Origin of the sequence: Aquitalea magnusonii (assembly GCF_003202035.1) — a bacterium.
GTDB classification, from domain to species: Bacteria; Pseudomonadota; Gammaproteobacteria; order Burkholderiales; family Chromobacteriaceae; genus Aquitalea; species Aquitalea magnusonii.
The window spans coordinates 55,091-112,299 of sequence record NZ_QJKC01000014.1 but is presented as its reverse complement, the minus strand read 5'-3'; the positions used below and the strand labels follow the sequence as shown (position 1 = coordinate 112,299).

At 63.2% G+C, this 57,209-nt stretch carries 52 protein-coding genes and 2 other RNA genes (2 of these 54 running past the window's edge); 43 read left to right on the top strand and 11 right to left on the bottom strand.

Features of this window, described 5'->3' with window-relative positions; translation table 11 throughout:
• The 4 genes from DFR38_RS15365 to DFR38_RS15350 form a co-directional block, all read left to right on the top strand.
• On the top strand, positions 1-32 hold the 3' end of the coding sequence (locus DFR38_RS15365; protein ID WP_059285824.1) for a hypothetical protein. The gene continues 196 nt to the left of window position 1, outside the view; only the last 32 of its 228 coding nucleotides appear in the window; its start codon lies off the left edge, out of view; it ends in the stop codon at positions 30-32.
• Positions 29-340 carry a cell division protein ZapA gene (locus DFR38_RS15360; protein ID WP_059285823.1) on the top strand — a complete coding sequence of 104 codons (312 nt, stop codon included), beginning with the start codon at positions 29-31 and terminating at the stop codon, positions 338-340. Before DFR38_RS15365 ends, DFR38_RS15360 begins: the two co-directional genes overlap by 4 nt.
• 32 nt (positions 341-372) lie before the next feature.
• A non-coding RNA gene (gene ssrS, locus DFR38_RS15355) (6S RNA) lies at positions 373-555 on the top strand.
• Between the two features lie 72 nt (positions 556-627).
• The gene (locus tag DFR38_RS15350; protein WP_059285822.1) at positions 628-1,242 is read left to right on the top strand and encodes a 5-formyltetrahydrofolate cyclo-ligase; all 615 of its coding nucleotides are present in this window, start codon (positions 628-630) and stop codon (positions 1,240-1,242) included.
• A gap of 21 nt (positions 1,243-1,263) precedes the next feature.
• Here DFR38_RS15350 and DFR38_RS21275 read toward each other — a convergent pair whose 3' ends face one another.
• Positions 1,264-1,422, bottom strand: coding sequence for a hypothetical protein (locus DFR38_RS21275; RefSeq protein WP_158527745.1), 159 nt, complete (start codon positions 1,420-1,422; stop codon positions 1,264-1,266).
• Positions 1,423-1,551: 129 nt separating this feature from the next.
• On the opposite strand from DFR38_RS21275, the gene DFR38_RS15345 reads away from it, so the two are divergent.
• From DFR38_RS15345 to DFR38_RS15315, 7 genes are all read left to right on the top strand, one after another.
• Positions 1,552-2,010, top strand: coding sequence for an EVE domain-containing protein (locus DFR38_RS15345; RefSeq protein WP_059285821.1), 459 nt, complete (start codon positions 1,552-1,554; stop codon positions 2,008-2,010).
• A gap of 26 nt (positions 2,011-2,036) precedes the next feature.
• A complete protein-coding gene (gene pip / locus DFR38_RS15340; protein WP_059285820.1) occupies positions 2,037-2,978 on the top strand; it encodes a prolyl aminopeptidase in 942 nt (313 codons plus the stop codon).
• Between the two features lie 31 nt (positions 2,979-3,009).
• Positions 3,010-3,402, top strand: a complete 393-nt coding sequence (locus DFR38_RS15335; RefSeq protein WP_059285819.1) for a hypothetical protein — start codon at positions 3,010-3,012, stop codon at positions 3,400-3,402.
• A gap of 173 nt (positions 3,403-3,575) precedes the next feature.
• The gene (leuS, locus tag DFR38_RS15330; protein ID WP_059285818.1) at positions 3,576-6,194 is read left to right on the top strand and encodes a leucine--tRNA ligase; all 2,619 of its coding nucleotides are present in this window, start codon (positions 3,576-3,578) and stop codon (positions 6,192-6,194) included.
• Between the two features lie 114 nt (positions 6,195-6,308).
• Complete coding sequence (locus tag DFR38_RS15325) at positions 6,309-6,869, top strand: LPS-assembly lipoprotein LptE (RefSeq protein WP_082693422.1); 561 nt, start codon at positions 6,309-6,311, stop codon at positions 6,867-6,869.
• A complete protein-coding gene (gene holA / locus DFR38_RS15320; protein ID WP_059285817.1) occupies positions 6,850-7,854 on the top strand; it encodes a DNA polymerase III subunit delta in 1,005 nt (334 codons plus the stop codon). The genes DFR38_RS15325 and holA overlap by 20 nt, the downstream gene beginning before the upstream one ends.
• A 250-nt stretch (positions 7,855-8,104) precedes the next feature.
• The gene (locus DFR38_RS15315; RefSeq protein WP_226034325.1) at positions 8,105-8,338 is read left to right on the top strand and encodes a hypothetical protein; all 234 of its coding nucleotides are present in this window, start codon (positions 8,105-8,107) and stop codon (positions 8,336-8,338) included.
• A gap of 94 nt (positions 8,339-8,432) precedes the next feature.
• On the opposite strand, the gene DFR38_RS15310 is transcribed toward DFR38_RS15315, so the two are convergent.
• Complete coding sequence (locus DFR38_RS15310; RefSeq protein ID WP_082693421.1) at positions 8,433-9,227, bottom strand: lytic transglycosylase domain-containing protein; 795 nt, start codon at positions 9,225-9,227, stop codon at positions 8,433-8,435.
• A gap of 125 nt (positions 9,228-9,352) precedes the next feature.
• Here DFR38_RS15310 and DFR38_RS15305 point away from each other — a divergent pair, with 125 nt between their 5' ends.
• From DFR38_RS15305 to ahpF, 3 genes are all read left to right on the top strand, one after another.
• Entirely contained in the window at positions 9,353-9,745 is a 393-nt protein-coding gene (locus DFR38_RS15305) for a YidB family protein (protein WP_059285815.1), read from the top strand.
• A 280-nt stretch (positions 9,746-10,025) separates the two neighbouring features.
• The gene (ahpC, locus tag DFR38_RS15300; RefSeq protein ID WP_045845828.1) at positions 10,026-10,595 is read left to right on the top strand and encodes an alkyl hydroperoxide reductase subunit C; all 570 of its coding nucleotides are present in this window, start codon (positions 10,026-10,028) and stop codon (positions 10,593-10,595) included.
• Positions 10,596-10,885: 290 nt separating this feature from the next.
• Positions 10,886-12,436 carry an alkyl hydroperoxide reductase subunit F gene (gene ahpF / locus DFR38_RS15295; protein ID WP_059285814.1) on the top strand — a complete coding sequence of 517 codons (1,551 nt, stop codon included), beginning with the start codon at positions 10,886-10,888 and terminating at the stop codon, positions 12,434-12,436.
• Between the two features lie 167 nt (positions 12,437-12,603).
• Here ahpF and DFR38_RS15290 read toward each other — a convergent pair whose 3' ends face one another.
• A complete protein-coding gene (locus DFR38_RS15290; protein WP_239688626.1) occupies positions 12,604-13,113 on the bottom strand; it encodes a YcnI family copper-binding membrane protein in 510 nt (169 codons plus the stop codon).
• 145 nt (positions 13,114-13,258) lie between these two features.
• Between DFR38_RS15290 and DFR38_RS15285 the strand changes: the two genes are divergently transcribed.
• Positions 13,259-13,708, top strand: coding sequence for a YiiD C-terminal domain-containing protein (locus DFR38_RS15285; RefSeq protein WP_059285813.1), 450 nt, complete (start codon positions 13,259-13,261; stop codon positions 13,706-13,708).
• Between the two features lie 94 nt (positions 13,709-13,802).
• On the opposite strand, the gene rlmH is transcribed toward DFR38_RS15285, so the two are convergent.
• The 7 genes from rlmH to DFR38_RS15250 form a co-directional block, all read right to left on the bottom strand.
• Positions 13,803-14,273: a 23S rRNA (pseudouridine(1915)-N(3))-methyltransferase RlmH gene (gene rlmH / locus DFR38_RS15280; RefSeq protein ID WP_059285812.1), complete on the bottom strand. Its 471-nt coding sequence runs from the start codon at positions 14,271-14,273 to the stop codon at positions 13,803-13,805.
• 124 nt (positions 14,274-14,397) lie between these two features.
• The gene (gene rsfS, locus DFR38_RS15275; protein WP_059285811.1) at positions 14,398-14,769 is read right to left on the bottom strand and encodes a ribosome silencing factor; all 372 of its coding nucleotides are present in this window, start codon (positions 14,767-14,769) and stop codon (positions 14,398-14,400) included.
• 213 nt (positions 14,770-14,982) lie between these two features.
• A complete protein-coding gene (nadD, locus tag DFR38_RS15270) occupies positions 14,983-15,627 on the bottom strand; it encodes a nicotinate-nucleotide adenylyltransferase (RefSeq protein WP_059285810.1) in 645 nt (214 codons plus the stop codon).
• Positions 15,624-16,205 (bottom strand): beta-class carbonic anhydrase, encoded by a 582-nt coding sequence (locus DFR38_RS15265; protein ID WP_059285809.1) that lies wholly within the window; start codon positions 16,203-16,205, stop codon positions 15,624-15,626. Before DFR38_RS15265 ends, nadD begins: the two co-directional genes overlap by 4 nt.
• Before the next feature lie 267 nt (positions 16,206-16,472).
• Positions 16,473-16,919 carry a GNAT family N-acetyltransferase gene (locus tag DFR38_RS15260; protein WP_059285808.1) on the bottom strand — a complete coding sequence of 149 codons (447 nt, stop codon included), beginning with the start codon at positions 16,917-16,919 and terminating at the stop codon, positions 16,473-16,475.
• Between the two features lie 4 nt (positions 16,920-16,923).
• Complete coding sequence (locus DFR38_RS15255) at positions 16,924-17,916, bottom strand: DUF2804 domain-containing protein (RefSeq protein WP_110313592.1); 993 nt, start codon at positions 17,914-17,916, stop codon at positions 16,924-16,926.
• A gap of 32 nt (positions 17,917-17,948) precedes the next feature.
• Positions 17,949-18,812 (bottom strand): MBL fold metallo-hydrolase, encoded by an 864-nt coding sequence (locus DFR38_RS15250; RefSeq protein WP_425320054.1) that lies wholly within the window; start codon positions 18,810-18,812, stop codon positions 17,949-17,951.
• A 160-nt stretch (positions 18,813-18,972) separates the two neighbouring features.
• Between DFR38_RS15250 and DFR38_RS15245 the strand changes: the two genes are divergently transcribed.
• The 13 genes from DFR38_RS15245 (at position 18,973) to uriT (ending at position 39,656) form a co-directional block, all read left to right on the top strand.
• Positions 18,973-19,293: an ArsR/SmtB family transcription factor gene (locus DFR38_RS15245; protein WP_059287647.1), complete on the top strand. Its 321-nt coding sequence runs from the start codon at positions 18,973-18,975 to the stop codon at positions 19,291-19,293.
• Positions 19,294-19,302: 9 nt separating this feature from the next.
• The gene (locus DFR38_RS15240) at positions 19,303-19,740 is read left to right on the top strand and encodes a YeeE/YedE family protein (protein WP_170124167.1); all 438 of its coding nucleotides are present in this window, start codon (positions 19,303-19,305) and stop codon (positions 19,738-19,740) included.
• A 2-nt stretch (positions 19,741-19,742) separates the two neighbouring features.
• On the top strand, positions 19,743-20,162 hold the full coding sequence (locus DFR38_RS15235) for a DUF6691 family protein (RefSeq protein ID WP_059287684.1): 420 nt from the start codon (positions 19,743-19,745) through the stop codon (positions 20,160-20,162).
• Entirely contained in the window at positions 20,150-21,859 is a 1,710-nt protein-coding gene (locus tag DFR38_RS15230) for a SulP family inorganic anion transporter (protein ID WP_244909911.1), read from the top strand. Before DFR38_RS15235 ends, DFR38_RS15230 begins: the two co-directional genes overlap by 13 nt.
• A 135-nt stretch (positions 21,860-21,994) precedes the next feature.
• Positions 21,995-23,446, top strand: coding sequence for a M48 family metalloprotease (locus DFR38_RS15225; RefSeq protein ID WP_110313597.1), 1,452 nt, complete (start codon positions 21,995-21,997; stop codon positions 23,444-23,446).
• A 304-nt stretch (positions 23,447-23,750) separates the two neighbouring features.
• The gene (aceE, locus tag DFR38_RS15220) at positions 23,751-26,414 is read left to right on the top strand and encodes a pyruvate dehydrogenase (acetyl-transferring), homodimeric type (protein WP_059287366.1); all 2,664 of its coding nucleotides are present in this window, start codon (positions 23,751-23,753) and stop codon (positions 26,412-26,414) included.
• A 122-nt stretch (positions 26,415-26,536) separates the two neighbouring features.
• Positions 26,537-28,195 (top strand): dihydrolipoyllysine-residue acetyltransferase, encoded by a 1,659-nt coding sequence (gene aceF, locus DFR38_RS15215; RefSeq protein WP_110313591.1) that lies wholly within the window; start codon positions 26,537-26,539, stop codon positions 28,193-28,195.
• Positions 28,196-28,333: 138 nt separating this feature from the next.
• Positions 28,334-30,133: a dihydrolipoyl dehydrogenase gene (gene lpdA / locus DFR38_RS15210; RefSeq protein ID WP_059287336.1), complete on the top strand. Its 1,800-nt coding sequence runs from the start codon at positions 28,334-28,336 to the stop codon at positions 30,131-30,133.
• 211 nt (positions 30,134-30,344) lie between these two features.
• Entirely contained in the window at positions 30,345-32,105 is a 1,761-nt protein-coding gene (locus tag DFR38_RS15205) for an autotransporter assembly complex protein TamA (RefSeq protein WP_239688820.1), read from the top strand.
• Positions 32,105-35,932, top strand: a complete 3,828-nt coding sequence (locus DFR38_RS15200) for a translocation/assembly module TamB domain-containing protein (protein ID WP_110313590.1) — start codon at positions 32,105-32,107, stop codon at positions 35,930-35,932. The genes DFR38_RS15205 and DFR38_RS15200 overlap by 1 nt, the downstream gene beginning before the upstream one ends.
• A gap of 104 nt (positions 35,933-36,036) precedes the next feature.
• Positions 36,037-37,224, top strand: coding sequence for a M20 aminoacylase family protein (locus DFR38_RS15195; protein WP_110313589.1), 1,188 nt, complete (start codon positions 36,037-36,039; stop codon positions 37,222-37,224).
• A 72-nt stretch (positions 37,225-37,296) separates the two neighbouring features.
• The gene (uriH, locus tag DFR38_RS15190) at positions 37,297-38,241 is read left to right on the top strand and encodes a uridine-preferring nucleoside hydrolase UriH (protein ID WP_059287445.1); all 945 of its coding nucleotides are present in this window, start codon (positions 37,297-37,299) and stop codon (positions 38,239-38,241) included.
• Positions 38,238-39,656, top strand: coding sequence for a uridine transporter UriT (gene uriT, locus DFR38_RS15185; RefSeq protein WP_110313588.1), 1,419 nt, complete (start codon positions 38,238-38,240; stop codon positions 39,654-39,656). Before uriH ends, uriT begins: the two co-directional genes overlap by 4 nt.
• Here uriT and DFR38_RS15180 read toward each other — a convergent pair.
• Entirely contained in the window at positions 39,633-42,806 is a 3,174-nt protein-coding gene (locus tag DFR38_RS15180; RefSeq protein WP_110313587.1) for a bifunctional diguanylate cyclase/phosphodiesterase, read from the bottom strand. The genes uriT and DFR38_RS15180 overlap by 24 nt on opposite strands.
• 105 nt (positions 42,807-42,911) lie before the next feature.
• Between DFR38_RS15180 and rnpB the strand changes: the two genes are divergently transcribed.
• The 15 genes from rnpB to ptsP form a co-directional block, all read left to right on the top strand.
• An RNA gene (gene rnpB, locus DFR38_RS15175) (RNase P RNA component class A) lies at positions 42,912-43,274 on the top strand.
• A gap of 143 nt (positions 43,275-43,417) precedes the next feature.
• Positions 43,418-44,437, top strand: coding sequence for a tRNA dihydrouridine synthase DusB (dusB, locus tag DFR38_RS15170; RefSeq protein ID WP_059286455.1), 1,020 nt, complete (start codon positions 43,418-43,420; stop codon positions 44,435-44,437).
• 93 nt (positions 44,438-44,530) lie between these two features.
• Entirely contained in the window at positions 44,531-44,767 is a 237-nt protein-coding gene (locus tag DFR38_RS15165; protein WP_045845804.1) for a helix-turn-helix domain-containing protein, read from the top strand.
• 145 nt (positions 44,768-44,912) lie between these two features.
• A complete protein-coding gene (gene purH / locus DFR38_RS15160; protein ID WP_059286456.1) occupies positions 44,913-46,490 on the top strand; it encodes a bifunctional phosphoribosylaminoimidazolecarboxamide formyltransferase/IMP cyclohydrolase in 1,578 nt (525 codons plus the stop codon).
• Positions 46,491-46,642: 152 nt separating this feature from the next.
• Positions 46,643-47,494: a hypothetical protein gene (locus DFR38_RS15155; protein ID WP_059286457.1), complete on the top strand. Its 852-nt coding sequence runs from the start codon at positions 46,643-46,645 to the stop codon at positions 47,492-47,494.
• 78 nt (positions 47,495-47,572) lie between these two features.
• Positions 47,573-48,850 (top strand): phosphoribosylamine--glycine ligase, encoded by a 1,278-nt coding sequence (gene purD / locus DFR38_RS15150; RefSeq protein WP_059286458.1) that lies wholly within the window; start codon positions 47,573-47,575, stop codon positions 48,848-48,850.
• Positions 48,851-49,007: 157 nt separating this feature from the next.
• The gene (locus DFR38_RS15145) at positions 49,008-49,247 is read left to right on the top strand and encodes a hypothetical protein (protein WP_110313586.1); all 240 of its coding nucleotides are present in this window, start codon (positions 49,008-49,010) and stop codon (positions 49,245-49,247) included.
• A 35-nt stretch (positions 49,248-49,282) separates the two neighbouring features.
• Positions 49,283-50,011 (top strand): substrate-binding periplasmic protein, encoded by a 729-nt coding sequence (locus DFR38_RS15140; RefSeq protein WP_059286459.1) that lies wholly within the window; start codon positions 49,283-49,285, stop codon positions 50,009-50,011.
• Positions 50,012-50,092: 81 nt separating this feature from the next.
• Positions 50,093-50,680: an L-threonylcarbamoyladenylate synthase type 1 TsaC gene (gene tsaC, locus DFR38_RS15135; RefSeq protein WP_239688710.1), complete on the top strand. Its 588-nt coding sequence runs from the start codon at positions 50,093-50,095 to the stop codon at positions 50,678-50,680.
• A 26-nt stretch (positions 50,681-50,706) separates the two neighbouring features.
• Entirely contained in the window at positions 50,707-51,375 is a 669-nt protein-coding gene (gene tolQ, locus DFR38_RS15130) for a protein TolQ (RefSeq protein ID WP_082693499.1), read from the top strand.
• A 115-nt stretch (positions 51,376-51,490) separates the two neighbouring features.
• Positions 51,491-52,366, top strand: coding sequence for a drug/metabolite exporter YedA (gene yedA, locus DFR38_RS15125; RefSeq protein WP_059286460.1), 876 nt, complete (start codon positions 51,491-51,493; stop codon positions 52,364-52,366).
• Positions 52,367-52,858: 492 nt separating this feature from the next.
• Entirely contained in the window at positions 52,859-53,593 is a 735-nt protein-coding gene (locus tag DFR38_RS15120; protein ID WP_059286461.1) for a GntR family transcriptional regulator, read from the top strand.
• The gene (gene nagA, locus DFR38_RS15115) at positions 53,590-54,711 is read left to right on the top strand and encodes an N-acetylglucosamine-6-phosphate deacetylase (RefSeq protein WP_059286462.1); all 1,122 of its coding nucleotides are present in this window, start codon (positions 53,590-53,592) and stop codon (positions 54,709-54,711) included. The genes DFR38_RS15120 and nagA overlap by 4 nt, the downstream gene beginning before the upstream one ends.
• A complete protein-coding gene (locus tag DFR38_RS15110; protein ID WP_082693500.1) occupies positions 54,692-55,714 on the top strand; it encodes an SIS domain-containing protein in 1,023 nt (340 codons plus the stop codon). The genes nagA and DFR38_RS15110 overlap by 20 nt, the downstream gene beginning before the upstream one ends.
• 172 nt (positions 55,715-55,886) lie before the next feature.
• Positions 55,887-57,209: the 5' portion of a phosphoenolpyruvate--protein phosphotransferase gene (ptsP, locus tag DFR38_RS15105; protein ID WP_110313585.1), read on the top strand. The gene runs 1,179 nt beyond the window's last position; the window shows 1,323 of its 2,502 coding nt (coding positions 1-1,323); the start codon lies at positions 55,887-55,889; its stop codon lies off the right edge, out of view.

Here is a 57,209-nt window from a genome sequence, read left to right as displayed (position 1 = left end):
AACCGGAGCAGGGCGCAGGGGAGGCAGAATGAGCGATATCGTGCAGGTGGACATCGAATTGCTGGGTCGTCACTTCACCATAGGCTCACCCGCCGACGAGCGCGAAACCCTGCTGGAAGCGGTCAGGCTGCTGGAAGGCAAGATCGACATGATCCAGCAGCATGGCAAGGTGATGGACGCCGACAAGATCGCCATCATGGCGGCGCTGAACATCGCCCACGATTTGTTGCGTACCAAAGTGGGAGAGGGCTTGGAAATGGCCTCGTTCCAGCGTAAAATACGCAATATGAGCGAGGCAGCCGACACGGCGCTTCGCGAAAGCCAGCAAGCCCTGTTCTGAACAGGCCGGCTGGTGGACACTACAGGTCAGCTTATCCCCTGCGGTGTTCGTGACGGCAAACAATTCCTTTGTACCAATGCGTTCGCTTCTGGTTGCCAGCGTGAGTCACGGGTGTGTCGCGTCCCTTGCGGACGCGCCCGAAGTGACTGGCAGGTGACCCTCCCTGGAAACAGGGTACAAGCGAATTATGCCCAAACGACACTCGCGGGGGTCTCCCTTCACGACCCGGCGCATCTTGCTCCGGGTCGTTTTCATTTCTGTGCTGTTTCAGCTTTCATCGCGCCGCCATGACTCCATCGACTTCTGCTGCTACCGACAAGATCAGCCTGCGCAAGAGCATTCGTCGCCAGCGCATGGCATTGAGCCCGGCCTATCGGGCGCAGGCCATGCGTGCCGTCGCGCGCCATGCCGGCCGTTTGTTGCGGCGGGGCAAGCGTATTGGCGGCTATCTGGCAGCGGGTTCGGAGCTGGATGTGGAAATCCTGCTCAGCACCGCCTTGCAACGCGGTGCCAGTGTCTGGCTGCCGCAGATTCCGGCGCGTGGCCGGCGCATGTGGTTTTCCCGGTTGACTGCCTCCGGGCAGTGGTACCGCCATCCGCGCTACGGGATCATCGAGTTTGATGGCCCCTGCCTGCGGGCCGAGCGGCTGGACGTGCTGTTGCTGCCCTTGCTGGCAGTGGATGAGCAAGGCTACCGCATGGGGCAGGGCGGCGGCTTTTACGACAGCAGCCTGGCCTTTCGCCGCCGGCATTCGCAATACGGCAAGCCCCTGCTGGTGGGAGTTGCCTACGATTGCCAGCGGGTCGCTGCCGTGCCGCGCGAAGCGTGGGATGTGCAACTGGACTATCTGCTGACCGAGTCGGGCTTGCACCGCTTGGCAGCAGGCCGCCCTGCTATTTAAAGTACTGGGCGGGGCTGAGACTCAACGCTCCCAGTGGTGGTAACCACGCTCAGCAGGGACGTAGACGGGAACCACCTCCACCGGCCGGAACTCCGGTCCGCGGTAGGCCACGCGTGGCGGGACAACGACACAGGCGCTCAGTGCACTGGTCAGCAGGATGCCGATCAACAGGCTTTTCATGATGTTACTCCCGGTTGCAAGGGCGGTTTGGCCCTGATGTTTATCTTGAGCCAAGCATAATCCAGCCAGACAGTTGTAAGATGGCGTAAATTGTTAAGTTAACCTTCCATTGATTAACAGACATTGCCCATGCGCTATTGGCTGATGAAATCCGAGCCGGACGAAACGTCCATTGACCACCTGATGGCCGCGCCGCAGCGCGCTTTCGAGTGGACCGGCGTACGCAATTATCAGGCGCGCAATTTCATGCGCGATGAGATGCAGCCGGGTGATGGCGTGCTGTTCTGGCACTCCAGCTGTGCCGAGCCTGGCATTGCCGGGCTGGCGGTGGTGGCCAGCACCGCCCATGCCGACTCCAGCCAGTTTGATCCGGCCAGCCCCTATTTCGATGCCCGGTCCACGCCCGAAGCCCCGCGCTGGCAGTGCGTGGATGTGCGTTTCGTGCGCAAGACCGCCTTGCTGACGCCGGCCTTGCTGCGCCAGCATCCGCCGCTGGAACAGATGCAGGTACTCAAGCGTGGCAATCGGCTGTCGATTACCCCGGTCAGCCCGCTGGAGTGGGATTACATCACCAGCCAGCTGTGCTGAATCCTGCCAACCTGACAAGGACGCCGATGCTCTATCCCCCGATTACGCCCTACGCCAGCGGCATGTTGCCGCTGGATGGCCTGCACCAGATGTACTGGGAGCAATGTGGCCGGCAGGATGGCCAGCCGGTGCTGTACCTGCATGGCGGGCCGGGCGATGGCTGTGCGCCGATGAGCCGGCAGCTGTTCGACCCCTGGTTTTATCGCGCGGTCTTGTTTGATCAGCGTGGCAGTGGCCGTTCGGTGCCGCGCGGTGAATTGCGCGACAACACCACCCAGCACCTGGTTGCCGATATCGAACGCCTGCGCGCGCATCTGGGGATAGAACGCTGGCTGGTGTTTGGCGGCTCCTGGGGCAGCACGCTGGCGCTGGCCTATGCCCAGGCGCATCCGCAGCGGGTGCAGGGTCTGGTGCTGCGTGGCATTTTTTTGGGACGGCAAAGTGAAATCGACTGGTTCATGCACAGCATGCGCCAGTTCTATCCCGAGGAATGGCAGCGCTTTGTCGCGCCGATTCCTGTTGCTGAACGACAGGACTTGCTGCAAGCCTATTACCGGCGGCTGACCGATCCCGACCCGCAAGTGCACTTGCCGGCCTGCCGTGCCTGGGGCCGCTATGAAGGGGCCTGCGTCGCCCTGCGTCAGAATGCCGACGCCATCGAGCGTGCCAGCAGCGAATATGTGGCGCTGTCGCTGGCGCGGCTGGAGGCGCATTACTTCGTGCATCGCATTTTCCTGCCCGAGGGGCAATTGCTGCAGCAGATCGACCGCATCCGCCATATTCCCGCTGTCATCGTACAGGGCCGCTACGATGTGGTGTGCCCGCCGGTCACCGCCAGCGAACTGGCGGCGCATTGGCCGGAGGCCGATTTCCAGCTGGTGGAAATGGCCGGCCACTCGCTGTGGGAGGGCGGCATTTTGCAGCTGCTGATGCAGGCACTGGAAAGCTTCAAACTGCGGCTGTGCTGAACCGGCTGGCCATGTGGCAGTCTGTAAATTGATGAAAACCTCTTTGCGCTTGTTGCTGCTCTTGTGCAGCCTGTCCATCACCCCCATGGCCTGGGCCTATACCGATGAAGGGCGGCTTCCCTTCGTCGGCCAGCCAGGCGAATTGCCGGCCGAACTGGCCCTGCGCTTTGTCCGGCAGCAGCTGGGGCAGCAGGGGCAGATCGACTATCCGTCTTTCCGGCTGATTCAGCACAGCCCGGCCCCCGCATTCGACCGGGCAGACATCACCCTGATTCGCGATGGCTTGCAGGACGACAGCGTCAAGGCGATACGCCAGCAATTGCAGCTGCGCCGCCGTAACGGACGCTGGGAGATTCACGCCGTGCGCGAGGATTTTTCCTGTTATCGGGCCAAACCGGGCTGGACCCGTCGTCTCTGCCCCTGATGCCGGGGAGGCTGGCGGCAAGCGTTTGTTTTTGTGCGGCTCTTATCGGCAGGGCACTCTGGCCGCTATAATGGGCCGATTGAATTTGCGACGGACTGCCCAAGCAGCCCTGCCTGGCGGGGACTTGGGCAGTCCGCCCTTTTGTTTTCCAGCCATTCCAGACAAAGAACACCATGCAAGAAATCTATAGCCCGCGCGAAGTCGAAGCCGCAGCGCAACAAAAATGGCAGCGCACTGCCGCCTTCAAGGCCGTGGAAGACGCCAGCCGTCCCAAGTACTACGCCTTGTCGATGTTCCCCTATCCGTCCGGCAAGCTGCACATGGGCCATGTGCGCAACTACACCATTACCGACGTGCTGGCCCGCTTCAAGCGCCTGCAAGGCTTTAACGTATTGCAACCGATGGGCTGGGACGCCTTCGGTCTGCCGGCCGAAAACGCCGCCATGAAAAACGGCGGTGCTCCGGCGGCCTGGACCTACGCCAACATCGACTACATGAAGACGCAGCTGGACAGCCTGGGCTTTGCCCTGGACTGGGAGCGCGAGCTGGCCACCTGCAAGCCCGACTACTACCGCTGGGAACAGTGGCTGTTTACCCGCCTGTTTGAAAAAGGCGTGATCTACAAGAAAAACGGCGTGGTGAACTGGGACCCGGTGGACCAGACCGTGCTGGCCAACGAACAAGTGGTGGATGGCCGTGGCTGGCGCTCCGGTGCCGTGGTGGAAAAGCGCGAAATCCCGATGTATTACTTCGCCATCACCCAGTACGCCGACGAACTGCTCACCAGCCTGGACACGCTGGATGGCTGGCCGGAACAGGTCAAGACCATGCAGAAAAACTGGATTGGCAAGAGCCACGGTTCTGACGTGGTATTTGCCTACGACCAGGACAGCATTGGTCACGATGGCCAGCTGAAGGTGTACACCACCCGTCCGGACACCCTGATGGGCGCAACTTACGTTGCTGTGGCGGCGGAACACCCGCTGGCCACCCAGGCCGCAGCTAACAATCCGGCGCTGCAGGCTTTCATTGCCGAATGCAAGGCCGGTTCCGTGGCCGAGGCCGACGTGGCCAAGATGGAAAAGAAGGGCATGGACACCGGCCTGTTCGTCATCCATCCGCTCACCGGTGCCAAGCTGCCGGTATGGGTGGCCAACTACGTGCTGTGGGGCTATGGCGAAGGCGCGGTAATGGCCGTGCCGGCGCATGACGAGCGCGACTTTGAATTTGCCAACAAGTACCGCCTGCCGCTGCTGCAAGTGTATGCCCCGGTTGCCGGTGACCAGGCTTTCGATGCCACCCAGTGGCAAGACTGGTATGCCGCCAAGGACGACAGCGTACGCACCGTCAACAGCGGCAAGTACGATGGCAAATCCTTCAACGAGGCGTTTGATGCCATCGTCGGCGATCTGGAAGCCAAGGCAGCCGGTCAGAAGAAAACCCAGTACCGCCTGCGCGACTGGGGTATCTCCCGCCAGCGCTACTGGGGCTGCCCGATTCCCATCATCCATTGCCCGACTTGCGGCGATGTGCCGGTGCCGGAAAAAGACCTACCGGTGGTACTGCCGGAAAACGTGGTTCCGGACGGCGCCGGTTCGCCGCTGGCCAAGATGCCGGAATTCTACGAAACCAGCTGCCCCAAGTGTGGCGGTGCCGCCAAGCGCGAAACCGACACCATGGACACCTTTGTCGAGTCCAGCTGGTATTACGCCCGTTATGCCTCGCCCAAGTGCGACACCGCCATGCTGGACAAGGCCGCAGCCGACTACTGGCTGCAAGTGGACCAATACGTGGGCGGTATCGAACACGCCATCCTGCACCTGCTGTACGCGCGTTTCTTCCACAAGCTGATGCGCGACGAAGGACTGGTGTCCAGCGACGAGCCGTTCAAGAGCCTGCTGACCCAGGGCATGGTGATCTGCGAAACCTTCTACCGCGAGCTGCCCAATGGCAGCAAGGACTGGATTGCCCCGCAAGATGTGGTGCTGGAACGTGACGCCAAGGGCAAGATCACCGGTGCCACCCATCGCGTGGATGGCTTGCCGGTGGTGGTGGGCGGCGTGGAGAAAATGTCCAAGTCCAAGAACAATGGCGTGGACCCGCAGGAATTCATCGAGAAATACGGTGCCGATACCGCGCGCCTGTTCATGATGTTTGCCGCCCCGCCGGAACAAAGCCTGGAATGGTCTGACGCTGGTGTGGAAGGGGCCTTCCGCTTCCTCAAGCGCCTGTGGAAACTGGCCAAGGAACATGCCGACGCCGGCGTGGTGACTGCTTATGCCGGTGGCGAGCTGAATGCCAGCCAGAAGGAGCTGCGCTTCAAGCTGCACAGCACCATCCAGAAAGTGGCCGACGACTATGGCCGTCGCCAGCAATTCAACACTGCCATTGCCGCGGTGATGGAGCTGCTCAACACCTACGACAAGACCGACCGCAGCGATGCCGCTGGCCGTGCCGTGGCCCAGGAAGTGCTGGAAAGCGTCACCCTGCTGCTGTCGCCCATCGTGCCGCATATCACCGACGCCATCTGGTCGGTATTGCAGCCGGGCAGCGAGCTGCTGGCCCAGGCCTGGCCCAAGGTGGACGAAGCCGCGCTGGTAAAGAGCGAAATCGAAATGATGGTGCAGGTGGCCGGCAAGCTGCGTGGCAGCATTACCGTGGCGGCCGATGCCGCCAAGGATGTGATCGAAGCCGCCGCGCTGGCCCATGAAAACGTGCAGAAGTTCATGGAAGGCAAACCGGCCAAGAAGATCATCGTGGTGCCGGGCCGCCTGGTGAACATCGTCGTCTAATGGCAAACCGGCCCCGGAGCATGCCGGGGCCGCCAACAAACCCGGGCCGGCTCGGACCAGATTCCCCAGTACAGGGGATGGGCTGATCCGGCTTTTCCTTACGGAGAAACAGGAATGACCCGAACCCTGCACTGGCTGGTGCTCACTGGCGCCGTACTCTTGCTCAGCGCCTGCGGTTTTCATCTCAAGGGCCTGGGGATAAGCAGCCGCCCGCTGCCCTTCAGCAGCGTTTATGTGGAAGAGGGCAGTACCCAGCTGGGGCCCTTGTTGCGGGAAACCCTGTCGCGTAATGACAGGCTGGTGGTGCTGTCCTCGCCCAAACAGGCGGAAGCCGTGGTCAGCGTGCTGAGCGAGAACCAGTCCAAGGAAGTCTCCACCATCAACAGCGGCGGCAAGGTCAATGAATACCAGCTGAGCTACACCGCGACGGTACGCACGGTGATCGGTGGTTCGCCCATCGAACCGGACATGCAGGTAGCGGTTCGTCGTTACATGAATTATTCGGATAGCGATGTGCTGGGCAAGGAGCAGGAAGAAAACCTGCTGTGGACCGATATGCGCCGCGATGCGGCCGACCAGGTCGCCCGCCGGCTGGCCTATATCAAACGCCCGGCCACCATGGGCACGACTGGCCCGCAAAGCCTGAAGCCTGCCAATGCCCAGCCTAAGCCCTGATGCGCTGGAGACGGTGCTGGCCAAGGGGCTGGCGCCGCTCTACCTGATTCATGGTGAAGAGGCGCTGCTGGCGCTGGAAGCGGCCGACAGCCTGCGCGCACATGCGCGTGCGCAAGGCTATCAGGAGCGCGAAGTGCTGACGGTGGAAGCCGGTTTCGACTGGTCGCAACTGCGTGATGCCATGAGCAGCGTCTCGCTGTTTGCCTCGCTCAAGCTGCTGGAAATCCGCATTCCCGGCGGTAAGCCGGGCAATGAGGGCGCCGAAGCCCTGCAACAGCTGGCGGCCAACCCGCCGCAAGACACCATCACCCTGATCACCCTGCCACGACTGGAAAAAGCACAGCTGCAATCCAAGTGGTATCTCGCGCTGGAAAAAGCAGCCGTGGTGGTGGAGGCCAAACCGGTGGGGCGGCATGAGCTGGGCGGCTGGATTGCCCGCCGCATGAAACGCCAGCACCAGCAACTCGCGGGCGAGGCGCTGACTTTCTTTGCCGACCGGGTGGAAGGCAATCTGCTGGCTGCCCGCCAGGAAGTCGACAAACTGGCCCTGCTCTACCCGGCCGGCGAGTTGACGCTGGAGCAATTGCGCGAAGCGGTGGCCAATGTGGCGCGTTTCGATGTGTTCCATCTGTCCGAGTCCTGGCTGTCCGGCGATGCCGCCCGCGTGCAACGCATGCTGGAGGGCCTGCTGGCCGAAGGCGAATCGCCGGTGCTGGTGTTGTGGTCCTTCACCGAGGATGTACGCATGCTGCTGCGCCTGCGCCAGGGCCTGAAAGACGGGCGGCAGCTGCGTGATCTGGCGCGTGAATTGCGCCTGTGGGGTGACAAGCAACGGCTGGCCGAGCCGGCGCTGCGCCGAATCGGCCCGCGCAAGCTGATGGCGGCCTTGTCGGAGTGTGCCCGCATTGATCAGCAGATCAAGGGCGTGGCGGCCGGCGATCCCTGGCATTCCCTGCGCGCGCTGGCGCTGCTGTTGGCGACATGATGCAGAAAAAACACAGTAATTTTAAATGGTCAGCCAGTGCTGGCCATTTTTTTTTAAATTGAATCAAAACTTATGTGGTTGTTGTTTAAATTTCTTTTAATCAACTATTGAGATTGCACAAAACCTGCCCTATGATTAAGGAGAAGTTAATTCATTTTAAACAATAATAGTTTTAGAAAAAGACACTATGCAAGACGAGGGAGTCAGAAGTGCTGCACCTGCGGGCGAAAGCAGAACCCGCAGCAAAGTCGTGTTGGTGGAAATCATCCACCAGGCGCTGGAAGTCTTGCTGACCGCGGAAGAAGCCCGCCTGGTGCATTGGGATGGCCGCATCCTGCGCATACACAAGCTGTCCTCGCGCAAGGCCAACCAGATTCTGCATGCGCCGGATGCCTATCCGGGCTTGCTGGGGGTATTCGACCATCGCGCGCACTATCGCGATCTGGCCGAGCCGCTGGGGGAAATCCTGGGTATCCAGCTCTAATGCCGCACTGGCGGTCGTGATCGATGCCAACCATGCAAAAAGGCCTTCGCAGGAAGGCCTTTGTCATGTCATGAAGCAGTCTGTCCTTGCAGTTTTACAGGGCAGAGGCTGTTGAAGCGGACAGGGTACCGGGCAGGATGACCGCACGGACACGGGGCTTGCCGGCACCACTGCGCAGGCCATCCGGATAGGCAAGGCCACCACGTTTTTGGTAGGAAGCCAGCACCTTGGCCACATAGTCGCGGGTTTCCTCGTAGGGCGGGATGGTGTTGCGATACTTCTGCACCGCCCCTTCGCCGGCATTGTAGGCGGCTATCACCAGCGGCAGATCATTGTTGAACTGGCTTAGCAGGAAGCGCAGATAGCGCGCCCCGGCCCGCAGGTTTTGCCGGGGGTCGCTCAGTTCGGTCACGCCAAAGCGCTCGCCGGTGGCCGGAATCACCTGCATCAGGCCCACCGCACCCTTGGGAGACAGGGCCTGCGGGTTGTAGCCGGATTCGACGGTAACGATGGAGTGCAGCAGATTGGCATCCAGCTTGAACTCACGCGCGGTCTGGTCGATCAGATGTTTGTACTGGGCGGCCAGCCTGGGGTTGTAGGTCGGGGCATTGACGCTTTTCAGGCCGTCGGTGCGGGGTGTGGCGGGAGCAGGCAGGCGGTTGTCACTGCTCAGGGTCGCCCCCAGGCCGGGCGTGGTGGCGTCATCCAGTGCCGCATTGCTGCTGACGGCAGGCAGCATGCTTTTCTGGTAGAGCTGATAGCGCTCGTCCAGCTGGCGGTTGGCAAGGTGAACCTGGCCCTGTTCGTCCACAAAACCATAAAGATCGGCGTGTACGCTATTGCTGGCACAGCAGGCCAGCCAGGCCAGGAAAACGGTGATGAATCGCATTGTGATGAAGAGCAGCCCGTCATTGGTTTGGGTTTGATGCGCTATTGTACTGATTTTTCTATGCTATTTTACAAGTAAAGTTTTCTGAAGACATTTTAAAGCAAATTAATGCGAAAGGATTGAGCATGAGCCTGTTTGATCAACTGGGTGGTTTGCTGGGCGGCGAAGGTGGTGGCGTGGCAGGTGCGGTCAGCGAACTGATGCAGCAGCAGGGCGGCCTGGCCGGACTGGTGGAGAAGTTCAATAGCGGCGGCATGAGTGAGCTGGTGTCGTCCTGGGTGGGGACGGGCGGCAACCTGCCGGTGTCGGCCGAGCAGATCCAGCAAGTACTGGGCAATGAGCAGGTGGCGGCACTGGCCGGCAAATTCGGTCTGGACCCGCAACAGCTCAGTCAGGCCCTGGCGGATTACCTGCCGCAGGCCGTGGACAAGCTGACCCCGGATGGCCAGTTGCCGCAGGGGGGTGATCTGCTGTCGCAGGGTCTGGGCATGCTGCAAGGCTTTTTTAACAAAAGCTGAATAAACTGCGTTTCGCCATGGAAAAAGCCGCCATTTCTGGCGGCTTTTCTTATTTTTCTGTGGCAAGCAGGCTACAGTGCCTGACCCTCCCGCTGGCTGGACCGGCCGTATCGCTACCGCCAGGGCCGATTTGCCCTGGTCTGCATGTTGATAGGAAAATTCTATTTTTAACATTTAAACAATCAAGTGGATCAATTGATACGGCCTGCTTAAGATGCATCCATCGAATGCAAACGCAGCCAACCACTGCACTTTCTTATTTCACCGACTGGAGAAAAACATGTCCGTATCGCTGATCAATACCGAAGTCAAACCGTTCAAGGCCACCGCATTCCACAATGGCAAGTTCATCGACGTGAGCGATGCCGACCTGAAAGGCAAGTGGTCCGTCGTATTCTTCTACCCGGCTGACTTCACCTTCGTCTGCCCGACCGAACTGGGCGACCTGGCTGACAACTACGCCGAATTCTCCAAGCTGGGCGTGGAAATCTACTCGGTATCCACCGACACCCACTTCACCCACAAAGCCTGGCACGACAGCTCGGAAACCATCGGCAAGATCAACTACCCGATGATTGGCGACCCGACCGGCATCATTAGCCGCAACTTCGGCGTGATGATTGAAGAAGCCGGCCTGGCCGAACGCGGTACTTTCGTGATCGACCCGCAAGGCAAGATCCAGATCATCGAAATCAACGCCGGTGGCATCGGCCGTGACGCCAGCGAACTGCTGCGCAAGGTAAAGGCTGCCCAGTATGTGGCCAGCCACCCGGGTGAAGTGTGCCCGGCCAAGTGGAAAGAAGGCGAAGCTACCCTGGCTCCTTCGCTGGATCTGGTTGGCAAGATCTAAGAACCAATTCATGGTCTGCTGAGCTGGTTAAATATGGGGCGATACTGCGTTAAAAACGCCTTCGAAATGCTCATTTACTGCATGTAAATTCCGCTTTCTCAGTCGTTTTCGCCTTGTCTCGCTCTAGCTCGCGAGACCCTGAACAGGCTCTACGCCCACCCTGGTGCCGTGCCGCGTACTGCGGTACGGCCTCCGGGCCGCAGCCAGCGGCCCGTCTCCCTACCACCCGATTGCAGTGGCAAGCTGTTGGCAGCCCTGAGCTTGCCAGTGCAATTGCCTGAGGACTTCCCATGCTCGACACCACCATCAAGACCCAACTGACCGCCTATCTGGAAAAACTGCAACAGCCGATCGAACTGGTCGCCAGTCTGGATGACAGCGCCAAGGCGCAGGAAATGTTCAGCCTGTTGCAAGACATCGCCAGCCTGTCGCCCAAGGTAACGCTGAACAGCAATGGCCAGGCCGCGCGCCGCCCGTCTTTTGCCATTGCCCGCCCTGGTGAAGCGGGCCGTATCGAGTTTGCCGGTATTCCGATGGGCCACGAATTCACCTCGCTGGTGCTGGCCCTGCTGCAAACCGGTGGCCATCCGCCCAAGGTGGACGAGGACACCATCGCCCAGATTCGTGGCCTGCAAGGCAGCTACCAGTTTGAAGTGTTTGTCTCGCTCAGCTGCCACAACTGCCCGGACGTGGTGCAGGCCGTCAACCTGATGGCGGTGCTCAACCCCAATGTGCGTAGCGTGATGATTGATGGCGGTGTGTTCCAGCAGGAAGTCAGCGACCGCCAGATCATGGGCGTACCGGCCATCTATCTGAATGGCGAACAGTTTGGCAGTGGCCGCATGGGCCTGGAAGAAATCATCGCCAAGCTGGATAGCGGTGCCGTGGCGCGTGAAGCCGAAAAGATTGCCGCCAAAGAGCCGTTTGACGTGCTGATCGTCGGTGGTGGCCCGGCCGGTGCTGCTGCCGCCATCTATGCGGCGCGCAAAGGGATTCGTACCGGTGTGGTGGCCGAGCGTTTCGGCGGCCAGGTGCTGGATACGCTGGCGATTGAAAACTTCATCTCGGTGCAGGAAACCGAAGGGCCCAAGCTGGCAATGGCGCTGGAACAGCACGTCAAATCCTACGATGTGGATGTGATGAACCTGCAACGCGCTGCTGCGCTCAAGCCGGCACAAAACGGCCAGCTGGCCGAGGTGACGCTGGAAAGCGGTGCCGTGCTCAAGAGCAAGGCGGTGATTGTGGCCACCGGTGCGCGCTGGCGCGAAATGAATGTACCGGGCGAAGCCGAATACCGCGCCAAGGGCGTGGCCTACTGCCCGCACTGCGATGGCCCGCTGTTCAAGGGCAAGCGCGTGGCGGTGATTGGTGGTGGTAACTCCGGCGTGGAAGCCGCCATCGACCTGGCCGGCATCGTCAGCCACGTTACCCTGCTGGAGTTCGGTGACAGCCTGCGCGCCGATGCGGTGCTGCAGAAGAAGCTGCACAGCCTGCCCAATGTGCGCGTCATCACCAATGCCCAGACCACCGAAGTGACTGGCGACGGCCAGAAGGTGAATGGCCTGAGCTACCAGGAGCGCATTACCGGTGAAGAACACCACGTGGCGCTGGAAGGCATTTTTGTGCAGATCGGCCTGTTGCCCAATACCGATTGGCTCAAAGGCAGCGTGGCGCTGTCGCCGCGCGGCGAGATCGAAGTGGATGCCAAAGGCCAGACCTCGGCCGAGGGTGTGTTTGCCGCCGGTGATGCCACCACCGCACCGTACAAGCAGATCATCATCGCCATGGGCGAAGGCGCCAAGGCCAGCCTGTCGGCCTTTGACTACCTGATCCGCAGCTAAGCCCTGCCGCCATCAAGCAAAAATCCCCTTGTGTCCGTTATGGATGCAAGGGGATTTTTCATCTGCCACGCCACGTCCAGAGTGTGCTTTGGAGCGGCTGACAGGATAGCGTAGCGTCGCTGGGGCAAGGCGGCGCAATGCAGCAACAGGGTTTTTGTCAGCGGCGCTTAGTGCTGGTGTGCCTGACCCGGTTCGGTCACCTGCAGCACCGCGGCCGGGGTTTTCAGGCTGTGGGCGTCTTGTCCCTCGGCCGGAATCTCCACCCAGTTGTTGCTGCCCTGGGCGCATTGCTGCTTCACCTTGAAGTACAGCTTGCCCGGCTTGGCGGCAATGCGCGTCTGGAACACGAATTCATCGTAAAAATCGCCCGGCAGATTGCCACCCGTCCAGCTGATATGGCTGACATCTTCCTTGACCAGCGTGCCGTGGTTGTCGAAGGGCTTGACCGCGCTCTTGCTCACCTGAACCTGCCAGCCCGCCTTGGGCATGGGGCGTGCCAGCTGCGCGCCTTCCGGCAGTTCCACGCTGATGCCGGTGGTGGGGCTGCCATCGCAGCCATGGCCCACCTTCAGCACGGCCTTGTAATAGCTGCCGCTGGCGGCAGTGGGCGTTTCCAGGGTGACGTGGGCTTGGGCGGCGCTGCACAGCAGCAGGGCGAGGATGGCGAGCTTTTGCATGATGGCTTCCTGGATGAGAACGGTTATCAGCCATGTATTGTAAGGGAAGGCCATGGCCGCGCCCTGCGACATCTTGTCGCAGCCACGGCTGCCGCTGTGCGCCGGCTGTGGCATGCTGGAGCCTCATTGCAGGAAAGGAATTGCCGTGCAGGACAATCAGGACATCGAACAATATCTGTATCAGGCCATCCCGCTGGCACAGGCCATGGGGGTGAAAGTACGTCAGGCCGATGGCGGGCAGGTGGTGCTGGCTGCCCCCCTGGAACCCAATATCAATCACTGCGCCACGGTGTTCGGGGGAAGTGCCGCCGCCGTGGCCACGCTGGCGGGCTGGCTGCTGGTGTATCGCCAGTTGCAGGCGCTGGGGGTGCGTGGTCAGGTGATGGTGCGGCGCAGCCAGATGGATTATCAGAAAGCCATGCACGGCGCGTTTACTGCCCACACCCTGCCGCTGGCAGACACGGCCTGGCAGCGCATGGTGGCTGCCCTGGCCAAGGGGCGCATGGCACGGCTGACGCTGGCGGTGGAGCTGGAGTGCGGCGGGGTGGCGGCGGGCCGGCTGGACGGCGAGTTCGTGGTGTTGCCGCTCAGCTGAGTGCCGCAGACCAGGGATTGGGAACCACCCACAACACGGCGTAGAGAGCCCGGGCCCAGGCGGGGCAACGCTGGCGCGGGGGTGTTATCGGGCCTTATTCGCGGTGGTAGGGGTGATTGTTGAGGATGGAGTAGGCACGGTAGATCTGCTCGCCCAGCATCACCCGCACCATGCCGTGCGGCAGGGTCATGGCGGACAGCTGCAACAGCACATCGGCGCGCTGCTTGAGTTCGGCGGACAGGCCATCGGCTCCGCCAATGATGAAGCACACGTCATCGCCACCGGCCATCCATTCTTTCAGCCCGGCCGCCAGCCGCACCGAAGTCCAGTTCTGGCCTCGCTCATCCATCACCACCAGCTTGCAGCGGGCGGGAATGGCCGCCAGCAGCCGTTCGTGCTCGGCGGCGATGCCTTTTTCCGCCGTGACGCCACCGCCACGCTTTTCCGGCTTGATCTCTTTGAGTTCCAGGCTGATGTCGCGGCCAAAGCGTTTGGCGTAGTCGTTATAGGCTTCGTCGACCCAGCGCGGCATCTTGGTGCCGACAGCAAGAATGGTGATTTTCATGGCAATGCTTCAGCGCGTAGGCAGCAGGCGCATGACGCTGCCTGTGATGGGAAAAACCGGAGGATGGCGGCAGACGGGGCGGGTGCCGCCCGTCTGCCGCAGCTGATGCAGCCTGGATGGCCGATCAGGTATTGGCTTGCCACGGACGACCGCCAACCGGGGTAAAGCTCGGCTTCTGGCCGCCCCACAGTTGTTCCAGGTCGTAGTAGTCGCGTACTGCCGGCAGCATGACGTGAATCACCACGTCGCCGGCGTCCACCAGCACCCACTCGCCGCTTTCGTGGCCTTCGGTGCCAACCAGCTCAACGCCGGCTTCCTTCAGGGTCACGGCCACATTGTTGGCCAGTGCCTTGACCTGGCGATTGGAGTCGCCGGTGGCCACGATCATGCGCTGGAACAGCGAAGTCAGCGCAGAGGTGTCCATTTCGATGATGTCTTTGCCCTTGATATCTTCCAGGGCGGTAAGTGCCAGTTTGGCAATGTCTTGAACTTCCATGATGTCCTTTGATGTCGGTGGCGATACGTGGCGGCAGCATGGCGGCCAGAGGTATCAGGTAAAGATCGTTTGCCGCAACCTGCGGCAAAAACGGGCAGGGGCCGCAACCAGGGGCGGGCGGCCCGGCCGGCCATCGTGGCGCCGGCACTGGAAACCGTTGTGCGCTGCCGGTGCCGCAGTGTGCGGCGGGCAGGCGTGGAACGGCTTGCTGTTTCAGAGATATAGCCGGTGCTGGCGAATATAGTCCAGTACCGGTGCGCAGAGCAGCTGCTCGACGCTGGCCCCGCTCTGCAAGCGGTGACGTACCTCGGTGGCCGAGACATCCAGCGGTGGCAGGGCCAGGGGGCGCATTGTACCGGAAGGCGCGCCATTTGAAAAATCAGTGACTTGGCGCGCCTGCCATTGTGTGCGCACCGGGGCGGGGAGACGGGTGGCATCGAAGCCGGGACGCAGTGCCACGGCGATATTGGCCAGCTCGAACAATTGCTCCCAGTGCCGCCAGGTATGCAGGCTGGCCAGCGAGTCGCCGCCGATCAGCCACCACAAGGCAGGCTCCGGGCCGATTTCCGCGCGGATTTCCTGCAGGGTGTCGATGGTGTAGGCCGGCTTGTCGCGCAGCACTTCCCGCGGGTCGACCGCCAGGCCGGGCAGGCCGCGGATGGCCAGTTGCGCCATCTCCAGCCGCTGTTGCGGGCTGGCATGGGGACCATGCTGGCGGTGGTAGGGCTGGCCGGCGGGGATCAGCCGCACCTCGGCCAGTCGCAATTCCTGGCGAAAAGCCTGCGCCATGCGCAGGTGGGCGGCGTGGATGGGATCGAAAGTGCCGCCAAACAGTCCCAGCGCAGCCGCTTGCGTCATTCCTGTACGGGTGGTTTGCCGGTGTAGCCGTCGATGATCAGTTCCAGCCGGCCGGTGGACGGATGAATCACCATGCCGTGGATGGGAATGTCCTTGGGCATCAGCGGGTGGTTGCGGATGGTCTGCACGCTGTGGCGCACGCTGTCGGACACGTTGTCAAAACCCTTGAGCCAGTTGTCCAGATCGATGCCGGCATTGCGCAGGGTGTGGATGGTGTCCTCGCTGATGCCGCGCTCGGTGGCGTGGGTCAGGATCTTGTTGGGATCGATGGCGCGCATGCCGCAATCGCGGTGGGCCACCACGCAGATTTCCTCGGCGCGCAATTCGTAGACCGCCACAATCAGCGAACGCATGACCGAACCCCAGGGGTGGGTGATCAGCGCGCCGGCGTTCTTGATCAGCTTGGCATCGCCGTTTTTCAGACCCATGGCCTTGGGCAGCAGTTCGACCAGACGGGCATCCATGCAGGCGAGGACGGCAAGGCCTTTATCGGGGAATTTGTCGGTTTTGAATTGCTCGTATTCGCGGTTTTCGACGAAGCTCCGATTGTGCTCGAGAATGGTATTCAGCACACCCATGCGCGTAATCTCCTGGCTGAGGTTAGATTGAGTGCTCTAATCGGGGCGCCATGCTAACACGGAGTCAGCAGCGAAGAGGGGGTATTTCGCCATGGCACCCAACGCGACAGCGGGGCTATGGTAGACCAGATTCAGGCGGGAAGGCCAACTTTGTCGCTCTGCGGCATCCGGCCGGCTTGTCCTGATTTGCAAAGGGTTTTTCCCGCGCCTGCCGGGAGAACGCTGGCGCATGGCGGCCGGCAAGGTGGGGGAGTACCGGGGGCGCTGCTAGCTGTTGTCGCCCAGTTGCTTGCGGAAGGTTTTCTGGGCATTGCTGAGCTGATAGCCCTGATTCTGGTAGAAATCCGGTGCTTCTTCGCGGTGGATGGTGGAGCGCAGCGTGACGGTGGTGGCTCCCTTGGCCAGTGCCCAGCGTTCGGCCACATGCACCAGGGCGCGGCCGGCCCCGCGTCGTCGCCAGCGCAGTCCCACGGCCAGCCCGCCGATTTCCACTGCGGCCGGCGCATCCAGCAGCGGCCGCCAGAAGGCATGCAGCCAGCCCGCCACTTCGCCTTCGATTTCGGCGACCCACAACTGGTGCAGGTCGGGGCTGCCCAGCAGCATGGTCAGCCGGTTGCCCAGTGCTTCCACCCCGGCGGGGTAGCCCATCTCGGCGGTCAGTGCGGTCAGGGCCGGTACGTCCTGGTAATTGGCCGGCCGGATAATGATGGTCATGGTGTTACCAACGTGCGTAATGGTCTTCGGTGACGCCAGTCAGTGCCTGCACCACATGGCGTGTACCGCTGAGCGGATCGGTCAGATAGCCGTCGAAACGGCCTATGGCTTGAATATAACGGCTACTGGCGATCAGAAGGTTCTGATTTTTTGCCCGCAGCCCTTCCGGGCTGAACTGCAAGGCCAGCAAACCGTCGCTGCTGCGCAGCTGCCAGGGCTGCAGCGGCTGTTGCGGATCGAATGTGAATTCAACAGCAGACAGCGGATACAGCTTGCCGTGTAGCCAGCAGGCGTTTTCTGCGTCTCCCATATAACCCTGTTGCAGATTGAAACCCAGCTCGCTGCCGTGGGCGCTGGCCCAGCGCCAGTCGGTGCGGCGCGCCAGCAGCCCGTTGGAGTAATCCAGGCTGGCCACGGCACCATCCAGCGAAAAGCGCTGTCCCTGGCAATCGGCAAAACCGCTGACCGCCAGGGCGGTGGATTTGTGGGTGGAGTGGGCCAGCCAGTTGGCCGGGCCGATGGCCGCCAGCACGGGCGGCATCGGGTCGAGGCTGACATGGGCCGCCAGCCGTAACTGCGCTGAGTGCACTTCCACCGCCAGGCGTGCCGTCTGGCGCGCGAAGCGCACGCTCAGCCCGCGGCCGGTAAAGCTGGCATCGGCAAATGGCTGGTCGGCCAGCTGCGCACCATGCAGGGGAAAACTGTCGGCGGCGACATCAGCCAGTATCCGGCGCTGGCGACGGTCGAACAGATAGGCAAAGGCCGCTGCGGTCCAGCCCACATCCACCACGGCCAGCCCGACAAGGTAATCGTCATGCGCCAGCGCCAGGTATTGCCAGCGTTTGTGGCGCAGCGGGCGCAGCAGCCCTTGCCAGCGCGTCATGGGCAGGGTTTGCCAGTCGTGCCGGGCGATGCAGCCCTGGTAACGGCCATGCCGTGGCTGGCCATGGGCATCCAGCAGGCTGGCGGGGGCGGGGGGCAGGGCGGTGGCAGGCATGCGGAGGGCCGATGTGAAACACCTGTTCGAGTCTACAGCATATCCAGCGGTATTTTCAGGTAGCGCACGCCATTGTTTTCTGCCGCGGGCAGCTGCCCGGCGCGGATGTTGACCTGGATGGCCGGCAAGATCAGCTGCGGCAGGTCCAGCGTGGCATCGCGTGCCTGACGCAAGGCGACGAATTCACTTTGGCTGATGCCGCCATGCAGGTGGATATTGTGCTGCTTCTGCTCGGCCACCGTGCTTTGCCAGGCGATGGGCCGTGTCGGGGGCGGATAGTCGTGACACATCAGCAGACGGGTGTCATCCGGCAGCGACAGCAGCTTTTGTACCGATTGATAGAGCATGGCGGCATTGCCGCCGGGAAAGTCGCAACGGGCGCTGCCGACATCCGGCATGAACAGGGTGTCGCCAACAAACACCATGTCGCCGATCTGGTAGGCCATGTCGGCGGGAGTATGGCCGGGGACAAACCAGGCCCTTGCCGTGAGCCGGCCGATAGGGAAGACCTCGCCATCCGCGAACAGGTGGTCGAACTGGCTGCCGTCGCAGGGAAAATCGTCACCCAGATTGAAGATGCCCTTGAACAACTGCTGGACCTGGGCAATGCCCTGGCCAATGGCCATGCGACCACCGGCCTGCTGTTGCAGCCAGGCCGCCGCCGACAGATGATCGGCATGGGCATGGGTTTCCAGTATCCACTGCACGCTCAGGTCCTGCTGCCGGATAAAATCCAGTACGCGCCCGGCGGAGTGGTGGGCGATGCGCCCGGATGTGGCGTCATAGTCCAGCACCGGGTCGATGATGGCAGCCTGCCCCCCCGGCTGGTCGTACACCACGTGGGAAATGGTGGAGGTCGCCGGGTCGAAGAAGGAAGCGAGCTGTGGCTGCATCATGGTGAACTCCGCAACAGGATGGGAAGGGCGATGGGCTGCCATGCATGGCACTATCGCACACTGCGAAACATTATACTATAATGTATATTATAAAAATAAGCCGGTATCCGCCTTGCTTGCGCGCTGCGCAGCGGCCGGACCGGTGGTCGGGATGGTGATAATGGATTTGAGCATATTGCGTGATAACGCCAGCCGGGCGGCAACCCTGCTGAAAAGTCTGGCCAACGAAGACCGGCTGATGCTGTTGTGCCAGCTGGTGGATGGCGAGAAGACGGTGTCCGAGCTGGAAAAACTCACCGGCATCCGCCAACCCACCCTGTCGCAGCAGCTGGGCGTGTTGCGCAACGAGGGGCTGGTGGCCACCCGGCGCGAAGGCAAATGGATTTACTACAGCGTGGCCAGCGCCGAGGCCATGGTCATGCTGTCGGCGCTACATGGCGTGTTTTGCGGTGAGGACGACGGCGCGGCCGTCGCCGATTGAGGAGCAAGTGTGCAGATAGCCTGGGAAAGCTTTACCCCCTTCGCCTCGCTGGCGGGCGGGATGCTGATTGGACTGGCCGCCAGCTGGCTGCTGCTGCTGAACGGCCGCATTGCCGGCATCAGCGGCATGCTGGGTGGCCTGGTCGACCGGGCTGGCGACTGGCCGCTGCGACTGGCCTTCGTGCTGGGGCTGCTGGCCGCCCCCCTGGTCTGGCGCGGGCTGATCGGCCCCTTGCCGGTGCCGCAGCTGGGCACGCCCTTGCCCCTGCTGTTGCTGGCCGGCGTGCTGGTGGGCATTGGCACGCGGCTGGCTGCCGGCTGCACCAGTGGCCATGGCGTATGCGGCCTGTCGCGCCTGTCGCCGCGCTCCTTGCTGGCCACGCTCAGCTTCATGGGTAGTGCCGCCCTGACCGTATTCGTGATGCGTCATCTGCTCGGGTGGAACTGATCATGGCCAAATTGCTGTCTGCACTGCTCGCCGGCCTGTTGTTCGGCTTCGGCCTGCTCCTGTCCGGCATGAGCAATCCGGCCAAGGTACTGGGCTTTCTCGATGTCGCCGGCCGCTGGGACCCCAGCCTGGCACTGGTGATGGCCGGTGCCATTGCCATTGCCTTTTTTGCTTTTCGCCGGGCCGAGCGGCAAACCCACGCCTTGCTGGGTGATCCGCTGCAGCTGCCCGACAAAAACCGGCTGACCCTGCGGCTGGTGCTGGGCAGCCTGCTGTTCGGTCTGGGCTGGGGACTGGCCGGCATCTGTCCGGGGCCCGGCTTGGTACTGGCCGGCATGGCGCTGCCCGCTGGCTGGTGGTTTGTGGCGGCCATGCTGCTGGGCATGCTGCTGTTTCGCCCGCTGTCACGATGCCTGCCCTGAGCCGGCTATTGCCGGACTGGCTCCGCGGCTATCGCCGGGTGTGGCTGGCAGGGGATATCACCGCCGGCGTGGTGGTGACCCTGCTGCTGATCCCGCAGAGCCTGGCCTATGCCCTGCTCGCCGGCCTGCCGGTGGAGGCCGGCTTGTATGCCAGCGTGGCACCGCTGCTGGTATATGCCTTTATTGGTCGTAGCCCGGCACAGTCGGTCGGGCCGATGGCGCTGACCTCACTGCTGACCGCCGCCACCTTGTCGCGCTTTGCCGATGCCGGCGCCACCGACTATCTGCTACTGGCGGTCTGGCTGGCCCTGCTCTCCGGCCTGATGCTGCTGGCCATGGGCCTGGCCCGCCTGGGCTTTATCGCCGACCTGCTGTCCGAGCCGGTACTGTCGGCCTTCACCACCGCTTCAGCCCTGTTGATCATTCTGTCGCAGCTGGCTCCCTTGTCCGGCCTGCACAATCCGGGCAACTCCCTGCCGCAATGGCTGGCCGGCCTGTGGCATCAGCCCGTCCGGGTGCAGCCGCCCGCCTTGCTGGTGGGCCTGCTTGCCCTGGGCTGGTTGCTGCTGGCGCGGCGCTGGGGGGGCCGTCTGCTGCAAAGACTGGGTCTGTCCGCCACCGCTGCCGGCGTACTGGTACGTACCGCGCCGGTCGTGGCCATGCTGGCTGGCATCCTGCTGCTGCCGGCATCGCTGCATGTCCCGGTGGTCGGCCCGGTGCCGGCCGGCCTGCCGCGGCTGGTGCTGCCGGCCATCGGGCTGGAACAGCTGGCCGATCTGGCCTTGCCGGCCTTCTTCATTGCCCTCATCAACTATCTGCAGAGCCTGTCGGTGGCGCAGCTGCTGGCTGCGCGCACTCAGGATAGCGTCGACCCCGACCGCGAGCTGGTGGCGCTGGGCCTGTGCAATATCGCGTCCGGGCTGGTGGGCGGCTTCCCGGTGACCGGCGGGCTGAGCCGTTCGGTGGTCAACGCCGAGGCCGGTGCCCGTTCCCAGCTGGCCTCGCTGCTGACCGCCGCCGGCATGCTGCTGGTCATGTGTCTGGCCACTTCCGCGCTGGAACACCTGCCGCTGCCGGTGCTGGCCGCCACCATCATTGCGGCGCTGCTGGCCATGCTGGATGTCGGCAGCCTGCGCCGTGCCTGGCTGGCCGAGCGTGCCGATGCGGTGGCCTGGCTGCTGACCTTTGCACTGGTGCTGTTGCTGGGCGTGGACAGCGGCATCATGGCCGGCGTGCTGGTGTCGCTGGCCACGCTGTTGTGGCGCAGCAGCCGCCCGCATATCGCCGAATTGGGGCGGCTGCCCGGCACCCATCATTTTCGCAACCGCCAGCGTCACACGGTGGAAACCCTGCCGGGTGTGCTGCTGCTGCGGGTGGATGAGAGCCTGTACTTCGGCAATGCCCGCCAGGTGGGCAGGGCCTTGCTGTACCGGGCCGGGCAGACCCCCTATCTGCGACAGCTGGTACTGGTGATGAGTGCGGTCAACCGGGTGGATACCACCGCCCTGTCAATGCTGGAGAATCTGGACCAGCGCTTGCAGCAGGCCGGGGTACTGCTGCATCTGGCTGAAATCAAGGGGCCGGTGGCCGACATCCTGCAACGCAGCGGACTGGCGCGGCGCTTTGCCGGCCGGGTCCATCTGTCGACCCAGGCTGCCTGGCAAAGTCTGGCAGGCCTGCCGGATTATCATATCTGAACAATTTTCCTGGCATGGTGCGACACCATGGTGCTGGTCCGCATGGTGAGGGGCGGCTATGCTGTGGCTTTTTCCGGTGCTGGCCGCCTGCCGGCCGGCATGCAACCAAATCCAAGCTGCCTGCTCACATCAAAGATGAAAAAGACCTTGCTGGCCAGCCTGCTGGCCATGACCCTGCTGCAACCGCTGGCAGTCTATGCCGATCTGCCTTCCCTGCCCGATCTGGGCGAGATATCCGATGCCTCCCTGTCGATGGCCGACGAAGCCCGCATCGGGCGCGACTTCATGCGCGCCATGCGCGATGACGGCGATGTGGTGGAAGATGCCGAGGTCAACGACTACATCAATGTGCTGGGTCACCGGCTGTCAGCAGCGGTGCGCATGCCCGGCCTGCAACTCAGCTATTTCGTCGTCAACGACAAGCAGATCAACGCCTTTGCCATGCCCGGCGGCTATGTCGGCATCAACAGCGGGCTGTTGATCGGCACCCAGAGCGAGGGCGAGCTGGCCTCGGTGGTCGGGCATGAAACCGCCCACATCACCCAGCGCCACATCGCGCGCATGAAGGCCGTCAGCGATGCCACCAGCCCCTTGCTATTGCTTGGGACGGTGCTGGCCGCCGTACTGGCCTCGCGTGCCGGCGGCGGGCAGGCCTCCATCGGCACCCTGTCAGCGGGATTGGGCTTGCAGATATCCAACCAGCTGTCATTTTCGCGCGATTTCGAACGCGAAGCCGACCGGGTGGGCATGCAGTACCTGGCCCAGGGCGGTTTCGACGTGCGGGCCATGCCGGCCTTCTTCCAGCGGCTGGAGGCGGCCAACCGCTACAGCGACAACAACGCCTATGCCTTCCTGCGCACCCATCCGGTGACCTCGCAGCGTATCAGCGAGGCGCAGAATCGCGCACTGGAATATCCGGTGAAAATGAAGGCGGACAGTACCGCCTACCTGCTGGTGCGGGAAAAACTGCGTGTCATGACGCTGTCGCCGGACGAGGCCGTGCGCTACTACCAGACCATGCTGGAAAAAGGCCAGTATCTCAATGAGGGTGCTGCGTGGTATGGGATGTCGCGCGCGCAACTGGCCAGTCACCAGTTGCCGGCCGCACGCAGTGCACTGGCCAAGGCGGAAAGCCGCTTGCCGGCTGACCCCATGCTATTCGGGCAGGAGGCGGCCATCGCCCGCGAGAGCGGCGACTGGGCGGCTGCCCTGGCCAGCCTGCGGCGCGGACAGGCGCAGTTCAAAGACAGCCAACCCTTGCAATTGGCCGAGCTGGATGTCCTTATAGATAGTGGCAACCGCACGGCTGCACAGGCTTTGCTGCGCCAGCTGCAAAGTCGTTATCCGCGCGAGGCCGCACTGTATCGCAGCGAGGCCAGGCTGTTTGCAGACAAGGATGCCCAGCGCTATCACGCGGCCCTGGGCAATGCCTTCTACTTCGAGCGGCGCTACGAGGCCGCGCTGGAGCAGTTCCAGTTTGCCACGCAAGCCAAGGGCGATGACTTCTATCTGCGTTCTTCCATCGAAGCGCGCATGCGCGAAGTTGAAAAAATGCTGAAAGAAGAAAAGAAGGACTCGGGGAAGTAAGCGGGAGTGGCGACTGCATGTCACCGTATCGCAAAAAAACAACATGATGCAGCGCAATATACTGATAAACGGAGCAAATTTTGAGTGATAACCCTAATTGCCTATTCCGTTGTCGCCTCCTGAAACTATACACTCCGCAACACCAGAAGAGCTTTTCATAAATGAACATTTTTATTGCGAAAGTGATCGTTTATAATCTGTCTCCAACGAGTCCGGTTCGTTTTTTCGTTTTCGATCCGGTAACACAATAAAGTGGGCATGGACTTGATCCCTGCCCCGGTCACCCCCGATGTGAGGATGAGATATGGCTGCAACCTTCCCTGACGATATCGATCCCCTGGAAACCCAGGAGTGGACTGAAGCGCTGGAGTCGGTTCTGGATACCGAAGGTTCCGAGCGCGCGCACTTCCTGCTGGAAACCATGGTCGAGCGTACCCGCCGCCGTGGTGCCTACCTGCCGTTCGACGCCACCACCGCGTACCAGAACACCATCCCGGTGGGCAAAGAACACAAATCCCCCGGCAATCACGAGATGGAGCACCGCATCCGCTCCATCAACCGCTGGAACGCTGCAGCCCTGGTGCTGCGCGCCGGCAAGAAAGACCTGGAGCTGGGCGGCCATATCGCATCCTTCCAGTCCTCCGCCACCCTGTACGACGTCGGTTTCAACCACTTCTGGCGTGCGCCGAATGACGAGCAGGACGGCGATCTGATCTACTTCCAGGGCCATATCGCGCCGGGCGTGTATTCCCGCGCCTACCTGGAAGGCCGCCTGACCGAAGAGCAGCTGGACAGCTTCCGTCAGGAAGTGGACGGCAACGGCCTGTCCTCCTATCCGCACCCGTGGCTGATGGACGACTTCTGGCAGTTCCCCACCGTATCCATGGGTCTTGGCCCGCTGATGGCCATCTATCAGGCCCGCTTCCTCAAGTACCTGGAAAGCCGTGGCCTGGCCCGCACGCCGGGTCGCAAGGTATGGTGCTTCTGCGGTGACGGCGAGATGGACGAACCGGAATCCCTGGGTGCCATCGCCCTGGCCGCACGCGAAGGCCTGGACAACCTGATCTTCGTCATCAACTGCAACCTGCAGCGTCTGGACGGCCCGGTACGCGGCAACGGCAAGATCATCCAGGAACTGGAAGGCGACTTCCGCGGTTCCGGCTGGAATGTGCTGAAAGTGATCTGGGGCAGCCGCTGGGATCCGCTGCTGGCCATGGACACCAAGGGCCTGCTGAAAAAGCGCATGGACGAGTGCGTGGACGGCGACTACCAGACCTTCAAGTCCAAGAACGGTGCCTACGTTCGCGAGCATTTCTTCGGCAAGTACCCGGAGCTGCGCGAAATGGTGGCCAATATGTCCGACGACGAGATCTGGGCCCTGAACCGTGGCGGTCACGATCCGCACAAGGTCTACGCTGCTTACTACGAAGCCACCCACAATGCCAACGGCCGTCCGACCGTGATCCTGGCCAAGACCATCAAGGGTTATGGCATGGGTTCGTCCGGCGAAGCGCAGAACATTGCCCACCAGGCCAAGAAGATGGATATCGAAAGCCTGCGCAAATTCCGCGACCGCTTCGGTATTCCGGTATCCGATGAAGACCTGCCGAAGGTGCCGTACTACAAGCCGGCTGAAGACAGCCCGGAAATGAAGTACATGCGCGAACGCCGCGCCGCACTGGGTGGTTATCTGCCGGCCCGCAAACCGGTGAAGGCCCCGCTGGCCATCCCGGGTCTGCACATTTTCGACAGCCAGCTGGGCGATTCGGGCGAGCGCGAGTTCTCCACCACCATGGCCTTCGTGCGCATGCTGGGCACCCTGCTGAAAGACAAGAACATCAGCAAGCAGATCGTGCCGATCGTACCGGATGAATCCCGTACCTTCGGCATGGAAGGCATGTTCCGCCAGTACGGCATCTGGTCCACCCAGGGTCAGAACTACGTACCGCAGGACGCCGACCAACTGATGTTCTACAAGGAATCCAAAGACGGCCAGATGCTGCAGGAAGGCATCAACGAGCCGGGCGCGATGTCCTCGTGGATTGCCGCAGCCACCAGCTACGCCAACCACGGCATCCCGATGATTCCGTTCTACATCTACTACTCGATGTTCGGTTTCCAGCGTATCGGCGACTTGGCCTGGGCTGCCGGCGACATGCGCGCCCGTGGCTTCATGCTGGGCGGCACTGCCGGTCGTACCACCCTGAACGGTGAGGGCCTGCAGCACGAAGACGGTCACAGCCACATCCAGGCTGGCCTGATTCCGAACTGCGTGTCCTATGACCCGACCTTCGCCTACGAGCTGGCCGTCATCCTGCAGGATGGTCTGCGCCGCATGTATGGCGAGCAGGAAGACGTGTTCTATTACATCACCCTGATGAACGAGAACTACACCCACCCGGCCATGCCGCAAGGCGCCGAGCAGGGCATCATCAAGGGCATGTACCTGCTGAAGGACGGCGGCGACGCTCAAGTGAAGGTACAGCTGATGGGCTCCGGCACCATCCTGCGTGAAGTGATTGCCGCGGCCGACCTGCTGCGCAACGACTTCGGCATTGCTGCCGACATCTGGAGCGTGACCTCCTTCAACGAACTGCGTCGTGACGGCATGGAAGCTTCCCGCTTCAACCTGCTGCACCCGACCGAAGCAGCCCGCAAGTCCTTTGTCGAGCAGCAGCTGGAAGGCCGCAGCGGTCCGGTGATTGCCGCTACCGACTACATCCGCAACTACGCCGACCAGATTCGCGAATATGTACCGGGTCGCTACGTGGTACTGGGCACCGACGGTTTCGGCCGCTCCGACAGCCGCGCCAAGCTGCGCGAGTTCTTCGAAGTGGATCGTCACTACGTCGCCGTGGCTGCCCTGTCCGCCCTGGCCCGCGAAGGCAAGATCGAAGCGGCCAAGGTGGCTGAAGCGATTGCCAAGTACGGCATCAAGGCTGACAAGCTGCCTTCCTGGAAGGCATGAGGCCGGGCCGGATACGGCCAAGCTTGAGGTAGCGAGCCTGCCCTGCCCGGGCAGGCTTGCAACGTAGCCGAATATCGGTGGCGGTACCGTACAGGTGCCGCCGCTCTACGGATGGAAAGCTCATGAGCAATCTGATCGAACTGAAAGTGCCCGACATCGGTGGGCACAGCAATGTAGACATCATCGAAGTATTCATCACCGCCGGTCAGACCGTGGCCGTGGACGATTCGCTGATCACCCTGGAAACCGACAAGGCCACCATGGAAGTGCCGGCTGAAGCTGCCGGTGTCATCAAGGAAGTGAAAGTCGCCGTTGGCGGCAAGATTTCCGAAGGCGATGTCATCGCCATTCTGGAAGTCGGCGCCAGCGCAGCAGCGCCGGCTCCGGCCGCCGCCGCACCTGCCGCTGTGGCACCGGCCCCGGTTGCCGCCGCCCCGGCAGCTGCACCCGTTGCAGCGCCTGCCGCACCGGCTGCCAGTGGTCGCATCGACATCGTGGTGCCGGACATCGGCGGCCACAGCGGTGTGGACGTGATCGAAGTATCGGTCAAGGTGGGCGACGTGATCAGCGTGGACGATTCCCTGATCACGCTGGAAACCGACAAGGCCACCATGGAAGTGCCGGCCACTGCCGCTGGCAAGGTAGTTGAAGTCAAGGTTGCCGTTGGCAGCAAGGTCAGCCAGGGAGACCTGATCGTGGTAGTGGAAGGCGCTGTTGCCGCCACCGCTGCTCCGGTGGCCGCTCCGGCTGCCGCACCGGCCCCGGCTGCTGCGCCCGCTCCGGCACCGGTTGCCGCTGCGCCTGCCGCCGTTGCCCCGGTGGCCGCCAGCGCCAGCCTGCCTGCCATCAACGAAGCCAGCTTCTCCAAGGCCCATGCCGGTCCGTCGGTACGCCGTCTGGCCCGCGAACTGGGTGTGGACCTGGGCCGCGTCAAGGGTACGGGCCGCAAGGGCCGCATCATCGACGCCGACGTGAAGGCTTTTGTGAAGGGCGTGATGCAGAACCCGGTGGCTGCTGCTCCGGCCGCTGCTGCTGGTTCCGGCGTGGGTCTGGACCTGCTGCCGTGGCCGAAGGTGGACTTCGCCAAGTTCGGCCCGATCGAAACCAAGCCGCTGTCGCGCATCCAGAAGATTTCCGGTGCCAACCTCAGCCGCAACTGGGTGATGATCCCGCACGTAACGTTCAACGACGAGTGCGACATCACCGAGCTGGAAGACTTCCGCAAGGCCATCGGCAAGGAATGGGAAAAATCCGGCCTGAAGATTTCGCCGCTGGCTTTCATCATCAAGGCTGCTGCCGAAGCCCTGAAAGCCTTCCCCACCTTCAACAGCTCGCTGGACGGTGACAACCTGGTGCTCAAGCAGTACTACCACATCGGCTTTGCAGCCGACACGCCTAACGGCCTGGTGGTACCGGTGATCAAGAACGTCGACCAGAAGGGCATCAAGCAGATTGCCAAGGAACTGACCGAGCTGTCGCTGCAAGCCCGCGAAGGCAAGCTCAAGCCGACCGACATGCAGGGCGCCACCTTCACCATCTCCAGCCTGGGTGGCATTGGTGGCAGCAGCTTCACGCCTATCGTGAATGCGCCGGAAGTGGCCATCCTGGGTGTGTGCAAGAGCCAGATCAAGCCGGTATGGAACGGCAAGGAATTTGCACCGCGCCTGATGTGCCCGCTGTCGCTGTCCTTCGATCACCGCGTGATCGACGGCGCTGCCGCCGCGCGCTTCACCGTGCATCTGGGCAAGCTGCTGTCCGACGTGCGTCGCCTGATCCTGTGAAATCGTGAGTAGGGAGTGGGGAATGGTGTCTGCTGCAAGGCAGGCCCTCCCCATCGGGAAAACGAACTGATAAAGGAAGTGGGTGGTGGATGGCGGACGGAGTAACTCTCTACTCCCCATTCCCCACTCCCAAACGCCATGAGCAATCTGATTGAACTGAAAGTCCCGGATATCGGCGGCCACAGCAATGTGGACGTGATCGAAGTCTTTGTGAAGCCGGGCGATGTGGTGAGCAAGGACGACAGCCTCATCACGCTGGAAACCGACAAGGCCACCATGGAAGTACCGGCGGAAACCGCTGGTGTGGTGAAGGAAGTGAAAGTCGCCGTGGGCAGCAAGGTCAGCGAAGGTGACGTGATCGTCATCGTCGAAGCCGCTGCCGCCGCCAGCGCTACTCCGGCAGAAGCCAAGCCGCTGGAAACCACCGGTGTGGCCTCGGCGCACACCGATGCCGGTTTCGCGCCGCAAGCTGCCCCGGTGGCCGCCAGCCATAGTGGTGGTGCCGATATCGAATGCGACGTGATGGTACTGGGCGGTGGCCCTGGCGGTTATTCCGCCGCCTTCCGCGCCGCCGACCTGGGCCAGAAAGTGGTCATCGTCGAGCGTTACTCCACCCTGGGTGGCGTGTGCCTGAACGTGGGCTGCATTCCGTCCAAGGCCCTGCTGCACAATGCCGCGGTGATTGACGAAGTAAGCCATCTGGCTGCCAACGGCATCAAGTTCGGCAAGCCGGAAGTGGATATCGACCTGTTGCGTGGCTACAAGGAAAAGGTCATCGGCAAGCTGACCGGTGGCCTGGCCGGCATGGCCAAGGCGCGCAAGGTACAGATCGTCCGTGGCAATGGCCGCTTCATCGACCCGCATCATATCGAAGTATCGGTCACCACCGGTAACGGTCGTGAAGAGAGCGGCGAGAAGACCATCGTCAAGTTCAGGAACGCCATCATCGCCGCCGGTTCGCGCGTGGTGAAACTGCCGTTCATTCCGGATGATCCGCGTGTGGTGGACTCCACCGGCGCGCTGGAACTGAAAGCCGTGCCGGAAAAAATGCTGATCATCGGTGGCGGCATCATCGGTCTGGAAATGGGTACCGTTTACTCCACGCTGGGCGCCCGCCTGGATGTGGTGGAAATGCTGGACGGCCTGATGCAGGGTGCCGACCGTGACCTGGTCAAGGTATGGCAGAAGTGGAATGCCCACCGCTTCGACAACATCATGCTTAACACCAAGACCGTGGCTGTCGAGCCGAAGGAAGACGGCGTCTACGTCACCTTCGAGGGCGAGCAGGCTCCGAAAGAGCCGCAGCGTTACGACCTGGTGCTGTACGCCACCGGCCGCGCGCCCAACGGCAAGCTGCTGGGTGCGGAAAACGCCGGTGTGGCGGTGACCGACCGTGGTTTCATTCCGGTGGACAAGCAACAGCGCACCAATGTGCCGCACATCTACGCCATCGGCGACATCGTCGGTCAGCCGATGCTGGCGCACAAGGGCGTGCATGAAGGCCACGTTGCCGCCGAAAACTGCGCCGACCACAAGGCCTTCTTCGATGCCCGCGTGATTCCGGGTGTGGCCTATACCGATCCGGAAGTGGCCTGGGTGGGCATGACCGAAGACGAAGCCAAGAAGCAGGGCATCAAGGTGGAGAAATCCGTCTTCCCGTGGGCTGCGTCCGGTCGCGCCATTGCCAATGGTCGTGATGAAGGCTTCACCAAGCTGATTTTCGATCCGGCTACCCATCAGGTAATTGGTGGCGGCATTGTCGGCCCGCACGCCGGCGACATGATCGGTGAAATCTGCCTGGCCATCGAAATGGGCTGCGATGCCGAAGACATCGCCAAGACCATTCACCCGCACCCCACCATGGGCGAATCCATCGGCATGGCTGCCGAGGTATTCGAGGGTAGCTGCACGGACCTGCCGCCGCAGCGCAAGAAGTAAGCTGCCAGTCCGGCCGCAAGGCCGGGCAGGCTGCCTGCAGTCCCGGCCCGCTGTCACGCGGGCCGTGTCTTATCTCTCTCTCAGTCTTGTGGCGGATCATTCCGCCTTTTTTTATGTCCCTGGCCCGGCTGCATGTGCTGCTGCCGCTGGCATTGCTACCGACATTCCTCGCCAGACTGAACCAGTTTCGCTACCATCAGTCGGACTCCTGATGAATGCCGACATGCTGCCACGCACCCATCCCCTTGCCTTGTCATCCGCTCTCGCCCTCGCACTGTGCAGCGCACCGGCCTGGGCCAAAGTCGATTACACCGTCAGTGTGGAGGCACCGGCGGCGCTTGCCAGCCTGCTCAATGACCATCTGGAACTGATTTCCGCCCGCAACGATGCCGATCTGGACGATTTCCAGCTGCAGGCCATCATCAAGGAAACACCTTCCGCCGCGCAGGCGCTGCTGGAGACCGAAGGCTATTTCAGTGCCGTCATCCGGGTGGAGGAGCAGGGTGAGCATCACTATGTCATCAAGGTGGAAGCGGGCGAGCCGGTCATCATCGACGATGTCACCCTGCAGCTGAACGGACCGATTCGCCAGCAGGCGGATTACCAGAAACGGCTGGCCGCCGTGCTGGAAGCCTGGGCCCTGCCGATGGGTGCGCCCTACCGCCAGGATGACTGGAGCAGCAGCAAGCGTGCCATCCTGCGTCTGCTTACCGTCGACCGTTTTCCCTTGGCAAAAATCGTCAAGAGTCAGGCCGACATCGACCCGCAAACCCATCGCGGCCAGTTGCTGGTGCAGGTGGACAGCGGGCCGCTGATCCGTTTCGGCCCCACCCATATCAGCGGCAACCAGCGCTATCCGCTGAGCGTGGCCACCGGTCTGGCCGATTTCCGCCAGGGTGACCCTTATCAGCAAAAGAAATTGCTGGATTACCAGTCGGCACTGGAGCAGGCACCGCAATATTCCGGGGTGGTGGTCAGTGCCGACATGGCGCGCATCGAGCAGGATCAGGTGCCGGTGGACGTCAGCCTCACCGAATTCCCCAAGCAGAAGCTGGAGCTGGGCCTGACTTACGACTCGGAAGACGGTCCGGGTACCCGTATCGGCTACGACTACTACAATCTGTTCGGCAAGGGCTGGACCGGTTCCGTCCTGCTGGACTGGAAAAACAGCGACCGCAATCTCAGCTTCGGTCTGGGCTTCCCGCGCCAGGCCAACGGCTACTCGCACTCCATTACCTCCTCGTACAAGGAAACCGACATCCAGGGGGTGAAAACCACCACGGTGGATGCCGGTGCCTGGCGCATCCGTTCGCATGACAAGATCAATGCCCGTTTCGGGGTGGAGTTCCTGCAGGAAAAGGAAACCATCGGCAACACGCCCAGCAACAATACCCGGGCGCTGCTCGGTGCATTCGGCTGGACCCGGCGCGATGTGGACGACACGCTGCGCCCGCGTTCCGGCACCCTGCTGGACGTCTCGCTCTCCAGTACGCTGGGTGGCTTGCTGTCCACCACCAGTTTTGTCCGCGGCTATGCGCGCGGCGTCAGCTACTGGAGCCCCTGGCCCAAGTACGGCACCTTGCTGACCCGGCTGGAAGTGGGGCAGGTGTGGGCCAAGGACAGCGATGAAGTGCCGTCTTCCCAGCTGTTCCGTGCCGGTGGCTCCAATAGCGTGCGCGGTTATGATTACCAGAGCCTGGGGCTGCCCGGTCCGGATGGCGCGGTGGTGGGCGGGCGGGTGGTGGCAACGGCCACACTGGAATACCAGATTCCGGTGGTCAAGGACTGGGCCATCGCCCTGTTCCACGATGCCGGTAATGCCGCGCAAAGCTGGCAAAGCTTCAAGCTGGAGCAGTCAAACGGTGTCGGCTTGCGCTGGTACAGCCCGGTGGCCCCGCTTGCGCTGGATATTGCCAAGGCAGAAAAGGACGGTAAGTTGCGCTGGAACATGAGCCTGGGGCTGGCATTCTGATGAGCGAGAACCAGCCTCCCGTCACACCGGCCATGCCGGATGCTCCCCCGCCGGCCACACCGCCAGTCCGGCCACGTCGGCGCTGGTGGCGCCCTGTCTGTCTGCTGCTGGTGCTGGCCCTGTTCACGGCCCTGGGCTGGCTGACCGGCAATGAGCAGGGTTTTGCCTGGCTGTGCCAGCAGCTCCCGGCGCTAAGCGGGCAGCAACTGAGCATTGCGCGCAGCGAAGGCACGCTGTGGTCGGGTTTTACCCTGCACGACATCCGCTGGCGCGCACAGTACGAGGATGCCGACATCGACCGCCTGCAACTGCAATGGCAGCCGGCCGCCTTATGGCAGGGCCAGCTGCAGGTGCAGGCGCTGCGCATTGGCCATGTGCGGCTGACCACGCGGCCCAGCCCGCCCACGCCGGCGGCCGGTGCGCCAGCCTCGCTGTCACTGCCGCTGGCGGTGCAAGTGGACGAGCTGGCCCTGGCCAGCCTGACCCTGTTGCCGGGCGATATACGCTTATACGGTTTGCAGGCGAGCTATCGCTACGACCGTCAGCAGCACCGCTTGCAACTGCACAGCCTGCAAACCCCCTGGGGCGGGAGCCGTGCCACCTTGCAACTGGCCGACAGCAGCCCCTTTGCCATCCAGGGCCAGCTGCAGGCGCAGGGTGAGCTGGAACAGATTCCCTTGCTGGCCGGACTGAAGCTGGGCGGCAATCTGCTGCAGCTGCAAGTGGATGGCACCGCCAGCGGCAAGGGCATGCTGGCCGAGGCACATGGCCAGCTGCATCCCTTCGCCTTTAATCCCTATAACCGCTTCCGCCGGCTGGATGTGCGCGTGGGTGGCATCAACCCCCAGGCCATCATGCCGACCTGGCCCAAGGCCCGGCTGGGTTTCGCCATCCATGCCGAACCTGATGGCGGGGCGCGCATCAAGGGCGGGCTGTCCCTGCTCAACAGCCAGCCCGGCCCGCTCTCAGCCAGCCAGCTGCCCTTGTCGCTGCTGGTGGGCGAATTCCGCGCCGACGAGAAGGCACTGCATCTGGACAAGCTGATGGCCCGGCTGGGCGGTGGTCAGCTCAATCTGACCGGCAAGGTCGAGCACAATGCGCTGGACATCGTGGCACTGCTGGACAATATCGGCCTGCGCGCCCTGTATGAGACCGCGCCGGATGAGGTGATCAAGGGCACGACGCGGGTGGTCGGCGCGCTCAGCGGACCCGACATCAAGGCCAATCTGTATGGCAAGACCCTGCAATTGCAGACGGCGCTGGGCTTCCAGCAGGCGGCTGGCGGCAAGGTACTGCTGCTGCGCCAGCTGGATCTGACCGCCGGTGCCGGCAAAGTGGCGCTCAGCGGGAAGCTGGGGCTGGAAGGGCGGCAGGAATACCAGCTGGAAGGCAAATTGCTCAAGGCCGATCCGTCCCGCCTGCAAGCCGGTTTGCCCGCTGGCGAACTGAATGCGGCCATCAAGGCCAGTGGCCAGTTGGCAGCACCGCTCAGCGGCAAGCTGGGCTTGCAGTTCGCCCCCAGCCGGCTGTCCGGTGCCGCGCTGTCCGGCCAACTCAGTGCCGACTGGCAGGGCGAGCGCGTGCGCCAGCTGGCGGCCGACCTCAGGCTGGCCAGCAACCGGCTGCAGGCCAGCGGTGCCTATGGTGCGCCCGGTGACAAACTCAAGCTGTTGATCGACGCCCCCAATCTGGCGCTGCTGGGACGGGACTTCTCCGGGTTGATCAAGGGCCAGGCCGAACTGGCCGGCACCCCCAGGGTGCCACTGCTCAGCGCCAGCCTGCGCGCCGAGCGACTGCGCCTGCCGGGCAATCTGGCAGTACAGAGCCTGAGCCTGGATGGCGACATCAAGGCCGACCCCAGCAGTCCTTTCCGCTTGCAGCTGGCGGCGGACAAGCTGCAGGCCGGCAATTTCAGTGCCGAGCAACTGCGGGCGCAGGGCAGTGGCACCCGTACCCGCCATCACCTGCAGCTGGATGGCCGGCTGCGGCTGGATGGCCGGCCCTATGGCGTGCAGCTGGCGGCCAGTGGTGGCCTGCCGCTCAATAGCGGCCAGTGGCAAGGCGTGCTGGAGCGGCTGGAAATCACCGGCAAGCCCGCACTGAGCCTGCAAACCCCGCTGGCAGTGGAAGCCGGTGCGGCGCGCATCAAGCTGGGCAGTGCCCGGCTGGCGCTGTTGGGCGGCAGCCTGAGCCTGAGCGAGCTGACCCGTAGCAGTAACGGCGACCTGAGCACGCGCGGGCATGCCGAAGGCTTGCGGCTGGCCGAGCTGGCCCCGCTGCTGCCGCTGCCGGTGGAGCAGAATCTGCTGCTGGACAGTGGCTGGGACCTCAAGCTGAGCGGCAATCGACCGCAAGGTCAGCTCTGGCTGAAGCGGGCGGCTGGCGATATCAGCCTGCCGGCCGAGGCAGGCCGTCCGGCCGCACTCGGCCTGAAAGCCGCGCAACTGAGGCTGCGCTTTGATGGTGGCAGCCTGCTGTTCGATAGCGACATCGACAGCCGCTATGCCCAGCTGAGCGGCAAGGGCAGCCTGCCGTGGAATGGCGGCGCCATCGACAGCCGCACCCCGCTGGCAGCCAGCGCCACGGTGTCGCTGCCCTCCTTGGCCGCCCTGGCGCAGCTGTCGTCGCCCGCGCTCGAGCTGGCCGGCCAGCTGTCGGCCAATCTGAGCCTGAGCGGGCCCTTGGGGCAGTTGCAGGCACAGGGCACCATCCAGGGCAGCAAACTGCTGCTGGCCGACCACAGAACCGGCATCCGGCTGGGCGACGGTGTGCTGCAGGCCAGAATGAGCGGTCGCAGCCTGATTCTCGACAAGCTGCGCTTTGCCGGTGGCCAGGGCGAGGTCAGCGCCAGCGGCAGCCTGGATCTGAAGGAAAGCGGCCCGGATGCCATGGTCAGGGTTACCTTGAACAAGTTCAGCGTATTCGATAAGCCCAGCCGCAAGCTGGTGGTCTCCGGCAGTACCGAGCTGAGCATGGTGGACCGGAAAATTTCGCTGACCGGCCGCATTCGTGCCGATCAGGGACGGATCGACCTGCCCAAGACCGGTGCGCCCAGCCTGAGCGACGATGTGGTGGTCAAGGGGCGCGAGAGTGCCGAGCCGTCTGCCTTTGCCAGCCTGCCGCTGACGGTGGCGCTGGATCTCGATCTGGGCGAGCGTTTCCGCCTGGTTGGCCAGGGCCTGGACGTGGAGCTGACCGGCGTGGTCAAGGTCAGCGCCAATCCCGGCATGCCGCCGGGGGCCCGCGGACAGGTCCGGGTGGTGAAAGGGCGTTACAAGGCGTATGGCCAGGATCTGGACATCGAGCAGGGCATCATCAGTTTTGTCGGTCCGCTGGACAATCCGGTGCTCAATGTGGTGGCCAAGCGTCACCTGTCGCCGGTGGGAGCGGGGGTGGAGGTGAGCGGCAGCGTCTCCGCGCCACGCATCCGGCTGGTGGCGGATGAGTCGATGTCGGAAAAGGACAAGCTGTCCTGGCTGGTGCTGGGCCATGCGGCCAGCGGTGATCGTGACGATGCCGCGCTGGCTGCTTCTGCCGGCATGATGCTGGCCGGCTCCATCAACGACCATGTCGGTCTGTTCGATGAACTGGGCATGGCCAGCCGCAAGGAGCGGACCCTGGCCAATGGTACGGTAAGCCCGGCCGAGCAGGTGGTGACGGTGGGGCGGCAACTCACCCGCGAACTCTACCTGGGCTACGAATATGGCGTGACCAGCGCCGATCAGGTGGTCAAGCTGGCTTACCAGCTGAGCAAGGGCTGGTCCGTGGTCTTGCGTGCCGGCACCAATACCTCGGTCGAGTCGCGTTACACCCTGCGCTTCGATTAGTCGCCGGGCGCTGGCGGGGGCTCCTGCACTTTGTCCCGGTATCGCCCGGCAGCGGTTTTCTCACAGTCTTTGCAGTCCTGTACCTGACTGCGGAGACTGTTTCCATGCATAACGCCATCCTGCCCGGCATCCTGCGTATCAACGATGAAATGGTGGCCCTGCGTCGCCAGCTGCATGCCCATCCCGAACTGGGTTTCGAGGAGTTCAATACCCGGCGGCTGGTGATGGAAAAGCTGCAGGGCTGGGGCTACCAGCTCACCGAGGGAATCGGCGGCACCGGGGTGGTGGCGACACTGCAGTGTGGACGCGGGCCGACCATCGGTCTGCGGGCCGATATGGACGCCCTGCCCATCCAGGAAGAAACCGGCCTGCCCTGGGCCAGCCAGATAGACGGCAAGATGCATGCCTGCGGCCATGATGGCCACACCGCCATCCTGCTGGCCGCTGCCTGCGAGCTGGCGCGCAGCCGGCGCTTTGCCGGCACCCTGCATCTGATTTTCCAGCCGGCCGAAGAGGGGCATGGCGGCTCCGGAGCCAAGCGCATGCTGGACGACGGGCTGTTCCGGCGTTTTCCCTGCGATGCCATTTTCGCCCTGCACAATATGCCGGGCATCCCCTTGGGCAAGCTGGGTTTCCGGGCCGGCGCCTTCATGGCCTCCACCGATACCATCACCATTCTGATCCATGGCACGGGCGGCCATGGCGCCATGCCGCAACGCGCGGTCGACCCGGTGGTGGTGGCCGCATCGCTGGTGCTGGCATTGCAGACCATCGTCTCGCGCAATGTGCCACCGCTGGAAACCGCCGTGCTGACCGTGGGGGCCATTCTGGCCGGAGAGGCTGCCAATGTGATTCCGGCCAGCGCCGAACTGCGGCTGACCGTACGCGCCCTCAATCCGGCGGTACGGGCGCTGCTGCACCAGCGCATCCACCAGCTGGCCGAGCAGCATGCCGCCGGCTTCGGTGCGCGGGCCGAGGTGCAGTTTCAGCACGGCTACCCGGTACTGGTCAACGATGATGTCATCACCCAGCAAGCCATGTTGCTGGCGAGCGAGTGGCTGGGGGCCGGCAATGTCATCGCCGATCTGGCACCGCTGACCGGCAGCGAGGACTTTGCCTACTGGCTGGAGCAGGTGCCTGGCTGTTACTTCATTGTCGGCAATGGCGATGGTGATGGCGGCTGCATGGTGCACAACCCCGGCTATGACTTCAACGATGAGGCCCTGCCGCTGGCGGCCAGTTTCTGGGTGCGGCTGGTGGAACACTGGCTGGGACCCGCCACGACAGCGTAAGCCAGCAGGCACCGGCGTTGCTGCCGGCGCACCATGGTAGCCCTGTTTCCATCGCCCGCACAAGGACACCCCATGCCCCGCAAGATCATCCTCGATTGTGACCCCGGCCACGACGATGCCATTGCCATGCTGCTGGCACATGGCAGCCCGGCCATCGAACTGTTGGCGGTCACCACGGTCGCCGGTAACCAGACACTGGAAAAGGTGACGCGCAATGCCCTGGCCGTGGCCGAGCTGGCCGGCATCCAGGTTCCTATCGCCGCGGGTTGCCCGCGCCCACTGGTGCGGGAAATCGAAGTGGCACCCTCCATCCACGGCGACAGCGGCATGGATGGGCCATCCTTGCCGCCGCCACAACGCCAGCTTGATCCGCGCCATGCGGTGGACCTGATCATCGAGCTGGTCATGCGGCACCCGCCGGGCGAGATCACCCTGGTGCCGACCGGCGCGCTGACCAATATCGCGCTGGCCGTGCGCAAGGAGCCACGCATTGCCAGCCGGGTGCGCGAGGTGGTGTTGATGGGCGGCGGCTATCACACCGGCAACTGGAGCGCAGTGGCCGAGTTCAATATCAAGATCGACCCGGAAGCGGCCCATATCGTATTCAATACCTCCTGGCCGCTTACCATGGTGGGGCTGGACCTGACCCACCAGGCCTTGGCCACCCCGGATGTACAGGCGCGCATTGCCGCGCTGGGGACGGCCCCGGCCCGCTTCGTGCAGGAACTGCTGGCCTTCTTTGGCGAGACCTACCGCCGGGAACAGGGTTTTGCCAGCCCACCGGTGCACGACCCCTGTGCCGTGGCCTATGTCATCGACCCGCAGGTGATGACGGTGCGCAAGGTGCCGCTGGATGTGGAGCTACAGGGTGCGCTGACCCTGGGCATGACCGTGGCCGATTTCCGGGCGCCGCCGCCATCCGCTTGCCATACCCAGGTGGCGGTCCGGCTGGATCATGATTATTTCTGGCAGATGATCATCGATGCCCTGCAACAGATCGGCAGGGAGCAGCCATGAAGCGCGCCAGCCCTGGCGTTGCCAGCCTGATGACCGCGCTGGTGGCCGCCTGCGTGGCGTTTCAGCTCAATGCCAGCATGCTCAGCCCGGTGCTGGTGACCATCGCCCGCGAGCTGCAGGCCAGCGATGGCGCGGTGGGCCTGTCGCAAACGGCCTTTTTCACCGCGGCCGCCCTGTTTTCGCTGTTTCTGCCGCGCCTGGGCGACATGCTGGGCCGGCGGCGGGTGCTGCTGGGCATGTTGTCCATCATGCTGGCCGGCAGCATGCTGGCGGCGGTGGCCCCTTCCATCGCGGTACTGCAACTGGCGCGGCTGATCCAGGGGGTAGCCGGTCCGGTGGTGCCGATTTGTCTGCTGATGCTTTACCACGAGGTGAATGAGCCGCGGCGCTACGGCCTGCTGATGGGAGTGATCACGGCGGTCAATGGCGGCATCGCCGGCATCGATGCCATTGCCGGTGGCTTGCTGGCGACCCACTTCGGCTTTCGGGCCGTATTCTGGTGCATTGCCATCGTCGCCGCCGTGGCCTGTGTGCTGGTAGCCAGGTATGCGCCGGAGTCGCGCCCGTCAGCCGGGGCGGCCATGGACTGGCCCGGCGTGGGGTGGCTGGTGCTGACGCTGGCCAGCCTGCTGTGGGCGCTGAACCTGGCGGCGGCGCCTGGCCCTGCCCAGTGGGGAGGCATCGGCGGCATGGTCTTGCTGGCGTCATTGGCCTTGGCCCTGTTCCTGCGACAAGAGCAGCGCAGCCCACAGCCCTTGCTGGCGCTGGACATCCTGCGCCAGCGCAGTACCTGGGCCCTGCTGCTGACCACCATGCTGACCATGAGCGGCGTGTTTGCCATCATCAACGGGCTGGTGATGTCCCATGCCCAGCAAGCAGGCAGTGGCTTTGGCCTGGCTGCCGATCACGCTTCCTGGTTGTTGCTGACCCCCTATGCGCTGGTGGGCTGGCTGGTGGGTCCATGGGCCGGCCAGCTGGCACCGCAATGGGGATATGGCCGGGTATTGCGGCTGGGCCTGGCCGGCAGCATGCTGGCCATCGTGCTGATGCTGGTTTGGGGCCTGTACAGTCTGTGGTGGATGGTGGCGGCCTGCCTGCTGGCCGGCGTGGCCTATGCCGGTACCGCCAACATCATGCTCAATGGCCTGGGGGTGGTGCTGTCGCCCGCGCGCTATCCGGGGCTGCTGCCCGGCCTGAACGCAGCTGCCTTCAATCTGGGGGCCGGGCTCAGCTTTGCCGTATTGCCTGCGCTGCCAGCCTGGCTGCCGGGTGTGCCCGCCGCCGCCAGTGGCATGCTTGCCGGCCTGGGCATCGTGGGCCTGGCCTGGCTGACTTCCTTGCTGATCCCGCGGCCACAGGCGGCCGAGCTGGTCGGCGTGGATGGGCGGCTGTCAGCTGCCGAGCGGCAGCGCTAGCTGGCGGGCAATGGCGCTGGCGTCCTGCGGCCGGCCCAGCAGATAGCCCTGGATGCCACCGCAACCGAGCTGGCGCAGGAAATCGCATTGCTCCACGGTTTCCACGCCTTCGGCCAGCGTGCTCATGCCCAGCGCCCGCGCCAGGTGGATGATGGCGGACACGATGGCAGCGTCTTCGCTGTCGCCGGGCAGGTCGCAGACAAAGGAGCGGTCGATCTTGATGGTGTCCGGGGCAAAGCGCTTGAGGTAGGCCAGGCTGGAGTAGCCGGTGCCAAAGTCATCGACCGATAGCCTGACTCCCATGGCCTTGAGCATGGCCAGCTGGCGTGAGGCCAGGTCGGCGTCTTCCATCAGGGTGCTTTCGGTCACCTCGATTTCCAGGCAATCGCCTGGCAGGCGGCTCTCTTGCAGCGCATCCCTCACCTCGTCGATGAAGTCCAGCCGTGCCAGCTGGCGCGCCGACACATTGACGGCGATCTTGGGCAGCGGCAGGCCCTGTGCCCGCCAGCGCGCCATCTGCCGGCAGGCCTCACGCAGCACCCAGCGTCCCAGCGGCACGATCAGCCCGCTGTCTTCGGCAATGGGAATGAAGCGGCCGGGCATGATCAGCCCTTCCACCGGGTCCTGCCAGCGCAGCAATACCTCGCAGCCGATCAGTGCCTGGCTGTGGATGTCGTATTGCGGCTGGAACAGCAGGAACAGCTCATCCTGTTCCAGTGCCCGGCGCAGCCGGTTTTCCAGTTGCAGGCGGTCTGCCACCTGGGTATTCATTTCGCGGGTATAGAAGCGGAAGGTATTCCGGCCATGCGCCTTGGCATGGTACATGGCCAGGTCGGCATTCATCAGCAGGGTCTGGATGTCCTCGCCATCACCCGGCAGCAGGCTGATGCCGATGCTGCAGCCCACCACCAGGGCATTGCCATCGATATCAAACGGTGCCTGCATGGCGCGCAGGATGCGCTCGGCAACCTGGGCTGCCTCGTCCGGCTGGGCGATGGCCGGCAGGATGAGCACGAACTCGTCGCCACCGGTACGGCCCACGGTGTCCAGCTCGCGCACTGCGCCGCACAGGCGGCCGGCCACTTGCTTGAGCAGTTCATCGCCGCAGTTGTGGCCCAGGGTGTCGTTGATGTTCTTGAAATGATCCAGATCGACAAACAGTACCGCCAGCTGGCCGCCATGGCGTTCGGCCAGGCGGATGGCTTGCAGCAGGCGGTCGTTGACCAGGATGCGGTTGGGCAGGTCGGTCAGGGCATCATATTCCGCCAGATGCTGGATGCGCGCCTCGTGCTCCTTGCGTTCCGAGATATCGGTAAACAGTGCCACATGGTGAGTGATCCGGCCCTGTTCGTCGGTCAGCACGCTGATGTTCAGCCATTCGGGGAAGGCTTCGCCGTTTTTGCGGCGGTTCCAGATTTCCCCCGACCACTGGCCGCGTTTGGCCAAGCTGTCCCACATGCGGGTATAAAAATCGCCATCGTGCTGGCCGGATGCCAGCAAGGCCGGGGTCTGCCCCAGCACCTCCTGCTCGTCAAAACCGGTGATCAGGCTGAAGGCACGGTTGACAGCCAGGATGCGGTTGTCGGCATCGGTGATCAGGATGGCTTCATTGCTGGATTCGAAAACCTTGGCCGCCAGCCGCTGCTGGCGGTCGGCATGGTGCCGCTGGCTGATATCGCGGGCGGTGGCGCACAGATAGCTGTCACCGTGATAGTCGATGCCGGTCAGGGTGACTTCCAGGTGCAGATGCCCCTGGTGACATTGCAGCCGGGTTTCGAAGGTATGCGGCAGGCTGACGCCGGCCGGGGCAAACAGCTGTTTTTTCAGTTGCTGCCGTCCTTCTGCTTCACTACCCAGGCAATCCAGGGCGGCGCGGTTGGCATAGACCAGCCGGCCATCTGCCGCTTGCAATGCGACCAGATCGGTGGCGTGGTCGATCATGAAGCGGCTGAGCTGCAGCTCGCGCGCACTGGCTTCCAGCTCGGCATGGCTTTGGCGCAAATCCTGCTGGTAGCGCGCCACCAGTGCATTCATCCAGCGTACGAAGAACCAGGAAAACAGCGCGGCACTGGCCATGGCCAGCAGGGTCATCAACAGGGTGGTGTCGATACGGCGCAGCAATTGCTGGTCCAGTTGCTGGCGGGCTTGCACACTGCCATCGCGAATGGACTGGATATGCATGGCCGTCACCATGGTCCATTCCCAGCCCGGCAAGTGGCGGGCATAGGCCAGGTGGGCCACCGGCTTGGCACTGCCGGCTTCGGGCACGGCGTACTCCATGAAGCCGCCACGCTTGCCCAGCTGCAGGACTTCCAGCACCCGCTTGCGCAGCTCGGGTTGCAGCGCCAGATAATGCCGGCCCTGCAAGGCAGGGTCGGCGGGGTAGAACTGTAGTACGCCCTGCTCGTCCACCACCATGAAATCGTCACCATCACGCCCCATGTGCATGCGGGAGAGCAGGGTAATGGCCCGTTGCTGCAGGCTGGCCTCGACATTGGCAATGTATTCGCCGCTGCCGATGACCCAGTGATAGGGGGTGAACTGGCGCGAATAGGCCACTTTTTCCGACATATTGTGGCTGCCCGGCAAATACCAGCGGTAGGCGGTGAAGCCTTGTCGCTCCGGGTTGCTGACCGAGTCGATCAGCGCTTGCATGATGTAGCGGCCATGGTCGTCGCGGTTGTCCAGCAGCGAACTGCCTTCGCGTTCTGCTGCGGTGGGCAGCAAGACGCAGCGCCCGTCCATGGTGTCGATGAAGAAATAGCCGCGCCCCTCGAAAAAGCGCAGCGGGCGCAAGGCCTCGACAATCAGCGCCTTGACCCGTGCTTCCGGCAGGCGCTGGTGTTCGCGCTGCCAGATACCTTCGGCTACATGGTAGGCCTGGTCGACCTGTTCTTTCAGTTGCTGCTTGAGGGTGTCGGTGGAGTGATCGCGCAGGGCCAGCAGGGTCAGCGCCGTATGATCGCCGGAGGCTTGCAGGTATTCGCGCGCATGCTGGTAGGCATCGCCTTCGATCTGTTGCTGGCGCGCATGGAAATCCGTCCAGCTGGTCAGCAGGAAATAGCCTGCCAGCGTCAATGCCAGCAAGAAGATGATGACCAGCGTGCCAAGCAGCTGCAAGCGCGACAGCTTGGCTTGATTAAGCTCCATTCTTAAACGAACCCCGCAGAAATGACCGGTTAGTATAAATGAATGCTATTTCGCTGCAGGAAAAAATGCCGCGTGTTTGATCTGCTTCAGGTAAACTGGCGGCTGGAAGTCAGACAGACAGTCGCCGCGCTGCTGCGCAAGCAGCGGCGGGGAGGAAAGTCCGGGCTCCGCAGAGCATGATGCCGGCTAACGGCCGGGCGCCGTGAGGCGACGGAAAGTGGAACAGAGAGCTGAACCGCCGATGGCTGACTTGTCAGCACAGGTAAGGGTGAAAAGGTGCGGTAAGAGCGCACCGCGGACGTGGCAACACGGACGGCAGGCTAAACCCCATCAGGAGCAAGACCAAATAGGGGGGCGTTAACGTGGCTCGCGTTGTCCCCGGGTAGGTTGCTTGAGACTGTCGGTAACGGCAGTACTAGAGGAATGACTGTCCAACGACAGAACCCGGCTTATCGGCTGACTTCCAATCCCCACCCCTTCCGCAGTACCCGGCTGTACCATTTCTTCTGGCTATCGACCTTGCTCAAAAAATAAGCAAAAAGGTTTTTACTGCTCAAAAAAAAAGCATTACAATGGCCGCCCTTTTGCTTGTTTGACCGCAGAAAACCCTGATGCGCATTGGTCCTCATACCCTGAAAAACCGGCTGATCGTCGCCCCCATGGCCGGTGTGACGGACAGACCGTTTCGCATGCTGTGCAAGAAAATGGGCGCAGCCATGGCGGTGTCGGAGATGATTACCTCCAACAAATCGCTGTGGGCTACCGCCAAGACCTTGCGCCGGGCCGATCATGCCGGCGAGGTGGAGCCGATTTCGGTGCAGATTGCCGGTTCGGACCCGCAGCAGATGGCGGAGGCCGCGCGCATCAATGTCGAGCAGGGCGCGCAGATCATCGACATCAATATGGGTTGTCCGGCCAAGAAGGTGTGCAATGTGGCCGCCGGTTCCGCCCTGCTGCGCGACGAAGCGCTGGTGGGCCGCATTCTGGAGGCGGTGGTCAGGGCGGTAGAGGTACCGGTGACCTTGAAAACCCGTACCGGCTGGAGTCCCGAGCACCGCAATGCCTTGCGCGTGGCCAAGCTGGCGGAAGACTGCGGCATTGCCGCGCTGGCGCTGCATGGCCGCACCCGCGAAGACATGTATCGCGGGGCTGCCGAATACGACACCATCCGCGCGGTCAAGGCCAGCATCGGCATTCCGTTGATTGCCAACGGTGACATCGATACCCCGCAAAAAGCGCAGCAGGTATTGCAGTACACCGGGGCCGATGCGGTGATGATAGGCCGGGCAGCACAGGGCCGGCCGTGGATTTTCCGTGAGATACAGCATTTCCTCGACACCGGCGAGCTGTTGCCGCCGCCGCAGGTCAGTGAAATCAGCCAGATCATGCTGGAACATCTGGATGATCTGTACGGCTTTTATGGCGAATACTCCGGCTGCCGTATCGCACGCAAGCATATTGCCTGGTACACCAGGGGGCTGAGGGGCTCCAACGAGTTTCGCCAGGCGATGTACCAGCTGGAAGACACCGGCGCGCAACGGCAGGCGGTGGCCGGCTACTTTGATCAGTTGGCCGCGCAATCCGAGCGGCTGGAATATGACTCTCTGCCGCAGGAGTCGCTGCCGGTCTAGCCGGCAGGGCAGCAAGGCGGTAAAGGTGCCCGGGGCCGACATCGGGGCGGAGCAGCAGTGTTCACACGAAATGCTGAAGACAGAACAATAAACATGCAAAACAACGAACATATTTCCCAGTCGGTACGGCTGGCGATGGAACAATATTTCCGTGATCTGGACGGCGAGATCCCCGCCTCCATCTACGACATGGTGCTGGCCTGCGTGGAAAAGCCACTGATAGAGGTGGTGCTGACACACACCCAGGGCAACCAGACCCGGGCTGCCGAGTTGCTGGGGCTCAATCGCAACACCCTGCGTAAAAAAATGAAGTCGTATGATTTGATATGAAGATAAACCGGCCATACCCCACACAGGATGGCCGGTTTTTTTGTGCCTGCCGCCCGTGCAGCACATGCCGGACCAGACCTGATGCGGGCATCAGGTCCAAGCTTGACCAGTTTTTTTCATTCATTAGCCAAGGTGGTAGAGAAACATGACCAAAATCGAACGCGCGCTGATCAGCGTCTCCGACAAGACCGGTGTTCTGGAATTTGCACGGGAACTGGCCAAACTGGGCGTGCACATCCTGTCTACCGGCGGCACCGCCAAACTGCTGGCCGATAACGGCGTGCCGGTGACCGAAGTGTCCGACTACACCGGCTTCCCGGAAATGCTGGACGGCCGCGTCAAGACCCTGCACCCCAAGGTACACGGTGGCATTCTGGGCCGTCGCGACCTGCCGGAACATGTGGCCAAGATGGCCGAATACGATATCGGCAATATCGACCTGGTGTGTGTCAACCTCTACCCGTTTGAAGCCACCATTGCCAACCCGGACTGTGTGCTGGAAGACGCCATCGAAAACATCGACATCGGCGGCCCGACCATGGTGCGCTCCGCCGCCAAGAACTGGGCCCATGTCGCTATCGTCACCGATGCCGCCGACTACGCTGCGCTGACCGCCGAACTGCAGGCCAATGACGGCAAGCTGGCCAAGACCACCCGCTTCGAGCTGGCCAAGAAAGCCTTTACCCACACCGCCGCTTACGACGGTGCCATCTCCAACTACCTGACCAGCCTGGCCGATGGCGTGGTGAGCGGCAAGCCGGAACGCGTGGCCTTCCCCAACCGCCTGAACGCCCAGTTCGTCAAGGTGCAGGACATGCGCTACGGTGAAAACCCGCACCAATCCGCCGCCTTCTACCGCGACCTGGACCCGGCCGCCGGCACCATCGCCGGCTACCGTCAGCTGCAGGGCAAGGAGTTGTCCTACAACAATATCGCGGATGCCGATGCTGCCTGGGAAGCGGTCAAGACCTTCGACCAAACCGCCTGCGTCATCGTCAAGCATGCCAACCCCTGCGGCGTGGCCGTGGCCGGTGACACCCTGAGCGCCTACAAGCTGGCCTTTGCCACCGACACCACCAGCGCCTTTGGCGGCATCATCGCCTTCAACCGCCCGGTGGATGCCGAAACCGTGGAAGCGGTCACCGGCCAGTTCCTGGAAGTGCTGATCGCCCCGTCCTTCACCGAAGAAGCCAAGGCCATCATCGCTGCCAAGAAAAACGTGCGCGTGCTGGAAATTCCGCTGGAAAGCGGTGCCAACCGCTTCGAACTGAAGCGCGTGGGCGGCGGCGTACTGGTACAGACCCCGGACATCCGCAACGTGGCACTGGACGAACTGCGTGTGGTGACCAAGCGTCAACCCACCCCGCAAGAACTGTCCGACCTGCTGTTCGCCTGGCGCGTGGCCAAGTTCGTCAAGTCCAATGCCATCGTGTTCTGCAATAACGGTCAGACCGTCGGCATCGGCGCCGGCCAGATGAGCCGCGTGGATTCCACCCGCATCGCCGCCCGCAAGGCACAGGATGCCGGTTTGAGCCTGCAAGGTGCCGTGGCCTCCAGCGATGCCTTCTTCCCCTTCCGCGACGGTATCGACGTGATCGCCGAGCAGGGTATCAAGGCCATCATCCAGCCGGGTGGCTCCATGCGTGACGAAGAAGTGTTCGCCGCCGCCGACGAGCATGGCATTGCCATGGTGTTGACCGGCGTGCGCCACTTCCGCCACTAAGAACGGCGAGCAAAAACCCTGTTGCGGTCTGGCGCCGCCTTGCCCCAGGGGCGCTACGCTCTTGTTAGCCGCGCTAGGCCGTACCTGTCTCCCCGCTGCGGCGGCGGCGGGGAGGGGGTTGCGATATTGTGCCAGCACCTGGCGGAGAAGCCGTGACCAAGACCAACAAGACCATGCTGCTGATTGTGCTGATGATCGGCCTGGCTGCCGGTGTGTACTGGCTGGAGCAGCCCGCGCCGGCTCCGCTTGCGCCGGTCGGCGCGGCCCATGCCCCGGACCTGAACCGGCTGGCCGAGCAGGCCGTGGCGGTCTATCGCAGCAACCAGGGCATGCAGGCCGGCCCCAAGCCGGGCCAATGGAAGCTGCAGGCGCAGGCCAGCAATAGTCCCGGACCGTTTGTCGGTGTGTTCGGCCCCTTGCAGCTGGCACGTGATGGCCAGGGCCGCCAGCTGTTGCTGACCACCTTCGTGGCGGATACGGCGGATTCGGCCGGCGAGGGCATGGACAGCTTTGCCGCCTCCGGCATCAGCCGCCTGTTGTGCTTTGTCTTGCAAGATGGCCAGTTCGTGCTGCAAACCGAAAAACAGCTGGAAATGGGCAGCAACGGCATGGCCGCGGCCGCCCGGGTGGTGCAACTGGGGCCGCAGGAATGGGGCTGGGTCATGCAGAGCGCTTACATCCAGCAAGGCTACAGTGCCAGCAGCGTGGAGTTTTTCCATGCCGTGGCCAGCGACATCCGCAGCATGGGCCGCCTGACCGAACAGGCCGACAACAAGGGTGTGTGTGGTGATGCCGGCGGCGATGGCTGCCCGGCGCTGACCGACCTGCAGGTGCACTGGCAGTGGCTGCAACAAGCCGGCCAGCCGGTCGGTCGTTTCTACCCGCTGGACATCCGCTGGCAGGGCCATGTCGATGGCAAGCCGGTCCGCGGCCAGCGCCAGTTGCTGCCGGATGCAAACAGTGGAAACTACCCGTTTCCCCCCGGCTTGAATGTACAATTCTGACCGTAGTCCCACCATGGCTGCGGCACAATGCCGGCGACGGCAACATGCCTGTCGCCCAACGATGAAGGATCTCGCAAGATGAAAGTGTTGGTAATCGGCTCTGGTGGCCGCGAACACGCACTGGCCTGGCGTATCGCCAAGTCCAGCCGCGTCTCCAAGGTGTTTGTGGCACCGGGCAATGCCGGCACCGCGCTCGACCCCAATCTCACCAATGTCCAGCTCACCAGCAATGAAGAACTGGTCGCCTTTGCCCGCAACGAGGACATCCAGCTGACCGTGGTCGGCCCGGAAGCCCCGCTGGCTGGCGGCGTGGTGGACGCCTTCCGCGCGGCCGGCCTGAAAATCTTCGGCCCCACCCAGTATTGCGCCCAGCTGGAAAGCTCCAAGGACTTTGCCAAGGCCTTCATGCAGCGCCATGGCATTCCCACGGCCGGTTACCAGACCTTTACCGATGCGGCTGAGGCCCATGCCTATGTCGACGGCAAGGGCGCGCCCATCGTGATCAAGGCCGATGGCCTGGCGGCGGGCAAGGGCGTGGTGGTGGCCATGACGCTGGACGAAGCGCATGCCGCCATCGACGACATGCTGGTGGGCAACAAGATGGGCAGCGCCGGGGCCCGCGTGGTGATCGAAGACTTCCTGCAGGGCGAGGAAGCCAGCTTCATCGTCATGGTGGATGGTGATCACGTGCTGCCGATGGCCACCAGCCAGGACCACAAGCGCCTGCTGGACAACGACCTGGGCCCCAATACCGGCGGCATGGGCGCATACAGCCCGGCTCCGGTGGTCACGCCGCAGGTGCATAACCGCGTGATGCGCGAAATCATCCTGCCGACGGTGCAGGGCATGAAAAAGGACGGTCACAGCTATAGCGGCTTCCTGTATGCCGGGCTGATGATAGACAAGGACGGCAACCCCTTCACCATCGAATTCAACTGCCGCTTTGGCGACCCGGAAACCCAGCCCATCATGGCGCGGCTGAAGTCCGACTTCACCGTGCTGCTGGAAGCCGGGGTCAACGGCAAGCTGGATCAGGTGGAGGCCGAATGGGACCGCCGCGTGGCGCTGGGCGTGGTACTGGCTGCCGCCGGCTACCCCGAAGCACCGCGCAAGGGCGATGTCATCAGCGGCCTGCCGGCCGAAACCGCCGACAGCATGGTGTTCCATGCCGGCACGGCGTTCAACGACAGCAAGCAGGTGGTGAGCAATGGCGGCCGCGTGCTGTGTGCGGTGGGCCTGGGTGACAGTGTCAAGATGGCACAGGCCAAGGCTTATGGCGTGGCCGATGCCATCCATTTCGATGGTTGCCAGCTGCGTCGTGACATTGGCAGCAAGGCCATCAACCGGCCCAAATAAGCGCAAGCCATCCGCAGCAGGCAGTGAGTGAACGGCATCCGCAAGGCTGCCGTTTTTTTGCGTCTTTTTTATGCGCCACGGCCTTCTCTTGACAGGATATTCACCCGCCCGGCGCTATATTTTTTTCATCCGTACCGCCGGTCTTGTGGAGAGAAAAATGTCCTGTCAGTACCATGCAAGCGCCATCCCCCCGGAGCCCGACAGTCGGGGCCATGCCCTGCTGCGTTTCATGCGCCACGAGCGCCGCTGCTGGCGGCGCGTCGGCTACTGGCTGGCCCGCTTCAACAGTGAAACCCCGGCCATGCGCTGCTGCGCCTGGCATGCGCAGCCGGCAAAGGTCGGGTCGCAGCAAGCCGCCGCCTTCTCCCTTCTGGCAACAGGCAGGACCCGTGACTAGACTGGAAGGGTCGAGCACTTGCCGGAGCCGCTGCCATGCCCATCCGCCTTTATCTGGCCAGCCTGCTGCTGTTGTGCAGCCAGCTGGGCCAGGCCGCTGCTGCGCTCAAGCTGCTGACCGAGGATTACCCGCCCTTCAATATGGTGGGGCAGGGTGGCCACATCAGCGGTTTGTCCACCGAGATCGTGCAAGAGCTGTTCCACCGCGCGGGCGTCAGTTACGGTATCAGCTTGCTGCCGTGGATACGCGCCTTCAATCTGACCGTGCTGGAGGCCAATACCTGTCTTTACTCCACCACCCGGACCGACAGCCGCGAACATCAGTTCAAATGGATAGGCCCGCTGGTGGAAAACCCCTGGGTGCTGTACGCCCGTGCCGACAACCGGCATGCCATTCTGGCCTTGGAAGATGCCCGGCCTTTCAAGATCGGTGGTTATGCCGGCGATGCCACCTCGCAATACCTGATCGACCGCGGTTTTGATGTTGATCTGGCCAATACCGACCAGCTCAATGTCAAAAAGCTGCTGGCCGGGCGCATCGACTTCTGGGCCACTGGCAAATACCTGGGGGCATCCTTGCTGGTCAGGGAAAATGCCAGCCATGTGCGGCCGGTGCTCACCTTCAATACCACCTTGCTCTATCTGGCCTGCAATCCGGCCATGCCGGACAGCCAGGTACAGCAGCTGAATGAATTGCTGCGTGGCATGCAGCGCGACGGTACGCTGGCGCGCATCAATGCCAAATATCTTAACCAGAAAGACTGACACCACCGCAGATCGCGGTTTCGCCGCGGGGGGCGCTGCCGCTACAATGGCAGCTTCTGTTTTTCCGTGGTTTGCTAGCCGATGTCCCACCTGCCATTGCTGTCGTCCCGTCGCCGCCTGCCCAAGGCCGGCCTGATGCAGCAGGCACGCGCGCGCTTGCGAGCGGGCGGCGTGATTGCCTATTCCACCGAGTCCTGTTTTGGTCTGGGCTGCCTGCCCGGGGATGTGCGCGCCATCCGGCGCGTGCTGGCGGTGAAGGCCAGGCCAAACCACAAGGGGCTGATCGTCATCGCCGCCGATGTCAGCCAGATCCGCCATCTGGTCAAGCCGCTTTCCGCGGCGCAATGGGCGGAACTTGGCGGCTACTGGCCCGGTCCTTATACCTTTTTGCTGCCGGCCTCGCACAAGGTGCCACCCGCGCTGCGTGGCCGCCATGAGCAGATAGCCGTGCGCATTACCGCCCACGGCGAGGCGGCGGCCTTGTGCCGGGCACTGGGTACGGCGCTGGTGTCGACCTCGGCCAACCGTGCCGGGCAACGTGCGTTAAAGACAGCAAGGGCCTGTCGTCAGGCTTTTGGCCCTACGGTACTGACCCTGCCAGGCCGTATCGGCAAGCGCAGAAAACCTTCCACCATCATCGATTTCGCCAGCGGCCGCGTCTTGCGCTAGGCCGCACTTTTTGACAAGGAAACATCGTGCAGCAGATTTCCATTTTCAGCCTGGTGATGAACGCCAGCCTGGTGGTGCAGCTGGTCATGGCCGGCCTGGCCGTGGTGTCCGTGCTGTCCTGGGCACTCATCTTCAACAAGATTGCCGTGCTGCGTGCAGCGCGCCGCCACAGTGACGAGTTCGAGCGCAATTTCTGGAGCGGGGCCGACCTGAACCGGCTGTACGAAGATGCCAACCGGCGCAACGACAGCGTGGGCATGGAACGCATCTTCCAGTCCGGCTTTGCCGAATTCCTCAAGCTGCGCGGCCGCAGCAGCGCCGAGCTGTCGGACATCATGGATGGCTCGCGCCGTGCCATGCGCGCTGCCGCCCAGCGCGAGCTGGATGCGCTGGACAGCCATACTTCCTTTCTGGCGACGGTGGGGTCGGTCAGCCCCTATGTCGGCCTGTTCGGCACGGTGTGGGGCATCATGCATGCCTTTATCGGGCTGGGTAATGCCGGCCAGGCCAGCTTGTCCACCGTGGCGCCGGGTATTGCCGAGGCGCTGGTGGCCACGGCCATCGGCCTGTTTGCCGCCATTCCGGCCGTGGTGGCCTATAACCGCTTTGCCACCGATGTCGACCGGCTGGCCACCCGCTTCGACACTTATATGGAAGAGTTTTCCAACATCCTGCAACGGCTGGCCACCCGCTAGACCACGGCGTGCCGGGGCGGGATTGTTCTGCCAGCAGAACAGATCTTTTCCCGGCAGGGCTTGAGTTTTCTGCATGCGGAAGGCATGGTAGGCGGCCAGTATCGCCGAGTCCGCCATGTCTTCCCGCCACGCTTCGCTGTCCATGCTGACCCTGTCAGCCTTCTTCGCCCTGTATGTGATCTGGGGCTCCACCTATTTCTTCATCCGCATCGGCATCGAATCCTGGCCCCCCTTCATGATGGCTGGCTTGCGTTTCCTGTTTGCCGGCAGCGTGATGCTGGCCTTTCTGCTGCTGCGTGGCCATCGTCTGCCCAGCCGGCAGGAGCTGCGCGGGGCCGCCATTCTGGGGGTGTTGATGCCCGCCATCGGCAATGGCTTTGTCACCCTGGCAGAAAAACAGGTGTCCTCCGGGGTGGCGGCGCTGGTGGTGGCCACCGTGCCCCTGTTTACCGTGCTGTTTGGCCGCTTCTGTTTCGGCCTGCGCGCCACGCGGCGCGAGTGGGCAGGTATTGCGCTGGGCATGCTGGGCATGCTGGTGCTGAATCTGGGTTCCAATCTGCGCGCCAGCCCGCTGGGGGCATTCTGGCTGCTGTTTGCTTCGGCTGGCTGGGCACTGGGTTCGGCCTGGAGCCGGGTCATCGTGCAGCCCAAGGGGCCGATGGGCAGTGCCTGGATGATGATTTTTGGCGGTCTCGCCTTGCTGCTGGGCAGTGCCGCGGTGGGCGAGCGGCTGGCTGCGCCACCGTCCTGGCAGGGCTGGGCAGCCATTGCCTATCTGTCGATCTTTGGCTCCATGCTGGCCTATAGCGCTTATCTGCATCTGCTGAAGACGGTGTCGCCGGCAGCGGCCACCAGCTATGCCTACGTCAACCCCATCATTGCGGTGATGCTGGGGGTCGTGCTGCTGGGCGAACATGTCGGCCAGCAGGAAATCATCGCCATGGTCATCATCCTGTCCGGGGTCATTCTCATCAGCTGGCGCAAGCGCTGATCCCCCCTTGCGGCGCTGGACGGCCGCTGTACTCCCCCAGCCAAGGGCCCTGCATGCGCAGCGGCCCTTTTTCATGTGCGCGATTGCGCGGTCATCCCTTCATACCAGTTGTTGTGGTTTTCTGACCACGCTGGCACCGCCATGCCACCACGGCCCTGTGCTGGACAAGACCATGTCCGGCCTGTCGGCCGCTGCCGGCCCAGGCCGCAGGCTCTGCACGGTTTAGCTCGTTATTTATTACCAATTCAATACCAATTACCGCTGGTATTTGATATGGCAGCCTGCCGGTCCTGCGGGAAAAGCCCGCGACGCTGGCGGCAGCTACTACCTGTCGTCTTGCCTTTGCCCAGCTGTTTACTGGGAATTTGAGAAAATTGGTATTGACGTGGTATTTAAGTGGTATTAACTTCATCAGCAATCCAGCCGCTAGGCGCAACCGGCGATGAATGCGATATTGAGCCTGTTATCGTCAAGACCACATGCAGACCGCTTATGGAAAATCGCTGGAGCGCACTTAAACCGGAAGGGGAATCCACCACCCCGTTGTATTTGCAACTGGCCAGAAAGCTGGCCGATGCCATCAATGCCGGTTGGTGGCAGGCCGATGAGGCCCTGCCATCGGAGCGGACCTTTTCGGAAGAACTGGGCATTTCGCGGGTGACCGCCCGCAAGGCCATGGATGTATTGCTGGAGCAGGGATTGATTCGCCGCCGTCACGGCTCGGGCACTTTCATCACGCCCCGGCTGGAACAACCCTTGTCGCGCCTGACCGGCTTTACCGAGCAGTTGCGGCAGCGCGGCTTCGAGCCCTCGTCGGTATGGCTGGAGCGGGGCATTCATCCGCCCAGCAACGACGAGGTGATCAAGCTGGGGCTGTCGCCCACCTCGCAGGTGGCACGGCTGAAGCGCCAGCGGCTGGCGGACGGCGTGGTGATGGCGATAGAGATGACCACATTGCCAGTGGCTTATCTGCCAGAGCCGCATAAAGTGGGCAACTCGCTGTATGCCTACCTGGATGCTGCCGGCCACTCGGTGGTGCGTGCCTTGCAGCACATCCGCGCGGTGAATGCCTCGCCGGAGATCGCGGCGCTGGCCGGCATCCGCCAGGGCGAGGCCATGCTGCTGATTACCCGCATCGGCTTCAATGCCGACAATCTGGCGATAGAGCTGACTGACACCTATTGCCGTAACGACTACTACGACTTTGTCGCTGAACTGAGACGATGACGACACGACATGTACTGCAGGGCCGCATCCTGAGCAGCACGGGCTGGCTGGACGGCACGATCACCCTGGGCCCGGATGGCCGCATCGCCGCCATCGATGGCCGGCTGGCCTCAGGCCACGCAGTGGAGCGTTACATCCTGCCCGGCTTTATCGACCTGCATGTACATGGCGGCGGCGGGGTAGACATCATGGAAGGCGGCCAGGCGGCCGCAGCGGTGGCCCGGCTGCATGCGCGGCATGGCACCACCGCCATGCTGGCCACCACCATGACCGCCCCCATGGAAGAGATAGAAAACGTGCTGGCCGCGCTTGGTCCTTGCTGTCGTCAGCGCAGCCCCGGCATGGCACGGCTGCTGGGCGTGCATCTGGAAGGCCCCTACATCAATCCCGGCAAGCTGGGCGCGCAGCCGGACGATGCCTGTCGTGCCGTGCTGTCGCAAATCGAAAAGCTGGGCCGCCTGGCCCCGATTGCCCTGCTGACGCTGGCGCCGGAAATCCCCGGCCACATGGAGATCATCCGCGCCTTGAGCGATGCCGGCATCCGGGTGCAGATCGGCCACACCCTGGGCAGTTATGAAGATGGCGTGCAAGCGCTGCAGCAGGGCGCTGCCGGTTTTACCCATTTGTTCAATGCCATGAGCGGCCTGCATCACCGCGAGCCGGGCATGGTGGGGGCGGCGCTGGCCCATGCCGACTATGCCGAGCTGATTCCGGACCTGCTGCATGTGCATCCCGGCGCCATCCGCACCGCCTTGCGCGCCATTCCACGCCTGTACTGCGTGACTGATTCCACCGCCGCTGCCGGCATGCCGGACGGCGAATACAAGCTGGGCTCACATACCGTGCACAAATGCCTGGGTGGGGTGCGGCTGGCCGACGGCACCCTGGCGGGCAGCACGCTGACCATGGATCAGGCCTTGCGCAATCTGCTGTCCATCGGCCTGCCGCTGGCCGAGGCCTCGCACCGGCTGTCGTTGTATCCGGCCGATTATCTGGGCCATGCCGACCGCGGCCGGCTGCAGGCGGGAGCCTGGGCCGATGTGCTGGTGCTGGATGAAGCCATGAATTTGCTGGATGTCTATCTGGAAGGGGAACACCTTGTCGTCTCTGATGTATGAAGAAGCCCTGTCTGCGGCGGATGCCGTGGCCGCCCAACACATGTATGCCGATGAAGGCCTGGCCGTGCTGGGGCGCGAGTTGGCCACCACTCCGCCCACGCTGGCGCTGACGGTGGCACGCGGCAGCTCCGACCATGCCGCCAGCTATTTCGCCTATCTGGCCATGCAGCGCCTGGGTGTGCCGGTGGTGTCCCTGCCCATGTCGCTGGTGACCCTGCACCACGCGCCGCTGGCGGTGAAGGGACAGCTGGCGGTGGCCCTGTCGCAATCCGGCCAAAGCCCGGACCTGATCGACACCATGAGCCGCCTGGCCGCTGCCGGAGCGCGCACGGTAGCCCTGGTCAACAAGCATGAGTCGCCGTTGGCGGCTGCCTGTGAGTGGTCGCTGCCCTTGTGCGCCGGCGAGGAAAAGAGCGTGGCCGCCACCAAGAGTTATATCGCCTCGCTCTCTGCCGTGGCCCGGCTGGTGGCGCACTGGCAGGGTGACAGCGCCTTGCTGCGGGCACTGGATCAACTGCCCGGCCAGTTGCAACAAGCCTGCCGCCAGGACTGGAGCGCAGCCATCCCGGTGCTGGCCACCGCCGAACGCATCATGGTGGTGGGGCGTGGCCTTGGCTTTGCCGTGGCGCTGGAAGCCGCACTCAAGTTCAAGGAAACCTGCGCCATCCAGGCCGAAGCCTTCTCCGGCGCGGAAATCAAGCACGGCCCGATGGCGCTGATTGACGAAGGTTACCCCTTGCTGGTGTTTGCGCCGCGCGGACCGGAGCAACAGGGTTTGATCGAGTTGGCCGCCGAGATGCGTGGCCGTGGAGCGCGGGTGCTGCTGGCCGCACCGGCCGATGAGCCCAGCCGCGACCTGACCCTCAGCGTGGCGGATGACGAGGCGCTGGACCCCTTGCTGGCCATCCAGAGCTTCTACCTGATGGCCGCACAATTGTCCGAGGCGCGTGGCCTCAATCCCGATACCCCGCGTCATCTGTCCAAGGTAACGCGCACGCATTGAAGCCTGCTCCAGACATGGCTGCCAGCCGGCAGCCAGTGACAGAACAGACACGGTTTGGCGCCGTGTCCGGCCCGGCTTGCGCCTGTTGTTGGTGCAGCCGGCCCGGCGCGGCCTGAACGCCAGGAGTCCTCCCTGCGGGACGGCACCTCCTGGCTTAGACAGGAGGATGTCGATGAACCCTTCGCTGCAACTCATGGCCCCTTTCAGCGGGCCGCTGCTGCCCTTGCCGCAAGTGCCCGATCCGGTGTTCGCCGGCCTGATGATGGGCGATGGCCTGGCCATCGAACCCCTGTCTTCCACCCTGCTTGCTCCCTGTGATGGCGTGATCAGCCAGCTGGCGCGCACCCACCATGCCCTGACGCTGACCGCCGCCAATGGTGCGGAAATCCTGCTGCATGTCGGCATCGACACCGTGCAGCTAGCTGGAGCCGGATTCACCGCGCTGGTGGCGCAGGGCGACCGCGTGCGGCAGGGGCAGCCCTTGATCGAGGTCGATCTGGATGCCGTGGCACGCCGGGCCGCCTCGCTGATCAGCATGCTGGTGATTGCCAATGGTGAACACTACCAGCTGGCCGAACGCGCCAGCGGGCTGGCGCAGGCCGGGCAAACACCGCTGCTGCGCCTGCATGCCTTGCCAGCTGCCAGCAGCAGCCCTGCCAGCACGCCGGCAGGCGAAAGCCGCGGGCATGCCACGGTACGACATGCCGGTGGCCTGCATGCCCGCCCGGCCGCACTGGTACAGAATGCGGCACGGCCGTTTGCCGCCCAGGTGCAGGTGGCGTTCAAGGGGCAGCGCGCCAACGCCAAAAGCATGGTGGCGCTGATGACGCTGGGTGTCGCCGAACAGGACGATGTCGAGGTGCTGGCACAGGGCAGCGATGCCGCAGCGGCCGCCGCCGCCGTCATTGCCGCGCTGCAGACCCGCAGCCAGGGCGGGCATGCCCCGGCATCGCCGGTGGCGCAACCGGCAGCGGTGGCGGCGGGCCTGCTGAGTGGCGTGTGCGCCGCACCGGGGCTGGCCATCGCCCCGGTACTCAGACTCGACATGAGTGAACCGGAGCCATTGCAATGGGCGGAGGATGCGCAGCGGGAAACACACTTGCTGCAGCAGGCGCTGCAACAGCTGCGTGGCCGGCTGAGCCAGTCGGTCAACGATGCCCAGCGACGTGGCGCCCTCACGCAAAGCGAAATCTTTTCCGCTCATCTGGCCCTGCTGGATGACCCCGAGCTATTGCAGGCCAGCCAGCAGGGCATCGCCAGCGGTCAGAGCGCCGGCTTTGCTTTCCGCCAGGCCATCAGTACCCAGTGCCAGTTGCTGGCGGCGCTGGGTAATCCGCTGCTGGCCGAGCGCATTGCCGACCTGCGCGATCTGCAGCGCCAGTTGTTGCAGATCCTGCTGGGCGAGGAAATGCAGCCGCTGCAGTTGAGTACCCCGGTCATCCTGGTGGCGGAAGACCTGGCCCCGTCCCAGCTGGCCAGCCTGCCGCAGGACAAG

Excerpts from the sequence above, each read along its gene's own strand:
- DFR38_RS15360 (WP_059285823.1), top strand. The coding sequence starts at position 29 with ATGAGCGATATCGTGCAGGTGGACATCGAATTGCTGGGTCGTCACTTC.
- DFR38_RS15350 (WP_059285822.1), top strand. The coding sequence starts at position 628 with ATGACTCCATCGACTTCTGCTGCTACCGACAAGATCAGCCTGCGCAAG.
- DFR38_RS21275 (WP_158527745.1), bottom strand. The coding sequence starts at position 1,422 with ATGAAAAGCCTGTTGATCGGCATCCTGCTGACCAGTGCACTGAGCGCC.
- DFR38_RS15345 (WP_059285821.1), top strand. The coding sequence starts at position 1,552 with ATGCGCTATTGGCTGATGAAATCCGAGCCGGACGAAACGTCCATTGAC.
- pip (WP_059285820.1), top strand. The coding sequence starts at position 2,037 with ATGCTCTATCCCCCGATTACGCCCTACGCCAGCGGCATGTTGCCGCTG.
- DFR38_RS15335 (WP_059285819.1), top strand. The coding sequence starts at position 3,010 with ATGAAAACCTCTTTGCGCTTGTTGCTGCTCTTGTGCAGCCTGTCCATC.
- leuS (WP_059285818.1), top strand. The coding sequence starts at position 3,576 with ATGCAAGAAATCTATAGCCCGCGCGAAGTCGAAGCCGCAGCGCAACAA.
- DFR38_RS15325 (WP_082693422.1), top strand. The coding sequence starts at position 6,309 with ATGACCCGAACCCTGCACTGGCTGGTGCTCACTGGCGCCGTACTCTTG.
- holA (WP_059285817.1), top strand. The coding sequence starts at position 6,850 with ATGCCCAGCCTAAGCCCTGATGCGCTGGAGACGGTGCTGGCCAAGGGG.
- DFR38_RS15310 (WP_082693421.1), bottom strand. The coding sequence starts at position 9,227 with ATGCGATTCATCACCGTTTTCCTGGCCTGGCTGGCCTGCTGTGCCAGC.
- DFR38_RS15305 (WP_059285815.1), top strand. The coding sequence starts at position 9,353 with ATGAGCCTGTTTGATCAACTGGGTGGTTTGCTGGGCGGCGAAGGTGGT.
- ahpC (WP_045845828.1), top strand. The coding sequence starts at position 10,026 with ATGTCCGTATCGCTGATCAATACCGAAGTCAAACCGTTCAAGGCCACC.
- ahpF (WP_059285814.1), top strand. The coding sequence starts at position 10,886 with ATGCTCGACACCACCATCAAGACCCAACTGACCGCCTATCTGGAAAAA.
- DFR38_RS15290 (WP_239688626.1), bottom strand. The coding sequence starts at position 13,113 with ATGCAAAAGCTCGCCATCCTCGCCCTGCTGCTGTGCAGCGCCGCCCAA.
- rlmH (WP_059285812.1), bottom strand. The coding sequence starts at position 14,273 with ATGAAAATCACCATTCTTGCTGTCGGCACCAAGATGCCGCGCTGGGTC.
- rsfS (WP_059285811.1), bottom strand. The coding sequence starts at position 14,769 with ATGGAAGTTCAAGACATTGCCAAACTGGCACTTACCGCCCTGGAAGAT.
- nadD (WP_059285810.1), bottom strand. The coding sequence starts at position 15,627 with ATGACGCAAGCGGCTGCGCTGGGACTGTTTGGCGGCACTTTCGATCCC.
- DFR38_RS15265 (WP_059285809.1), bottom strand. The coding sequence starts at position 16,205 with ATGGGTGTGCTGAATACCATTCTCGAGCACAATCGGAGCTTCGTCGAA.
- DFR38_RS15260 (WP_059285808.1), bottom strand. The coding sequence starts at position 16,919 with ATGACCATCATTATCCGGCCGGCCAATTACCAGGACGTACCGGCCCTG.
- DFR38_RS15255 (WP_110313592.1), bottom strand. The coding sequence starts at position 17,916 with ATGCCTGCCACCGCCCTGCCCCCCGCCCCCGCCAGCCTGCTGGATGCC.
- DFR38_RS15250 (WP_425320054.1), bottom strand. The coding sequence starts at position 18,812 with ATGATGCAGCCACAGCTCGCTTCCTTCTTCGACCCGGCGACCTCCACC.
- DFR38_RS15245 (WP_059287647.1), top strand. The coding sequence starts at position 18,973 with ATGGATTTGAGCATATTGCGTGATAACGCCAGCCGGGCGGCAACCCTG.
- DFR38_RS15235 (WP_059287684.1), top strand. The coding sequence starts at position 19,743 with ATGGCCAAATTGCTGTCTGCACTGCTCGCCGGCCTGTTGTTCGGCTTC.
- DFR38_RS15230 (WP_244909911.1), top strand. The coding sequence starts at position 20,150 with ATGCCTGCCCTGAGCCGGCTATTGCCGGACTGGCTCCGCGGCTATCGC.
- DFR38_RS15225 (WP_110313597.1), top strand. The coding sequence starts at position 21,995 with ATGAAAAAGACCTTGCTGGCCAGCCTGCTGGCCATGACCCTGCTGCAA.
- aceE (WP_059287366.1), top strand. The coding sequence starts at position 23,751 with ATGGCTGCAACCTTCCCTGACGATATCGATCCCCTGGAAACCCAGGAG.
- aceF (WP_110313591.1), top strand. The coding sequence starts at position 26,537 with ATGAGCAATCTGATCGAACTGAAAGTGCCCGACATCGGTGGGCACAGC.
- lpdA (WP_059287336.1), top strand. The coding sequence starts at position 28,334 with ATGAGCAATCTGATTGAACTGAAAGTCCCGGATATCGGCGGCCACAGC.
- DFR38_RS15205 (WP_239688820.1), top strand. The coding sequence starts at position 30,345 with ATGAATGCCGACATGCTGCCACGCACCCATCCCCTTGCCTTGTCATCC.
- DFR38_RS15200 (WP_110313590.1), top strand. The coding sequence starts at position 32,105 with ATGAGCGAGAACCAGCCTCCCGTCACACCGGCCATGCCGGATGCTCCC.
- DFR38_RS15195 (WP_110313589.1), top strand. The coding sequence starts at position 36,037 with ATGCATAACGCCATCCTGCCCGGCATCCTGCGTATCAACGATGAAATG.
- uriH (WP_059287445.1), top strand. The coding sequence starts at position 37,297 with ATGCCCCGCAAGATCATCCTCGATTGTGACCCCGGCCACGACGATGCC.
- uriT (WP_110313588.1), top strand. The coding sequence starts at position 38,238 with ATGAAGCGCGCCAGCCCTGGCGTTGCCAGCCTGATGACCGCGCTGGTG.
- DFR38_RS15180 (WP_110313587.1), bottom strand. The coding sequence starts at position 42,806 with ATGGAGCTTAATCAAGCCAAGCTGTCGCGCTTGCAGCTGCTTGGCACG.
- dusB (WP_059286455.1), top strand. The coding sequence starts at position 43,418 with ATGCGCATTGGTCCTCATACCCTGAAAAACCGGCTGATCGTCGCCCCC.
- DFR38_RS15165 (WP_045845804.1), top strand. The coding sequence starts at position 44,531 with ATGCAAAACAACGAACATATTTCCCAGTCGGTACGGCTGGCGATGGAA.
- purH (WP_059286456.1), top strand. The coding sequence starts at position 44,913 with ATGACCAAAATCGAACGCGCGCTGATCAGCGTCTCCGACAAGACCGGT.
- purD (WP_059286458.1), top strand. The coding sequence starts at position 47,573 with ATGAAAGTGTTGGTAATCGGCTCTGGTGGCCGCGAACACGCACTGGCC.
- DFR38_RS15145 (WP_110313586.1), top strand. The coding sequence starts at position 49,008 with ATGTCCTGTCAGTACCATGCAAGCGCCATCCCCCCGGAGCCCGACAGT.
- DFR38_RS15140 (WP_059286459.1), top strand. The coding sequence starts at position 49,283 with ATGCCCATCCGCCTTTATCTGGCCAGCCTGCTGCTGTTGTGCAGCCAG.
- tsaC (WP_239688710.1), top strand. The coding sequence starts at position 50,093 with ATGTCCCACCTGCCATTGCTGTCGTCCCGTCGCCGCCTGCCCAAGGCC.
- yedA (WP_059286460.1), top strand. The coding sequence starts at position 51,491 with ATGTCTTCCCGCCACGCTTCGCTGTCCATGCTGACCCTGTCAGCCTTC.
- DFR38_RS15120 (WP_059286461.1), top strand. The coding sequence starts at position 52,859 with ATGGAAAATCGCTGGAGCGCACTTAAACCGGAAGGGGAATCCACCACC.
- nagA (WP_059286462.1), top strand. The coding sequence starts at position 53,590 with ATGACGACACGACATGTACTGCAGGGCCGCATCCTGAGCAGCACGGGC.